The sequence below is a fragment of the Sphingomonas faeni genome (assembly GCF_040407565.1).
Taxonomy (GTDB): Bacteria; Pseudomonadota; Alphaproteobacteria; order Sphingomonadales; family Sphingomonadaceae; genus Sphingomonas; species Sphingomonas faeni_F.
Genome location: NZ_JAPZPR010000015.1, coordinates 1 through 55,763, shown reverse-complemented (window position 1 = coordinate 55,763; position 55,763 = coordinate 1). Strand labels below are relative to the sequence as shown.

The 55,763-nt window shown below is 61.4% G+C and carries 56 protein-coding genes, 1 tRNA gene and 1 pseudogene (1 of these 58 running past the window's edge); 35 read left to right on the top strand and 23 right to left on the bottom strand.

The window, feature by feature from the left end:
* A protein-coding gene (locus tag O6Y00_RS21320) for a MerC domain-containing protein (RefSeq protein WP_353444521.1) crosses the window boundary here: on the bottom strand, window positions 1-338 show its 5' portion. 58 nt of this gene lie to the left of the window's left edge; only the first 338 of its 396 coding nucleotides appear in the window; it begins with the start codon at window positions 336-338; its stop codon lies off the left edge, out of view.
* 86 nt (window positions 339-424) lie between these two features.
* Between O6Y00_RS21320 and O6Y00_RS21315 the strand changes: the two genes are divergently transcribed.
* From O6Y00_RS21315 to O6Y00_RS21300, 4 genes are all read left to right on the top strand, one after another.
* The gene (locus tag O6Y00_RS21315; protein ID WP_333922618.1) at window positions 425-1,642 is read left to right on the top strand and encodes a GTP-binding protein; all 1,218 of its coding nucleotides are present in this window, start codon (window positions 425-427) and stop codon (window positions 1,640-1,642) included.
* Window positions 1,642-2,283, top strand: coding sequence for a DUF1826 domain-containing protein (locus O6Y00_RS21310; RefSeq protein WP_333922619.1), 642 nt, complete (start codon window positions 1,642-1,644; stop codon window positions 2,281-2,283). Before O6Y00_RS21315 ends, O6Y00_RS21310 begins: the two co-directional genes overlap by 1 nt.
* A gap of 303 nt (window positions 2,284-2,586) precedes the next feature.
* On the top strand, window positions 2,587-3,156 hold the full coding sequence (locus O6Y00_RS21305) for an acid phosphatase (RefSeq protein ID WP_435368664.1): 570 nt from the start codon (window positions 2,587-2,589) through the stop codon (window positions 3,154-3,156).
* A gap of 10 nt (window positions 3,157-3,166) precedes the next feature.
* On the top strand, window positions 3,167-4,738 hold the full coding sequence (locus O6Y00_RS21300; protein WP_435368662.1) for an alkaline phosphatase D family protein: 1,572 nt from the start codon (window positions 3,167-3,169) through the stop codon (window positions 4,736-4,738).
* 289 nt (window positions 4,739-5,027) lie between these two features.
* On the opposite strand, the gene O6Y00_RS21295 is transcribed toward O6Y00_RS21300, so the two are convergent.
* From O6Y00_RS21295 to O6Y00_RS21285, 3 genes are all read right to left on the bottom strand, one after another.
* A complete protein-coding gene (locus tag O6Y00_RS21295; protein WP_353444519.1) occupies window positions 5,028-5,489 on the bottom strand; it encodes a VOC family protein in 462 nt (153 codons plus the stop codon).
* A gap of 357 nt (window positions 5,490-5,846) precedes the next feature.
* Window positions 5,847-6,935 (bottom strand): NAD(P)H-dependent flavin oxidoreductase, encoded by a 1,089-nt coding sequence (locus tag O6Y00_RS21290; RefSeq protein ID WP_056025079.1) that lies wholly within the window; start codon window positions 6,933-6,935, stop codon window positions 5,847-5,849.
* A gap of 307 nt (window positions 6,936-7,242) precedes the next feature.
* Entirely contained in the window at window positions 7,243-8,136 is an 894-nt protein-coding gene (locus tag O6Y00_RS21285; RefSeq protein ID WP_353444518.1) for a LysR family transcriptional regulator, read from the bottom strand.
* A 163-nt stretch (window positions 8,137-8,299) separates the two neighbouring features.
* Here O6Y00_RS21285 and O6Y00_RS21280 point away from each other — a divergent pair, with 163 nt between their 5' ends.
* From O6Y00_RS21280 to O6Y00_RS21265, 4 genes are all read left to right on the top strand, one after another.
* A complete protein-coding gene (locus O6Y00_RS21280; protein WP_353444517.1) occupies window positions 8,300-8,806 on the top strand; it encodes a pyridoxamine 5'-phosphate oxidase family protein in 507 nt (168 codons plus the stop codon).
* A gap of 11 nt (window positions 8,807-8,817) precedes the next feature.
* A complete protein-coding gene (locus O6Y00_RS21275) occupies window positions 8,818-9,228 on the top strand; it encodes a VOC family protein (protein WP_056025071.1) in 411 nt (136 codons plus the stop codon).
* Between the two features lie 13 nt (window positions 9,229-9,241).
* Window positions 9,242-9,706 (top strand): DUF1348 family protein, encoded by a 465-nt coding sequence (locus tag O6Y00_RS21270; RefSeq protein WP_056025067.1) that lies wholly within the window; start codon window positions 9,242-9,244, stop codon window positions 9,704-9,706.
* A 312-nt stretch (window positions 9,707-10,018) separates the two neighbouring features.
* Window positions 10,019-10,624 carry a plasmid pRiA4b ORF-3 family protein gene (locus O6Y00_RS21265; protein ID WP_353444516.1) on the top strand — a complete coding sequence of 202 codons (606 nt, stop codon included), beginning with the start codon at window positions 10,019-10,021 and terminating at the stop codon, window positions 10,622-10,624.
* 309 nt (window positions 10,625-10,933) lie between these two features.
* Here O6Y00_RS21265 and O6Y00_RS21260 read toward each other — a convergent pair whose 3' ends face one another.
* Entirely contained in the window at window positions 10,934-11,509 is a 576-nt protein-coding gene (locus O6Y00_RS21260; RefSeq protein WP_353444515.1) for a hypothetical protein, read from the bottom strand.
* Between the two features lie 197 nt (window positions 11,510-11,706).
* Here O6Y00_RS21260 and O6Y00_RS21255 point away from each other — a divergent pair, with 197 nt between their 5' ends.
* A complete protein-coding gene (locus O6Y00_RS21255; protein WP_353444514.1) occupies window positions 11,707-11,964 on the top strand; it encodes a PepSY domain-containing protein in 258 nt (85 codons plus the stop codon).
* A 126-nt stretch (window positions 11,965-12,090) separates the two neighbouring features.
* Here O6Y00_RS21255 and O6Y00_RS21250 read toward each other — a convergent pair whose 3' ends face one another.
* Complete coding sequence (locus tag O6Y00_RS21250; RefSeq protein WP_353444513.1) at window positions 12,091-12,507, bottom strand: NUDIX hydrolase; 417 nt, start codon at window positions 12,505-12,507, stop codon at window positions 12,091-12,093.
* Between the two features lie 54 nt (window positions 12,508-12,561).
* Between O6Y00_RS21250 and O6Y00_RS21245 the strand changes: the two genes are divergently transcribed.
* The gene (locus tag O6Y00_RS21245; RefSeq protein WP_353444512.1) at window positions 12,562-12,837 is read left to right on the top strand and encodes a hypothetical protein; all 276 of its coding nucleotides are present in this window, start codon (window positions 12,562-12,564) and stop codon (window positions 12,835-12,837) included.
* Between the two features lie 139 nt (window positions 12,838-12,976).
* A complete protein-coding gene (locus tag O6Y00_RS21240; protein WP_353444511.1) occupies window positions 12,977-13,444 on the top strand; it encodes a hypothetical protein in 468 nt (155 codons plus the stop codon).
* A gap of 212 nt (window positions 13,445-13,656) precedes the next feature.
* Here O6Y00_RS21240 and O6Y00_RS21235 read toward each other — a convergent pair whose 3' ends face one another.
* Entirely contained in the window at window positions 13,657-14,505 is an 849-nt protein-coding gene (locus tag O6Y00_RS21235) for a hypothetical protein (protein WP_353444510.1), read from the bottom strand.
* A 183-nt stretch (window positions 14,506-14,688) separates the two neighbouring features.
* On the opposite strand from O6Y00_RS21235, the gene O6Y00_RS21230 reads away from it, so the two are divergent.
* Window positions 14,689-15,021, top strand: coding sequence for a hypothetical protein (locus O6Y00_RS21230; protein ID WP_353444509.1), 333 nt, complete (start codon window positions 14,689-14,691; stop codon window positions 15,019-15,021).
* An 809-nt stretch (window positions 15,022-15,830) separates the two neighbouring features.
* Here O6Y00_RS21230 and O6Y00_RS21225 read toward each other — a convergent pair.
* Window positions 15,831-16,088 carry a DUF6894 family protein gene (locus O6Y00_RS21225; protein WP_353444508.1) on the bottom strand — a complete coding sequence of 86 codons (258 nt, stop codon included), beginning with the start codon at window positions 16,086-16,088 and terminating at the stop codon, window positions 15,831-15,833.
* A gap of 846 nt (window positions 16,089-16,934) precedes the next feature.
* On the opposite strand from O6Y00_RS21225, the gene O6Y00_RS21220 reads away from it, so the two are divergent.
* The 3 genes from O6Y00_RS21220 to O6Y00_RS21210 all read left to right on the top strand — a co-directional run bounded on the left by O6Y00_RS21220 (window position 16,935) and on the right by O6Y00_RS21210 (window position 17,961).
* The gene (locus tag O6Y00_RS21220; RefSeq protein WP_353444507.1) at window positions 16,935-17,177 is read left to right on the top strand and encodes a hypothetical protein; all 243 of its coding nucleotides are present in this window, start codon (window positions 16,935-16,937) and stop codon (window positions 17,175-17,177) included.
* Window positions 17,177-17,368 carry a DUF6771 family protein gene (locus O6Y00_RS21215; protein WP_353444506.1) on the top strand — a complete coding sequence of 64 codons (192 nt, stop codon included), beginning with the start codon at window positions 17,177-17,179 and terminating at the stop codon, window positions 17,366-17,368. The genes O6Y00_RS21220 and O6Y00_RS21215 overlap by 1 nt, the downstream gene beginning before the upstream one ends.
* A gap of 323 nt (window positions 17,369-17,691) precedes the next feature.
* Window positions 17,692-17,961 carry a YozE family protein gene (locus O6Y00_RS21210; RefSeq protein ID WP_435368663.1) on the top strand — a complete coding sequence of 90 codons (270 nt, stop codon included), beginning with the start codon at window positions 17,692-17,694 and terminating at the stop codon, window positions 17,959-17,961.
* 123 nt (window positions 17,962-18,084) lie between these two features.
* Here O6Y00_RS21210 and O6Y00_RS21205 read toward each other — a convergent pair whose 3' ends face one another.
* From O6Y00_RS21205 to O6Y00_RS21195, 3 genes are all read right to left on the bottom strand, one after another.
* Window positions 18,085-18,543 carry an energy transducer TonB gene (locus O6Y00_RS21205; RefSeq protein ID WP_353444550.1) on the bottom strand — a complete coding sequence of 153 codons (459 nt, stop codon included), beginning with the start codon at window positions 18,541-18,543 and terminating at the stop codon, window positions 18,085-18,087.
* A 322-nt stretch (window positions 18,544-18,865) separates the two neighbouring features.
* Window positions 18,866-19,075 carry a hypothetical protein gene (locus O6Y00_RS21200; protein WP_353444504.1) on the bottom strand — a complete coding sequence of 70 codons (210 nt, stop codon included), beginning with the start codon at window positions 19,073-19,075 and terminating at the stop codon, window positions 18,866-18,868.
* Between the two features lie 594 nt (window positions 19,076-19,669).
* Complete coding sequence (locus O6Y00_RS21195) at window positions 19,670-20,575, bottom strand: formylglycine-generating enzyme family protein (RefSeq protein ID WP_353444503.1); 906 nt, start codon at window positions 20,573-20,575, stop codon at window positions 19,670-19,672.
* Between the two features lie 278 nt (window positions 20,576-20,853).
* Between O6Y00_RS21195 and O6Y00_RS21190 the strand changes: the two genes are divergently transcribed.
* The 4 genes from O6Y00_RS21190 to O6Y00_RS21175 all read left to right on the top strand — a co-directional run bounded on the left by O6Y00_RS21190 (window position 20,854) and on the right by O6Y00_RS21175 (window position 24,469).
* Complete coding sequence (locus O6Y00_RS21190; protein ID WP_353444502.1) at window positions 20,854-21,954, top strand: histidine kinase dimerization/phosphoacceptor domain -containing protein; 1,101 nt, start codon at window positions 20,854-20,856, stop codon at window positions 21,952-21,954.
* Window positions 21,954-22,418, top strand: coding sequence for a response regulator (locus O6Y00_RS21185; protein ID WP_060525161.1), 465 nt, complete (start codon window positions 21,954-21,956; stop codon window positions 22,416-22,418). Before O6Y00_RS21190 ends, O6Y00_RS21185 begins: the two co-directional genes overlap by 1 nt.
* A gap of 118 nt (window positions 22,419-22,536) precedes the next feature.
* A complete protein-coding gene (locus tag O6Y00_RS21180) occupies window positions 22,537-24,027 on the top strand; it encodes an HWE histidine kinase domain-containing protein (protein WP_353444501.1) in 1,491 nt (496 codons plus the stop codon).
* Between the two features lie 91 nt (window positions 24,028-24,118).
* On the top strand, window positions 24,119-24,469 hold the full coding sequence (locus tag O6Y00_RS21175) for a response regulator (RefSeq protein ID WP_353444500.1): 351 nt from the start codon (window positions 24,119-24,121) through the stop codon (window positions 24,467-24,469).
* Window position 24,470: 1 nt separating this feature from the next.
* On the opposite strand, the gene O6Y00_RS21170 is transcribed toward O6Y00_RS21175, so the two are convergent.
* Window positions 24,471-24,677, bottom strand: coding sequence for a ComEA family DNA-binding protein (locus tag O6Y00_RS21170; RefSeq protein ID WP_353444499.1), 207 nt, complete (start codon window positions 24,675-24,677; stop codon window positions 24,471-24,473).
* 202 nt (window positions 24,678-24,879) lie between these two features.
* Here O6Y00_RS21170 and O6Y00_RS21165 point away from each other — a divergent pair, with 202 nt between their 5' ends.
* On the top strand, window positions 24,880-26,340 hold the full coding sequence (locus O6Y00_RS21165; protein ID WP_353444498.1) for an aminotransferase class I/II-fold pyridoxal phosphate-dependent enzyme: 1,461 nt from the start codon (window positions 24,880-24,882) through the stop codon (window positions 26,338-26,340).
* Between the two features lie 58 nt (window positions 26,341-26,398).
* Entirely contained in the window at window positions 26,399-26,893 is a 495-nt protein-coding gene (locus O6Y00_RS21160; protein WP_353444497.1) for a nucleoside deaminase, read from the top strand.
* 205 nt (window positions 26,894-27,098) lie between these two features.
* Here O6Y00_RS21160 and O6Y00_RS21155 read toward each other — a convergent pair whose 3' ends face one another.
* Window positions 27,099-27,635: a J domain-containing protein gene (locus O6Y00_RS21155; RefSeq protein WP_353444496.1), complete on the bottom strand. Its 537-nt coding sequence runs from the start codon at window positions 27,633-27,635 to the stop codon at window positions 27,099-27,101.
* A gap of 697 nt (window positions 27,636-28,332) precedes the next feature.
* Here O6Y00_RS21155 and O6Y00_RS21150 point away from each other — a divergent pair.
* The 5 genes from O6Y00_RS21150 to O6Y00_RS21130 are packed head-to-tail and all read left to right on the top strand — an operon-like array spanning window position 28,333 to window position 32,855.
* Window positions 28,333-29,583: an MFS transporter gene (locus tag O6Y00_RS21150; protein ID WP_353444495.1), complete on the top strand. Its 1,251-nt coding sequence runs from the start codon at window positions 28,333-28,335 to the stop codon at window positions 29,581-29,583.
* Window positions 29,580-30,707 (top strand): metallophosphoesterase family protein, encoded by a 1,128-nt coding sequence (locus O6Y00_RS21145; protein ID WP_353444494.1) that lies wholly within the window; start codon window positions 29,580-29,582, stop codon window positions 30,705-30,707. Before O6Y00_RS21150 ends, O6Y00_RS21145 begins: the two co-directional genes overlap by 4 nt.
* A complete protein-coding gene (locus O6Y00_RS21140; protein WP_353444493.1) occupies window positions 30,704-31,954 on the top strand; it encodes an arsenic transporter in 1,251 nt (416 codons plus the stop codon). The genes O6Y00_RS21145 and O6Y00_RS21140 overlap by 4 nt, the downstream gene beginning before the upstream one ends.
* Window positions 31,951-32,328, top strand: a complete 378-nt coding sequence (locus tag O6Y00_RS21135) for a hypothetical protein (protein WP_353444492.1) — start codon at window positions 31,951-31,953, stop codon at window positions 32,326-32,328. Before O6Y00_RS21140 ends, O6Y00_RS21135 begins: the two co-directional genes overlap by 4 nt.
* Window positions 32,325-32,855 carry a DedA family protein gene (locus O6Y00_RS21130; protein ID WP_353444491.1) on the top strand — a complete coding sequence of 177 codons (531 nt, stop codon included), beginning with the start codon at window positions 32,325-32,327 and terminating at the stop codon, window positions 32,853-32,855. The genes O6Y00_RS21135 and O6Y00_RS21130 overlap by 4 nt, the downstream gene beginning before the upstream one ends.
* A gap of 186 nt (window positions 32,856-33,041) precedes the next feature.
* Here the strand turns inward: O6Y00_RS21130 and O6Y00_RS21125 are convergent, their stop codons facing one another.
* Both O6Y00_RS21125 and O6Y00_RS21120 read right to left on the bottom strand, forming a co-directional pair.
* Window positions 33,042-33,911 carry an SDR family NAD(P)-dependent oxidoreductase gene (locus O6Y00_RS21125; protein ID WP_353444549.1) on the bottom strand — a complete coding sequence of 290 codons (870 nt, stop codon included), beginning with the start codon at window positions 33,909-33,911 and terminating at the stop codon, window positions 33,042-33,044.
* A gap of 94 nt (window positions 33,912-34,005) precedes the next feature.
* Entirely contained in the window at window positions 34,006-34,677 is a 672-nt protein-coding gene (locus O6Y00_RS21120; protein WP_353444490.1) for a TetR/AcrR family transcriptional regulator, read from the bottom strand.
* Between the two features lie 143 nt (window positions 34,678-34,820).
* Between O6Y00_RS21120 and O6Y00_RS21115 the strand changes: the two genes are divergently transcribed.
* Complete coding sequence (locus O6Y00_RS21115; RefSeq protein WP_353444489.1) at window positions 34,821-36,128, top strand: spinster family MFS transporter; 1,308 nt, start codon at window positions 34,821-34,823, stop codon at window positions 36,126-36,128.
* Window positions 36,128-37,738, top strand: coding sequence for a carboxylesterase/lipase family protein (locus O6Y00_RS21110; RefSeq protein ID WP_353444488.1), 1,611 nt, complete (start codon window positions 36,128-36,130; stop codon window positions 37,736-37,738). The genes O6Y00_RS21115 and O6Y00_RS21110 overlap by 1 nt, the downstream gene beginning before the upstream one ends.
* 53 nt (window positions 37,739-37,791) lie before the next feature.
* On the opposite strand, the gene O6Y00_RS21105 is transcribed toward O6Y00_RS21110, so the two are convergent.
* From O6Y00_RS21105 to O6Y00_RS21095, 3 genes are all read right to left on the bottom strand, one after another.
* Window positions 37,792-38,487, bottom strand: a complete 696-nt coding sequence (locus O6Y00_RS21105; protein ID WP_353444487.1) for a TetR/AcrR family transcriptional regulator — start codon at window positions 38,485-38,487, stop codon at window positions 37,792-37,794.
* A gap of 15 nt (window positions 38,488-38,502) precedes the next feature.
* A complete protein-coding gene (locus O6Y00_RS21100) occupies window positions 38,503-40,074 on the bottom strand; it encodes an AMP-binding protein (RefSeq protein ID WP_353444486.1) in 1,572 nt (523 codons plus the stop codon).
* Between the two features lie 101 nt (window positions 40,075-40,175).
* On the bottom strand, window positions 40,176-42,443 hold the full coding sequence (locus O6Y00_RS21095; RefSeq protein WP_353444485.1) for a TonB-dependent receptor: 2,268 nt from the start codon (window positions 42,441-42,443) through the stop codon (window positions 40,176-40,178).
* A 164-nt stretch (window positions 42,444-42,607) separates the two neighbouring features.
* Here O6Y00_RS21095 and O6Y00_RS21090 point away from each other — a divergent pair, with 164 nt between their 5' ends.
* The 4 genes from O6Y00_RS21090 to O6Y00_RS21075 all read left to right on the top strand — a co-directional run bounded on the left by O6Y00_RS21090 (window position 42,608) and on the right by O6Y00_RS21075 (window position 48,008).
* Window positions 42,608-44,131 carry a carboxylesterase/lipase family protein gene (locus tag O6Y00_RS21090; protein ID WP_353444484.1) on the top strand — a complete coding sequence of 508 codons (1,524 nt, stop codon included), beginning with the start codon at window positions 42,608-42,610 and terminating at the stop codon, window positions 44,129-44,131.
* 113 nt (window positions 44,132-44,244) lie between these two features.
* A complete protein-coding gene (locus tag O6Y00_RS21085; RefSeq protein ID WP_353444483.1) occupies window positions 44,245-45,549 on the top strand; it encodes a glycoside hydrolase family 1 protein in 1,305 nt (434 codons plus the stop codon).
* Window positions 45,546-46,691, top strand: a complete 1,146-nt coding sequence (locus O6Y00_RS21080) for a DUF3089 domain-containing protein (RefSeq protein ID WP_353444482.1) — start codon at window positions 45,546-45,548, stop codon at window positions 46,689-46,691. The genes O6Y00_RS21085 and O6Y00_RS21080 overlap by 4 nt, the downstream gene beginning before the upstream one ends.
* A gap of 417 nt (window positions 46,692-47,108) precedes the next feature.
* The gene (locus O6Y00_RS21075; RefSeq protein ID WP_353444481.1) at window positions 47,109-48,008 is read left to right on the top strand and encodes a DNA N-6-adenine-methyltransferase; all 900 of its coding nucleotides are present in this window, start codon (window positions 47,109-47,111) and stop codon (window positions 48,006-48,008) included.
* Window positions 48,009-48,528: 520 nt separating this feature from the next.
* Here O6Y00_RS21075 and O6Y00_RS21070 read toward each other — a convergent pair.
* The 3 genes from O6Y00_RS21070 to O6Y00_RS21060 form a co-directional block, all read right to left on the bottom strand.
* Window positions 48,529-49,050 carry a hypothetical protein gene (locus O6Y00_RS21070; protein WP_353444480.1) on the bottom strand — a complete coding sequence of 174 codons (522 nt, stop codon included), beginning with the start codon at window positions 49,048-49,050 and terminating at the stop codon, window positions 48,529-48,531.
* A gap of 33 nt (window positions 49,051-49,083) precedes the next feature.
* Window positions 49,084-49,608 carry a hypothetical protein gene (locus tag O6Y00_RS21065; RefSeq protein WP_353444479.1) on the bottom strand — a complete coding sequence of 175 codons (525 nt, stop codon included), beginning with the start codon at window positions 49,606-49,608 and terminating at the stop codon, window positions 49,084-49,086.
* Between the two features lie 122 nt (window positions 49,609-49,730).
* Window positions 49,731-50,159 (bottom strand): hypothetical protein, encoded by a 429-nt coding sequence (locus O6Y00_RS21060; RefSeq protein ID WP_353444478.1) that lies wholly within the window; start codon window positions 50,157-50,159, stop codon window positions 49,731-49,733.
* A 1,293-nt stretch (window positions 50,160-51,452) separates the two neighbouring features.
* Here O6Y00_RS21060 and O6Y00_RS21055 point away from each other — a divergent pair.
* The 3 genes and pseudogenes from O6Y00_RS21055 to O6Y00_RS21045 all read left to right on the top strand — a co-directional run.
* Window positions 51,453-51,713 carry a type IIL restriction-modification enzyme MmeI gene (locus O6Y00_RS21055; RefSeq protein WP_353444477.1) on the top strand — a complete coding sequence of 87 codons (261 nt, stop codon included), beginning with the start codon at window positions 51,453-51,455 and terminating at the stop codon, window positions 51,711-51,713.
* 519 nt (window positions 51,714-52,232) lie between these two features.
* Entirely contained in the window at window positions 52,233-53,666 is a 1,434-nt protein-coding gene (locus O6Y00_RS21050) for a hypothetical protein (protein ID WP_353444476.1), read from the top strand.
* Between the two features lie 241 nt (window positions 53,667-53,907).
* Window positions 53,908-54,984 (top strand): annotated as a pseudogene (locus tag O6Y00_RS21045) (recombinase family protein); the annotation flags it as partial.
* Window positions 54,985-55,086: 102 nt separating this feature from the next.
* Here O6Y00_RS21045 and O6Y00_RS21040 read toward each other — a convergent pair.
* The gene (locus tag O6Y00_RS21040; protein ID WP_353444475.1) at window positions 55,087-55,419 is read right to left on the bottom strand and encodes a hypothetical protein; all 333 of its coding nucleotides are present in this window, start codon (window positions 55,417-55,419) and stop codon (window positions 55,087-55,089) included.
* A gap of 109 nt (window positions 55,420-55,528) precedes the next feature.
* Window positions 55,529-55,605 (bottom strand) — tRNA-Met (locus O6Y00_RS21035).
* Between the last annotated feature and the right edge of the window lie 158 nt (window positions 55,606-55,763).

The following is a 55,763-nucleotide window of genomic DNA, read 5'->3' as shown; positions in this document are numbered from 1 at the left end:
AGATTGGCCGTGTGGGCGAGTGCTACCAGTATGCCGCCGGTCACCGTGACGGTGATTTCGACGCCGCCTTCCGGCAGGGCGAAGGCCCCTATCGTCATCAGGCCCAGTCCGGCGGTGCCAAGGCACAGCGGCCAGGACGCCGCGTGGCGCGCGTGACCACCGACCAGTGCGATCGCTGCGATCGGTGCCGCGAACAGCAGCGCCCAGCGGTGGAAGCTTTCGGGTATGACGATGAACGCGGACACGGCCGGTACCGCCGCCAGGAGGATCGGCAGCACGAGACAGTGAACCATGCAGGCCGCCGATCCCGCCATCGCCGCGCGGTCGAGCCAATCCATTCCGTAATTCCGTATCGTTCTCATCTTGCCACAACCACCATCAACACAGTAATGATACATCATATCATTCAATATGAGGTAGGTCGATGGTTCAAGATGCGAAGCCGCTGTTACCCGTGACGGTCCTGTCCGGATTCCTGGGTGCCGGAAAGACCACGCTCCTCAATCACATCCTCGCCAACCGGGAGGGCCGGCGCGTGGCGGTGATCGTCAACGACATGTCGGAGGTGAACATCGACGCCGACTTGGTGCGCAGTGGCGATACCACCCTGTCGCGCGGCGAGGACACGCTGGTCGAAATGACCAATGGCTGCATATGCTGCACGCTGCGCGAGGATCTGCTCATCGAAGTGCGCGCGCTGGCCGATGCCGGGCGGTTCGACTGCCTGGTGATCGAGAGCACCGGCATCTCCGAGCCCCTGCCGGTCGCAGCGACCTTTTCGTTCGAGGACGAGCATGGCGAAAGCCTGTCGGATGTCGCACGGCTCGACACGATGGTGACGGTGGTCGACGCCGCCAATCTGCTGCGCGACTATGCCAGCACCGACTTTCTAGCCGACCGCGGCGAGGCGCTTGGCGACGACGATCGCCGCAGCCTGGTCGGGTTGCTGGTCGAGCAGATCGAGTTCGCGGACGTGATCGTCATTACCAAGACCGATCTCGTCGATGCTGCGCAGCTGGCGACCGTGCGCAAGCTGGTGGCGTCGCTCAACGCCGATGCCCGCATCGTCGAGGCACGCCACGGACACGTATTGCTCGACTCGGTGATCGGGACCGGGCTGTTCGACGACGAGAAGGCGGAACTGCACCCGCTCTGGGCCAAGGAACTCTACGGCCACGCCGAACATCGTCCCGAGAGCGAGGAATACGGCGTCGAGAGCTTCGTCTATCGGGCTCGCGCGCCGTTCGACCCCGTGAAGTTCCACGCGTTCGCACGCGGCGGCTGGCCGGGTGTGGTCCGGGCCAAGGGCCATTTCTGGCTCGCGACGCGACCCGACTGGTGCGGCGAACTCGCACAAGCCGGCGCCCAGTCGGTGACCGAGGCGCTGGGCCGCTGGTGGGCGTGCGTACCGGAAACGAAGCGCCCGAGCGGCGAGGCCTGGGACCGGATGGTTGCGGCGAAATGGTCGCCGATCTGGGGCGACCGGCGGCAGGAACTGGTCTTCATCGGCATCGAGATGGACGAGGCGGAGATCAGGCGGCGCCTCGATGCGTGCCTCGTCCCCGCGGCCGATTTCACGCCCCGGCTGTGGGAGGGGCTGCCCGATCCGTTCCCCGCCTGGGGCGTGCGGGAGATGGCCTGATGAACGGCGCGGCGATACTCGCCCCGTGCCGCTCGCACGTTCACCGTGCGCGGACCGTCGATGCCTTCGCGGCGATCCTCGACCCCGACGTGAACCTTGCGATCTGGGATCGTCCGTCGATGCTGCCGGTCGGGTCGCTGGACGGCTTCGGCACCATCCAGATGACGACGACGGTCGGTCGCGCGCATGCCGCACTGACCGATGCGCTCGCACAACAGCCGCCGGCCGCCTGGCATGCGGATATCGCCGCGGACATCGCTACGCTGGCCGAGTCCTTCGCCGCGATCATGGATCTGTCGCACGTCGTGATCCGGCTGGAACGGGTAGTCGGCGACGCCTGCAAGCGCTGGCACGCGGATTACGTGTCCGTCCGGCTGATCTGCACCTATCGCGGATCGGGGACGCAGTGGATCGAACGGTTGGTAGAGAGCGCCGATGCGCCGGCGGTCGAGACACCGCGATCGCTCGCTCAAGGCGCGGTCGGCCTGTTCAAGGGCCGCATCCTCGCCGGCGAGCAGGCAATCGTCCACCGCTCGCCACCAATCGCGGGCACCGGCGAGGAGCGGTTGCTGCTCGTGATCGACGGTCCGCCGCCAGCGGACACCGCTGCGCTGTGGGAGCGGGCGATGCAACGTGGCTGACATATTCGCGGCCCATCATCGTCACGCGATCGGCGGGCACGTTCTCACGATTCCCATGATCCAAGCCATCAGGATGCCGACCCCATGACCCGTTTGCCGCTAATCATCGCCGTCACGCTGGCAAGTCTTGGTGGCATTGCCGGTGCGCAGCAAACGCTCGGACCGGCAGGGTATCTAAAGCCCGGCGCGTTCGATGTGCTGGCCGTCCTGCCGCCTGCCCCGAAGGCGACCGATCCCCGCGGTCTCGCCGACCGCGCGATCTTCAAGGCAACGCGGGCTTTGCAGGGCAGTCCTCGCTGGGCGATGGCGACAAACGACGTGAAGTCCGCCCCCGCCGACCTCTTCCGCGATTTCAACTGCGCCATGGGGATCACGATGACGCCTGAAAACGCGCCACGGACGGCCGCGCTAATTCGGCGCGCCATGTTCGACACCGGACGACAGACCGGCATCGCGAAGACATTCTACAAGCGGCAGCGCCCGTTCCTGATCGACCGCGGACCGATCTGCCAGCCTGCATCGGAGGTCGCGGACAGCTATGATTATCCGTCGGGCCGTACGACTGCCGGCTGGACGATGGCGACGTTGCTCGCGGAGATCGCTCCCGATCGCGCAACCGCGCTGCTCGCGCGTGGTCGGGCGTATGGCGAAAGCCGGATCGTGTGCGGCGTCCACAATGCCAGCGCGGTCGAGGCGGGGCGGCTGTCGGCCTCGTCGACGCTGACCGCCATGCAGGGCGATCCGGCCTTCACCACCGATCTTGCCGCGGCCAGACAGGAGATCGCGGCGCTCCGACAGCCCGGCGCCGCGGCGAAACACGATACGGTCCAGTGCACACGTGAGGCGGCACTCGTCGCCCAGCCCCTCTACTGACGAGACACTCATGACCGACTCGACCGGCTCGCGCCTGCTGCTCAATCGCCGCACCATGATCGGTGCCACTGCCGCCATGATCGGCGCACCCGCGATCCTGCGCGCGCAGCAACTCTTCGCCGCCTACCCGTTTCGCCTCGGTATCGCGGCGGGCGATCCAGCCGCGGACGGCTTCGTCATCTGGACCCGCCTCGCCCCCGATCCGCTGGCCGAGCATGGCGGCATGCCGATGCAGCCGGTCGAGGTCGAGTGGCAGGTCGCGACCGATCCGCGCTTTGCGACGCTGGTGGCCGGCAGCAAGGCGCTCGCGCGTCCGGAACTCGCGCACTCGGTCCATGTCGAGGTCGCGGGACTGCAGCCCGATCGCCCCTATTGGTACCGTTTCACGGTCGGCAGCGAGCGCTCGACCGCGGGATGCGCGCGCACCCTGCCGATCGCCGGCGCATCGCTCGACCGGCTACGTTTCGCGGTCGCGGGGTGCCAGAATTACGAGGACGGTCTCTACACCGCCTATCGCCACCTTGCCGCGGACGATCCGGCGTTCGTCTTCCATTACGGCGATTATATCTACGAGGGCCGAAGCGCGCCGATGCCGGTCGGCTATGACGGCAAGCCCCGACGGTTCGTCCGCGAGCATGCCGGGCAGAAGCTGTTCGACCTCGCCGATTATCGCCGTCGCTACGCCCAGTACAAGACCGATCCGGACCTGCAGGCCGCGCATGCCGCAGCCGCATGGTTCGTGACGTTCGACGATCACGAAATCGAGAACAACTGGGTCGGCGAGATCGACCAGGAGAAGGACCCGCCCGAAGTGTTCGCGCTGCGCCGCGCCGCTGCGTTCCAGGCCTATTACGAGCACATGCCGCTGCGCCGATCGGCCTTTCCGGGGCCCGCCGGGATGCAGATCTATCGCCGGGCGACGGTCGGCAATCTGCTCGACCTGCATTTGCTCGACACCCGGCAATTCCGGACCGATCAGCCGTGCGACGACGGCTTCAAGACCCGCTGTGCGGGCTGGGCCGACCCCGCCGCGCAGGTGATGGGACGGACCCAGGAAGCATGGCTCGCCAACGCCCTGAAGCAAAAAAAGGCCCGCTGGAACGCGCTGGCGCAACAGGTGATGATGATGCCGCTCGATCGGCGGACCGGCGACGAACCCGTACCGATCCGCAACATGGACAGCTGGGGCGGCTATGACGCGCCGCGCGAACGCGTGCTGAAGATGGTCGAGGGGCTCGGCAACATGGTCGTGCTGACCGGCGACGAGCATCAGAATTATGCCGGCGTGCTGCGTACCGACGGCGGCCAGGGGGATGCAGTCGCGGTCGAGTTCGTCGGCACATCGATCACCTCGGGCGGCGACGGCGCGGATCGGCGGGGCGGCGAAGATCGCATCCGCGCCCGCAACCCGTTCCTCGCCTGGACCAACGACCGGCGCGGCTATCTGCTGTGCGATGTGAACGCCGACCAGTGGAAGACCAACTTCCGTACCGTCGATACCGTCACGCGGCCCGATGGCGTTATCAAGACGTCTGGTACGGCGATCGTCGAGCATGGCCGTGCCGCAGTGAAAGTGACCTAAACTTGCCCGAGTATGGTGCCAGAAATCGCGATCTGTGCATATACGAAAAACACTGCGTTTGCGCTTCAGTTCTCTAAACGTGCGCTTCAAATGATAAACTGCAGAAACGATGACTGATCGGCTTTCTGCAGTAACTTGACCCACTTGCGGTCATTCGCGGCCTCTTTCTGGCTCCCCAACTTCTGCCATCCATTCAGTATTGCAGCAGAGAAGGTGCTGAGCCTCGGCCCTGCACGCTGACTCGCCAGCTTTCAAAGGATGATGAGGCGGCAAAGCTTTTGCCGGCCCATTAACGGGCTGTCGGCTGCATAAGCTCTATCGTGATATGATCGGGGCCTGAAACGTAGGCCACCAACGTTCCCTTCCGTGGACCACCTGGGATCGGCAGCGGATTACCTTTCGCCTTCCATCCTGCTGCCTCGACACGGGCAATGGCGACATGAATGTCCTTTACGGTCAGAGCCAAGTGGGCCGCTCCGATCGATCCCGCGCCGCTGGGCACCGTCCCGTTCTGGAGCCCGTTTGAATATTCCAACAGTTCGACCACGTAGCCGTCTTGTGCCTTGACGATTGCCGTTCTCACTTTCGGATCATCGACACCTGTCACCTGATGAAGGAAGTCGACCCCCATCTCCGATTGCCGCTCAAGTGTGAAACCGAGCGCTCCCGTCCAGAACCGAACGGCTTCGTCCAAAGAATACACAGCGAAGCCTGTGTGGTCCACGGCAATTACGTTTGTGGCGTCCGTCATCACTGCCCTCTCACTGGTATGCCGCCCGTGCTTACCACGCGACCGTTCACCATCGTAAACCGCTTTCCCTAAACCCTTTCCCGCATACACTTTCCCAACATGGGCTGGTGGACACGGAGAAACGGAAAGGCTTTGAGCCTTTTAAAGCAGCGAGTTCCAGGATGCGAAAGACCTTGGGAGCAGACGAGCGTGATCATGCAGCGATCAGGCGACCAGCGGCCGCGGAGACCAACAAAAGGGCGCCCGCGCCCCTTACCTTGCTTCTTACCTTCGGGCGCTGGTTCATCATGATTTGAGGCTTTCAGTACGCTGAAAGGTCTGCTTATACGGCTTCTAGTGGGGAAACGGCCAGTCCGATCAAGGAACGTCGCAACGCTCAACCGAGCCTCTAATCCGTCGCAATTCAAATTCCTCTCGCAGCACCCTGACCAAGGCTGCTGCCGGCATGGCACGAGAAAGCGGCGCACCTTGCCCCGCCCATTGCGCTCCGAAACCGTGCTCGCCTTGCGCCTTGGCAGCCGCGTGCAAGGCCTTTCCCGCATCATAGGCGATAGGATAATCAGGCGGTCGGCGTTCATCAACCGACTGACTCAGAGCCGTGAACCGGTTGGCCAGCGCACGCGCGGGTCGACCAGAAATTAGCGAAGTGAGGACGGTGTGGTAAGCGCCCTCACCGGTGAGGGCCGCCCGGTATGCATCGTCTGCGGCCGACTCCGGGCACGCGACAAAGGCAGTTCCCAGTTGCGCTGCCGATGCGCCCAGGTCGAGCGCCGCGGCGATGCCGGCGCCGTCCATTATCCCGCCAGCAGCGATGATTGGTAGGTTGTTCTTGCGCACCAGGAGCCGGGTCAGCGCGAATACGCCGAGCGCGTCGTCAGGCGCGATGGGGTCGAAGACACCCCGATGCCCGCCAGCCTCGATCCCTTGCGCGACCACCGCATCGATCCCGGCGGCCTCGATCGCGTGTGCTTCGTTGAGGCTGGTTGCGGTCGCCATGAGATAGATACCACGCGCTCGCAACGCCGAGAGCACGTCGGCGGACGGCAACCCGAAGTGGAAGCTAACCACTGGCGGCGCGAGGTCGAGCAGTACCGCCACCATGTCGGGATCATCTGCGAAGCTCTTGTAGATGGTCATGAGTGCCGTCGGGGGTTGTGCGCCGTACTCGGCGAACAGCGGGGCAAGCCAATCCAGCCATTGCGCTTCCCGCGACAGATCGGCCTTTGGGCCAGCGTGGACGAAGACGTTGACGTTGAACGCGCGGGTCGTGCTGCTGCGCACCTCCTCGATCATCGCCCGTGCGCCGGCGGCGTCGGTCGCGCCTACTCCGATCGATCCCAAGGCTCCCGCCTCGGATACCGCTGCCGCCAGCGAAGGTGTGGCGACGCCTGCCATCGGCGCCTGGATCAAGGGCACCGAGAGTTCAAACCGATCGATGAGAGACATACCTACGCCGGATCCGGTTATGAACAATTGTCCGCTTATGACTACGCCAGCGCATTAAGTGAATGGCGCCAGGTGGGCTAGGTGCGGATCGTCTGCCCTTCAACCGCTCCGACCCAGAAAGCGACATTGCCGAACCGCTCTCGCCCATCCACACATTTGCAGTTCGTTCAGGCGCCGGCGACGCCGCGATCAATGGGCGAACGCCGCCGGAACGCCGCCGGCCTGCGTTTGAGCCTTCACCGGGAGGAATGCTGAAATGGAAATCTGCCGAGCCTTCGCCGCGAAATAGCTTGTCCGGCGGTCCCGGTCAGGACCACACGCCCCGCCGCCCCTTTTCCCGCATCGCATCGATGAACACCCTGACCGCGGGCATAGCGGCTCGACCGGGATCATAGAGCAGGCTTACCGGCATGGCGGACGGAGCATGATCGGCCAAAACCTCAATGAGTCGCCCGCTCGCGATATGCGCGGCCGACTGGTAACTCAGTACATTGGCAAGGCCGACGCCTGCTTCCGCAGCAGCGAGGATCGCATCGATGCCGTTGACGGTCAGGCGGGGGACGATTTCCAACAGCCTCTCGCCGCGCGCGCCAAACGACCATCGGGTGCCGGCGCGCACACCGCTACCCATGATACACCGATGCTGGGCCAGGTCTCCATGATCGATGGGCAAGCCATGTTCGGCAAGATAGCCCGGGCTTGCCACGATGGTCTGACGGACCGAACCGATCGTCACGGTGCGCAGCGTGCTGTCCGCCAGCGTCCCGATCCGCACCGCCACATCGACACCCTCCTCGACGATGCGGACATTACGATCGAGCAGCATCATGCGCGCGTTGAGGCCGGTGTGGCTGGCCAGCAGCGCGCTGATGACCGGCAACACATGCAGCCGCCCGAATATGACCGGCGCAGTTACGTAGAGCTGCCCCCGGGGAACCGAGCGACCGCCCATGGCGATCTGCTCCGCCTCGCGAATGTCCGCGATTATGCGCCGCGCCCGATCGAGCAGGCTTGCCCCGTCGTCCGTCAGGGACACCGCTCGCGTCGAGCGGTGGAACAGCGTCACGCCCAGATGCCGCTCCAGCGCCGCGACCGCACGGGTCACGGCAGGAGGCGACAGATTGAGGACGCGCGCCGCAGCCGCGAAGCCGCGCTGCTCTGCCACCGCGACAAAGACGGAAAGGCTCTCGAAGCGGTCCATTATTCCCCGTATCGCAATAGTCCGTATCAGTAATTGCGAATTATCACATCTCGGGCAACTCGCCATCCTCGTGGCCATGGCGCAGGCATATCTCCACACCCTTTTCGGACCACGCGCTCGCGCGCTGCAAGAAGCAGCGGGGTCGCGAGCGTCCTACGCACGCATGGAAGCCGGCGCGGAGACGGTCGACCGGATTACGGCCAAAGAACTTGCGTTCATCGCCGCCCGCGACAGCTTTTACCTGGCGAGCACGTCCGAAAATGGCTGGCCCTATGTCCAGCATCGCGGCGGGGCAACCGGCTTCGTCCGACACCTCGGGGGCAATTGTTTCGGGTTCGCCGACTTTCGCGGCAACCGACAATATCTCTCCGTCGCGCATATTGCGGCCGACGACCGGGTTGCGCTGTTCTTAATGGACTATCCGAACCGCCGGCGCCTCAAGATCATCGGCCATGCCCACGTGAGCAAAGACCCCGCCGTCATCGCAGCGCTCATGCCGTCCGGCTACGCGGCCGAGCCGGAGCGTGGCTTTCTGATCGATGTCGTCGGGTTCGACTGGAACTGCCCGCAGCATATCACGCCGCGTTTCACCGAGGCGGAAGTGCGCCGCACTTCCCAGCCGCTCATTGACGAGATTGCGGTGCTTCGAGCCCACATCGCTCAACTTTAACGGGCAGCATCATGACCAGCAAACTCACACGCGGCGTCCACCATGTCGGGCTAACCGTGCCCAACCTCGATCAGGCACGCGCCTTCTTCTGCGACACGCTCGGATTCGATGAAGTAGGCGGCGTGCCCGACTATCCTGCTATCTTCGTATCGGACGGCACAATCCTGCTGACCTTGTGGCGCGCGGCCGACCCCGTGACGGCCCGCGCCTTTGACCGGCGCGCCAATATCGGTCTCCATCATCTCTCGCTCTCGGTCGCCGACGATGCTGCACTGGCAGCGGCGTGGGCCGCCGTGACGGCGCATCCAGAAGTCGTGGTCGACGCAGCGCCGGGCGCCATCCGTCCCGGATCAACGGCGCGCCACTTCCTGATCCTCATTCCGGGCGGGATCCGTCTGGAGTTTGCCACGCCCTTTGACTGAAAGGATCCGTTCGATGCCACGACTGCCCCTCCCTCCCTTCACCCATGAGACTGCGTCGCTAAAGGTCCGCGCCGCCGAGGACGGCTGGAACAGCCGCGATCCAGCGCGGGTCGCGCTCGCCTATACCGAGGACAGCCAGTGGCGAAACCGGTCTGATTTCCTTCGGGGGCGGGATTCTATCGTCACCTTCCTAACCGCAAAGTGGCGTCGCGAGCACGAGTATCGGCTTATCAAGGGCCTGTGGGCGCATGACGGCGATCGAATTGCCGTGCGCTTCGCCTATGAGTGGCATGACGATGCCGGCGCGTGGCATCGCTCCTACGGCAATGAGAATTGGAAATTCACGCTCGATGGCCTGATGGCGCGCCGGATGGCGAGCATTAACGACGTTCCGATTTCCGAAAAGGGGCGACTGTTCCACTGGCCGCTCGGGCCACGGCCCGAGGATCATCCGGGGCTGGAGGAACTTGGGCTGTAGCTTCAAGCCGTTGTTTTCCTACCGGTCATGGTTGATGCGCCGTCGGCCAGAGTGTGGGTGGGTTCCCGACGCTGAGAGGCCGACAGAAAACTGGAAGGCGGCGCCTGTCAGGAAGCCGCTGACGCTGAATAATGCTGTCATCGACCGCTCAGTTGCTGGGAGGACCCAGATGCGGTCGTTCCGACGCCATATGGCGCGCCCGAACTTCCGCCACTCGTTCAGGCTGCCTGTGCAGCGCGAATGCCGTTCACCCGTTGCGCTGCGACAAGACGGTGCCTTGGCATTGAGCCGCCTAGCCTTCAAAACCGCGGCATGACCCAAGAGACCATCGCGCGCCTCCGCATAAGCCTCAACGACATCGAGCCCGAAATTTGGCGGTCGGTCGAGATTCCGGTCACCGCCAGCCTCAAGATGCTTCACGACGTGATACAAGCCGCCATGGGCTGGCAGGACTATCACCTCTGGCATTTCGAAGCGGGCGACCGCCGCTACGGCGTACCTAACCCTGAGTGGCCGGACCGCAATCTCACGAACGCCAGAAACGTGAAGCTCGGCTCCCTCATTGACCTCGGAGTCCGCCAGCTCACCTACACCTACGACATGGGCGACGACTGGCGGCATACGGTCGTTGTCGACGCGGTCGGGCCGGCCGAGCCCGATATCAAATACCCTCGCTTCGTCGCTGGCGAGCGGGGCTGCCCGCCCGAGGACGTCGGCGGCTTTCCCGGTTTCGAGCTGTTCCTCGACGCAATGAGCGACCCGGCTCACGGGGAACATCAACAGCTACGCCAATGGTACGGCGGCCCGTTCGACCCTGACGACATCGACGAACTCGCTATAAAGCGTGCCGTCGCAGCCATCGCGATCCGCCGCCACGTCGGCAAGGCTGCCTACGAAAAGAGCCGCGTCCGCCACTGACGGGGATTTGTCGGCCATGCTCATGGCGCAAGCGACCCAGAACTGGACGTTCACGCCCCTTCCCTCGCTTCCCAACTTCGGACGCTGGTTCATCTTGCGAATGACCGATTTTGAAGCCCGGCTATCCGCTCTCGAATGTCGTGATAGGACAGGGGAACGGCCCGTCCGCTATTAGGAAGGCAGGTGGCGTTAGCGGACGTCGCCTGACGCTGCGGCCTTTCCCGAAAAGGATCGAATTTCGGGAATGGCCGGGATGGGAAGGATTGCAGACTGGCGACTTTCGGAAGCGGTGCTGGAGGAACCGGCCGTTCAAGCGGCGTACCCTGCTCGGTCAATCGCACCCCACAGGTAATAGGAAGGGACACCCCCGACGAACCCCGATCGATATAACCCGACTCCTTTCACATCAGCGCATTTCGATTGCTGGGCGGAGTGGGCGGCTTCGATAATCTCCAGCAGGGAAAGGCTTTCGCCGTCAGAGGCTTGGACTTTGACCGGTTTCGTTGCGCCGCCTTTCGAGCCAAACGGAATGATAACGACTTCCTGTGCTGGTATAGAAACGTCACCTTCTAAAGAGGTTAGGATCGGCAACTCATCCGACCAATCGGCGTCACGATGTCTAAATAAGCGCGTCGGCAAATCCGGTCGAAACTTTTTATATTCTTTCAAAGAGAATGGACTCGGCAGCGTCCTTGAAGATGTTTCTTTTAAATATGGAGGTGAGGTTCGATAGTAGATCGCTGTCCGCGCTTTAGCCATTACCCAACCCACCTCGCCTATCCCGACATCGTAAAAGGTTTCTATGGCGTCGGTCTGCAAAACGCGGATGGGACGATGATCCCAACTTACAGATACAACGTCTCCGCTCTGAAAGGGCATACTCATGCCACGATCCTGCCTTCCTGAATTAGCGTCTGCAATCAGGAACTGCGAAAGCGGCGTAGAACGGCAATATCTGGGCGATCCCAGTCGTTGGCGACGATTATCATGGTTGCGTCCAAAGAGATCGACACTTTTTCTAGTTTCGGCCGGAACGACGGTCAGATGTTATGCACTTGGACTCAGCCCATAAGGATTTGATTATGATTAAGAAGATTCTCATCGCTACGGTTTTAACCGCGGGCCTTGGTTCCCCCGCCTTTGCAGATATGCCAGGCAAAAACTGGATCAGCAGCGCTAAGGTGAAGGCCATGCTTTCCAAGCGAGGCTATCGGGTCACGAAGCTGGAAGCCGACGATGGCCATTGGGAAGGCGAGGCCCGCAAAGCCAGGGTAAACTACGAGTTTCACGTCGATCCGCATTCAGGTGCCATCACTAAAATGGAGCGTGATCACTCGTAGTCGTGCGGACACGACGCGCGCTACGCCCACGTTGGACGTGGCGCCTTCGTGTCATAATTCGACTATCAAAAGACCGCTAGTTTAAGCCGGTTTGTGTTTTACGAGCGGTGGATGATCGCCAAAGATCTAGGCGACGTTGGGTAGTTCCTGTGCAAACTTCATCAGCACCGCACGAAGCTCGCTATTTCTTACAGCTCCAATCGCTGTGTTGATGGACATCCAGCATCTCTGTCGCTGGTGCATTTCCGGCCAGCTTTTGTTTTCCTGACGAACCAGCATCGGAAACGCCTGAACAGCTACCATCTTTGCTTGGCCGTCGTCTTGAGTTTTCAAGTGATGGTAGGTCCCAATAAATAGGGCGCTAATCGTGCCTGTAACGCCCGCTTCCTCAAACGCCTCACGAGCGGCAGATCGGTGCGCTGGCATTCCCTGCTTTACCTTACCCTTGGGCAATACCCACCTGGATCGCTTTCGAGAGGTTACTAGCAGAACCTCAACGCCGTTCAGGCGGCTATTGCGATAGGGTATAGCGGCAGACTGCAAAATGATGTCACTACCTTATAGATCGCAATGAGGTGGGCATCATATGACGTGACCATGAGGAGCAGCGCAATCGAAACACCTACCGGTCTTGGCGATGTGCTTTTGCCGGAGATTCATGCTCGGCTGTTTCGATCGGATGCGTCGAATTTGAACGACGTCTCGCATAGCATGAACGAGCAGATTGGCGAGGGTCGCTTCGACAAGATGCTCCGGCTCGCCCTTTCCGATCCCGATGGGGAGGTTTGGCGCTACTCCATCGAAGTATCAGGGCATGTCGTTGCCGAAGCTATCCCGGAATATGGCGCTGCGATGCTGCAACGTTCGATTTAAACCAGTTGCAGCATCCTGAACGAATGTCGGCTAGCGAAGTCGTCGAGGGACGATCGGAACGTCTGACTATGGGCGTTAGCCGCCGGTCTTGCCACGCGCGGCGGACTTTGCTGGATTGCAAACGCAAGGAGACTGATGCGTGCATCTTACGTTTACAAAAGGCACTGGGAAGTACGATCATCTGCATATCGAGCGTAGCGGCTTACCCCTAGAGGTCATTCAATGCCCGAAACAGGGCATCATCCCCCACGATATGATCCACTATGCGGTCGAGAGCGTCGTGCCGCATCGCGGCTTCCTGTCTTTGTTACGGGAAGGCCAACCGGCGAGCTTTTCGACCCAAGGCGACGAGGTGGCTGACTCGATCGAGCGGCTCGTCGAGACCTTCCAAGCCGAAATGTGGAGCGGAAGGGTCAGCGCATCCGACGCCATCGCAATGTATGAGCATGGCTGTGCGGCCAGCGGGCATGCGGTCGCTCCCGTATCGAAGCAAGAGATCGAGGCGATACGCGTCAGGATTGATGAGCTGAGCGCAGCTTGGTCCAATATTCCAGAAAAGGGCAAGCTGACCGTTGGCTTTGACGGGGCGTTCACGCGTTCCGTTTAGTCCGGTGCTGTAATGGGAATGATCGTTCTGAACGAATGGCAGTTTCGGGAGCCTCGATACGGCATCCGAGCGTCTGATATTGGGCGGAAGCGGAATGGCCGGAATGGAGAGGAAAGCGGACCGTCCGCTATGGCCAGCGATAGCGCGTTGCGAACAATCTAAATAACCGACAACAACGGCATTTTGGTCAATGAAGATAGCATGAGACCACGTCATCTCGGAGTAGGTTTGTCACGTTGACGAAGAATAAAGTCCGCCATGGCAGTCCGCTGGGAACCCGCGGAAACCTGCTCTTCAGTGACATACAAAGCTTTAAGCAGAAAGCGGTCGAGATCAGTTAAATCATTGGGTTTCTCTTTAGTCATACCATCATCGAACAGCGCCATAATCGTTCCGCTGGCTCCATCGTTCGCGTGCTCAGGATTAGCTAACACTACCATAGTAAGGTAGGCGGAGAGTTGCTTCCACGTTACATTGCCACATCGAGGTAAATCGACAATTGCTAGCAATCGCTCTTTGTTCTCCCGCGAAGGTTGGGAAAGCCGGGACGCGACGCCCAAGCGGGATTCTCTGACAGTGCCGACGGTCCACCGCACCGGTTCGGGGTTTAGCAGTTCTGCACGGTCACGCGCGCGCGGTCTTCCGTATCGGGCAACGTCCCGAAACATATAGGGTTGCTGACGCAAGAACTGACTCACGAGTGCGTCCGCTTGTCCCGAAATGAAGATTTCGACGTTCGGGGAACATGATCCGCTCTCAACCACCACCCCTACCGTTCGCGCATGCAGCTCGATCGTGTCAGCGAGAGAGTGAGCTCGGTCTGGCAGCACGCCTCGCACGGCGATGCATATAGAGGTGTTCCAACGCGGAATTTGCGCACCATCAGCGGCAGTCATTCGATTTACTGTGCCGCTAATTCGTGCTCTCGTCGTACCCAGCACGACGATGTCTTCGGCCACTGGCGTGGATGCCGACTTGGCCTGTTCAGGCGCGGAAATTAGTGACGCTACCACTGATAAACCGAACGAAAAAGATTCAAGCAGCCGTTTGATTCTCGTCATCCCTATATTCTGACCTCCGCTAATATGGAGAGCAAGCGCGTTTGCGAACGCCCACTACTCGGCGGAAATGGAATGGCGAGATCGGGGTTAGGAATTGATCATTCGCTGTTGCATTGGTTCGCGCTTTTCGTGATTGTGAGGCGGACATTGCACGGTGCTGTCCGTCTATGAGGGATCCATACCATGAAGAAGATTGTCGGCTTGACGCTTTTGGCAGTTTCGGTCCCGGCTCTCGGCCAGAAGGAGGGGCCGAGCCCAGCCATGACCGGTCCCAACTATTCCACATCCCTCCCCGGTCTGAATGGAAGGTTGAGGCTTGAAGACACGCCGACAATGCGCGCTAAAAAATACGAGCAAGCAGTTGCCTTACGGCTTGAGGCCAATAATTTACTGAAACAAGACGGTGGCAAGCTTACGTCCGCACATCAGGCTTATATTCAGAGAAAATCCTGCGAGATACTCGGTAATCCACCTGCTCCAACGGGAACGTCGGTTCCTCGGCGTCGCTGTATTTAAGGACCCATCTGAACGAATGACCGTTTCCGAGATGGTCGATTTGTACCCCGGGCGTCCGGGATTGGGCGAAAGCGGAACGGCCGGAATGGAGAGGAAAGCGGAACGACCGCTTTTGAGCAGCGCTCGTATTCCATCTATCTCAGTATGTCTTTCGGCTAGCATTGGCGCATGACCTAATGAACGTAACAATTCTTGGGTTCGGTGAAACTATCTGTGCTGACTTCCCCATGTAAATACGCATCGGCGATCGACTCGATCCAAACCTCCAAAGTTCCGGCGAAATCGATGGAACGGATATTTTTGCGCCCCCTTCTTTTTCAAAGAAAACGCTCGATCTTATCCGGATCTGAGTTACCGGCATCGGCAAGCCACCGATGATCAAACGTCCACGAAAAGTATCGCACGAAAATTCGACCCCAGCGGGAGTCGTGATTTTACGATTCGCAATCTGCGCCGACGTCGCGGATGATACTCCAGAATTAACTTGGGCAGGAGCGGTCAAAACCAACGCTATATTGGCAGCCAACAAGATCGACATATCAACACTCCTTGGTTATGAAATCGAGGTTAGCAAAATATAGCTACAAAGCGCGCATTGGGGAATGTTAAGGGAACCGCTTTTGAAAATGTTCCGCGCGATCGCGACCGCAGAAGCAGTTGGCCAAGATCGTCCTGAACAAATGACCGTTTTGAGAACGTCTATTTTTACCCCCGCGTGTCTGGGTTTGGGCGATAGCGGAATGGGAAGGAAAGCGGACGGGCGGCTGTCTAGAGGCTCGACGAGATAAACGCCTAGGGCTGCAGAATTCTCAGATTAGTTTCTTGAGGTTCAATGTAGCAGGCGCTGCCGTCGCGCAGATCATAATCGTAAACATGGTTAAGCGGTTTGCGTCGGTAACCGTCATTACCCACTCCTCACCCTCCCAGAACACGTCTTCCTGATCACATAGCAACAGCGCCGCATACTTCAGCGCAAAGCAGCGAGCAGCCGCTAGAGAGGGTAGGTTCTCACCTATGCACGGAATATTCGGCTTGGCATCGGCGATCTCAAAGTAAAAAACCGACATTACGGCCCCCAGACTAACGCGGGAGCACGATGTCTCTCAGTCGCCGAGAAACAACGATTTATGGGTAGCGAATATCGTGCACCTTCAGTTCCGCTGGACGGTTAATTTTGACTGTAAGCAGGGCACGTCGGGAATGTGGGAGAGGAAAGCGGATAGGCCGGTTTTGGGAGAACGCGGAAAGGCCGAAATGGGAAAGATAGGCGACGTCAGTCGCCGACCGGCTGGCCCGCTGCGTGCAGCGCGGTTCGCGTTGCTTTCCGGTGTTAGCGTCGGGCGAGCTGTACGATTGCTACAATAGGGATTTGTAACTTGGCCTCGGTCATTCGGCGTAAGGTTCGCCGGTCCGCCGATCAAATATTCGAAAAGCCCTCGAACCCGGCTCGCGCCGGTGAAGGAGCAGTTCAAATCGCGCTCCCTCAATCGACAAGCGTACTGCCACCGTTGTCCACGCGAGCGGCAAGCCAATATCCGCGATCTCGACCGCGTATCTCAGTTCCGTTAGCTCGGCCATCAGCGCGCCTTAAAATTCGACGGTCAACCTAACCCAACAGGCGGGTCTGCGATAGCCGTGCCATAGAGCCAATATTGGCGCTTCGAGTGCACCGAATCGCACCCGTGCGAAGTGGTTTCCAGTCGCATCGCGGCCGAGGGCCTAGCCCGGATTTCTAAGGTTCGATTGATGCACCTTTTGCGCCACGGAAAGTACGCGGGCGAGGCGGGGGGAATAGCGTGTTTCTCGGGGTCGCCGGTTCAGGGACGGCGGGCCCGACCTCGTCGATTTTATAAATTTCTTTCGCGTAATTTTGTTGCGTCGGCCAATCTGGTCTTGCGTTTTGTGTTCCCCATATGTTCCGCTATAGCATCGGGATGGAACACGCCCCCGAGTCGATGCGCGACGGCGCACAGCCCTTCAGCCAGACGCACAACCTGATCGCTGAAATTCTGCCCGACATCCGCCCTTGCGAGATGCAGTCGATCTACTTCCAAGCGATGGAGGATGGGCCGCAGACGTTGCTCGCGCCGATCGAGGCGGAGTTCGCTCGTCGCGGCCTGTCACCATACGCTACCTACTCAACCGACTACCGGTGATGGATGGCAAGATCACTGCGGAGCGGATCGCTTCGCTGATCGAGGACGCCCCGGCGTGGGCGCTGGTCGGCATTGCCGCGCCGGGGGAAAGCCTGCGCGCTGCTGCCCAACTCGAAGTCGCGCAGCATGTGTACGGCGGCCTATTCCCGCCGATGAACGCCGAGGCGACACAGATCCCCTTACCTTGGTGATCTATGGGCAACGCGCGTTTCAGGACGCTGGGCGACTTTGCCAAGTATGAAGCGAATGTCGGCGCTATTTGTGGTCATTGCGGACGCAAAGGCGTCGTACATCGAGACGTTCTTGCCCGCTGGTGTTTCCTCAAGCGGGTGAACAGCGCGATCGAGAACCTGCCGCGATACCTCCGCTGTTCGAAATGCGGCGGCCGGCCGAACAGGATCGTCCCTACACCGCTGCCACCATCCTTCCCGCAATACGGTCGGGACGAACGGCACTGGAAGCGGTTCGAGCGAAGGCTACGAGGTTAGACTGACGACAAGCACCAAGTCGAAACATACCCCGCGATCGATGGAAGATACCGACGACCGATGACTACGAACAAGACGATGCGCCGGCCCTGGCGTTTGGTGCCTGGTTAATGACCCAGCGCGACGCGGGCGGCTTCATCGGACAACTCGCGAACGCTGCGGCGATCGACCGCACCTTTCCGCGATCCGGCGACGTCGAGGCTGCGAGAAAATGGCTTCAGGCGAACCGCGCAAGCGGAGACGACTGGGAGGCGCTGGAGGATGCAGAAAGCAAATGGATAGCTCTTACCGGCTGAACGCGTCGCTGCGAGGCGATGGCGGGGGTAGCGGAATGGCCGCTTTGGAGAGGAAAGCGGACGGTCTGCTTCACGCACCGATTCTCTAGTTTTGCAACGGTAAATTCAATCGGCATAACAGAATTAGAGAATCGGACCGCTAGGAGATTGCATGGCGTGCAACGCAGCCTGCGAGTACTCACGTTGCCTACGCCAGTCGGAAACTGAAAAGCACAGTCTTTCCATGACGTATAGCGAGCCCTGACGAAGCTGCCTGCGACAAACTATCTTATTTTCCTGAGACAGGACTATATTATTCTTCTTAGCAGCAAATCTCTCTGGTATCTTATCATCCGGTATCCGCCAAACGAGGCGACCATCGTGTACCGAACTAACTTTCCAACCTGCCGAGTTTCGGATGGACTTGAAACGGGCAGTCTCTACCATCAAGTCGCAAGTCCGCTCGTCAAGCGCAGGAAAGCCACTACTTCTTGTGATATTACAACTCGTTATTCCACCATCACGGTTTAGTGCCACTTGGAAATCTACAACGCCTTCCTCTCCGCGCCGGATTGACCCTGCCGGGTAGTACCGCGCGATCATTTCAGCGTTTGCGCTGGTTATGTCTTGCGGAGCAGAAGCAGCTGCCGGCCCTTGTAACAAAGCCGCGGACAGTAGAATCGTAAGTAGCATGGATGATCCTCCCGATCGCAGATCATTGCAGCGTCATTTTTCGAAAGCAAGCGCCGGGTTTCAGGTGATGGCCGTAGACAGAGGGAGACGAACTGGCAGCTTCCAACACGATTAGCGTTTACTCAGGACACAGACGCCTACGCGATAACAACGGTGTTCTGCTCAATGAAGGCGGCGCGCACCCTCATTAAACCAGGTAACTCCTTGGCTTCCATTGCCTTCAAGACCACCACTAGGGGTAGCGCTGCTCCCGGCTTTGATCCGCCAGCCGCTTGGAATTCGGCAGATCGATCGAAATTGAACGCCCCACGTTTTGATCGCGAAAGTGTTGATGCTCCGTATCCCTGAGCGGTATTCGCCCGATTGACAGTAGATAAGTGTGAGGATGGTCGACGGGCGCTGGACCGATCATCATCAACGCCAAGGGGAGCAGGATCATCATCGACTCAACCTGTCGGAACGGCCGCTATCGGGCAAGCCTTTCGACAGCCGGAGTGGCCGGTTGTGGGCGTAAGCGGAATGGCCGAGATGGGAAGGATAGCTGCCGTTAGCTACGCCGCTCTGGCGCGTTACACATATCGACATCGGACAGCCCATTAGCGCAGGGCCGCTGTCGGATTGCTTGAACACACTTCGTAGCTCGGAGCCGCTTCACCACATTGGAGAATTCCGTAGCCTCGAAGGGACCAAACTCCATCGTTCCACGATCGTTCGACCAAACTGGCATCGTGACGGCAGGGAGACCAAGACGACCCGTGGCGCGGCCCAGGCATTCCGGGGAGCCGGTTACCTCGACGTTTATTCGCTGAGGCGGTTTAGTCTCATTTGAATGGCAAGCGGCGCAGGCAAGCAGAACAATGGTGGCAAGCTTGAGCATCATTGCTGAACGCTACTCATGCTGACGAACGTCCGCAACTGGGCGTAGCGGAATGTCCCGAGTTGGTGGAAAGCGAACACTCCTATAAACCGACTACCAGAGCAAAGAGGCAACTCGGTTCCTGCGGCCTTGCTCACGCTAGGCTAAACTCATTTGCGCTTATTGATCAGCTACCAAGCGAAATCCGACCCCGTTCATCTCAGGCGTCGACCGGACATATATACGACTGGAAAGCGTCGCTTCCCGCCCCGTCGCGTTATATCCACCTCCGCGAATGAAGAAGTCGCATCCCGCCTGCTCCTTTTGCTCTCGCGTCGCGGTATTCAGCTCTGATTGCCTGCATGTTGTCGTAAGTTCCAGCGCGTTGCCGATCACATCGTATAGCCCGGCCTCGTTGGCCGGAAAGGACCGCACCGGCAGCCCCTCGTAGGTGTTTGACCCAATTTCCATCATTTGATTGCCCCGCTGGGCTGTGTGCAACCTTAGCGCCGCGCGCTCGGGCAGTAGCGTGTTTCCCCATGGATACTGCGTCTTGACGCCGGCCCGAGCAAAGCGCTCCCACTCGGCTTCTGTTGGCAGGCGGTAATGTCGTCCCTTCTTGCTCGACAGCCATTGCGCAAAGCATTCGATCTTGGGGAAGGAGACGCCGGTCACCGGATGCAGGTCGCTTGAGGCCAAGCGGACTATAATGGCGGGTGTGGCGCCCAATGATTTTTCCATTAGGTGGGGCGGTGCACAAGCTTCAACGACGACCGACCGAAGATACTCAGCCCAAGTAGTCTCGTTCGCCGCGACCCATAGCGGGCGACCGCCTTCACCGACACCTTGTACCGAGATCATTTCCGGGCAACCGGAACAATCGCGGATCGGTCGCGCTGTAGGCGATACATCACCGTCGATAAACCCAGCCGGTCGAAGACCGGGACGGTCGGAACTCCCAGACAGCACGAGAGAAATCGCAAAAAGAATTGTCATATCGCCGTCATAGCCAAGCGTCGGATGGTTTAGCGAGATAAACAAACGTCTGATGTTGGGGAGCCACAAACTACCGTCGACGTCCGACATTGGGCGATCACCCCCTAGCCTACGGCTTCCGACCAGACCCACAAGCGGACACTCATGAGCCGTTTTCGCTTTCCCTACTTCTGCCATTCGTTCAGCTTACAGTCTGCAAGACGGGTCGCCGATTTTCGAACCCAAAAGGGCTTTGTACGCGCAAACCATGCTGCCGAATGGTCATGCCTGAGTGAGACGAACTCGATCTCTCAGCGGAACGGAAAACGATCAAAACGATTTAGTCCCGACACGGAGTTCGGCTGGTCGGCACGCTCCACGGAGGCGTGATGAAGCAGCGGGACGATTGGCATCTGACGGAAGCGCTCGATTACGAGCACGGACGAGCTGACCCTTTTGCCGCGGCTGTTCGGGCTACCCGAATGCCTATGGTCATTACGGACCCCGCGCAGACCGATAACCCGATCGTCTTCTGTAACGAAGCCTTTCAAACGCTGTCGGGTTATGACCGAAGTGAAATCATTGGCCGTAACTGCCGCTTCCTGCAGGGGCCCGACACCGACCGAGAGCAGGTGGCTAAAGTGCGTCGGGCAATCGACGCCCAAACCGACATTGCCGTGGACCTTCTAAACTATCGGAAGGATGGATCTGCGTTCTGGAACGCGTTGTATCTCAGTCCTGTACGCAATGACGCCGGCAAGGTTGTATTCTTCTTCGCCTCCCAGCTTGATGTTACTGACCGCGTCAAAGCGCAGACTATCATTTCAAAGCAGAAGTTATTGGTCGAACAGGAAGTCGAGGCGCGCACGTCAGACCTCGAGGCCGCGTTAGATGCGAAAACTCTACTGCTTCACGAAGTCGACCATCGCGTAAAGAACAATCTTACGATGATCGGTTCACTTCTGCGTTTGCAGGCGCGTAGCATATCAGACCCGGCCGTTTCATCAAAACTTGAAACCATGCTCGAACGGGTTGATGCGCTGGCGACAGTGCATCGCCGTCTTTATCAGTCGGACGACGTCACCCGGTTCGATGTCGGGGCGTTTACCGAAAATCTAATCAGCGACGTCGTTGGTGCCAGCCGACGCGACGACATCAAGCTTGTTTCGAAAATTTCGCAAATAGAGGTGCCGTCCAGTAAGGCGGCATCGCTTGGGTTGATCCTCAACGAAATAGCGACCAACGCCATCAAGCATGCATTTGCCGACGGGCGAGCCGGTACGATTTCCGTCCGCACCGCCCTAGAAGGCAATAATGCCCTGATCGAAATCACCGATGATGGGCATGGGCTTGCCAGCAATGACGTTCAGCCGGACGGCATTGGCAAAATGCTTATTTCCCGCCTCGCCAAGCAAGTCAGGGCCGACGTCGTGTGGTCTGACGCCGCCCCCGGTGTTCGTGTATCTCTCTCATTCCCGGTGGACGATTAATGAATGCACGTGCCCAACCGCCGTTGAATGTGCTGATCGTCGAGGACGAAGCTCTTTTGGCGATGGATATTGAAGCTATGATCGAAGACGCCGGTCACCGTGTCGTCGGCGAGGCCGCGTCTCTCTACGAAGTTGAAGACCTGGCAAGCGATCTCCATCCGGACTTGGCTTTTGTCGACATACAGCTTGCGAAAGGCACCAGCGGCCTAGATGTCTGCGCGTTGATCAGGAAGCGATGGGCGGGCGCGATAGTCGTCTTCGTCACTGCAAACCCGCTCAAGATTCCAGCCGACTTTGCCGGTGGCCATGGCGTCATACCCAAGCCCTTCTCCCGGAATGGTCTGATGTCCGCAATGCGCTACATCGAAGAGGGTGTCTGCGATCCACCGCCCGTATCCCCGCAGCCAGCGAGCTTCATTGCTGCGCCCGCGTTTGCCGCAGAGTGGTCCCAGACCAGTCCCTGATTTCCGGGTGATAAGCGACAATCCACGGCCTCACGAAGTGGGACGACAGATGACAGAAGTTATACATAAATTCGATTACGTTGATCCATCAACGTCTTACCGCTAGGACGTTCACGCTTTGGACCGTCAGCCACTCCCACCTTCGCCTATTCGACCGCACGATGCCTCAGGTGCCGTACGCGAGGCTGTCGACGCCTTTGCGTCCCGCCTCAACGAGCATGACCCCTTCGTTGCGGCGTTCGATCACTGCATTACGCCGATGGTCGTCAGCGATCCAACGCTACCGGATAACCCGCTGGTTTACGTCAATCGTGCGTTCGAGGCTCTGACGGGGTTCTCGGCAGTCGAGGTCGTTGGCCGGAACTGCCGTTTCATGCAGGGACCGTTGACCGATCAGGCCGACGTCCAACGCATGAAGGACGCAATTGCTCTCCGTAAGCCGATCGATATCGACCTCCTGAATCACCGTCGTGACGGCACGCCGTTCTGGAACCGCCTCATGGTCGCGCCCGTGCATGACGCGACCGGCAGCCTACGCTACTTCGTGGCATCCCAGCTCGATGTCACACTCGAGCGGCACGGGCTGTTGCAGTTGGAACGCGACCGCGACTCGCTGAGTGCCGAGCTTGCGAAGCGCGAAGTTGCGCTAGCCGAACGAGAGGCCCGCCTGGCACTTGCGCTCGATGCTGGCGGACTGGGCACTTGGACCATCGACCTGCCGGAATGGCGGCTCAGCTACTCGCCAAGTTGCCTGACGAACTTTGGCCGGCCTGTCGGCGAAAAGTTGTCGATAGAAAGTATGTTGGCATGCGTTCATCCAGAGGATCGAGACCTCCTCACGAACTCGCTCAACAGCGCTATCGAGCATGGCACGCGGTATAACGTCGAATACCGCATATTGACGCCTGAAGGCGAGCAACGCTGGATCCATTCCCAAGGCTCGCTGCAGCGCCGTGCGGATGGCACGCCGTTGGCGGTTTCGGGCTTTTCGAGCAATGTTTCAGCGCGCAAATTCGCCGAGGAGCAACGGTCGGTTCTGGCACATGAACTGACGCACCGTGTGAAGAACACGCTTGCGACGGTAAGTGCCGTTGTCAGTCAGACGCTACGCGATGCTGCGTCCCTCGCTGAGGCTCGGGATGCGGTATCGGGCCGCATCGCCAGCCTAGCGTCTGCCCACGAACTGCTGCTTAAGGACGAGATCGAAGGCGCGGCGATCGGTGAGATCGTCGAGCGGGTGCTCGCGCCGTTCATGGACAGCAACGGTCGACGGTTTTCCGCTATCGGCCCGACGATACGGCTGACCCCGGAAGTGACACTTGCGTTGTCGATGGCGCTGCACGAGCTGGCGACCAATGCGATCAAATATGGTGCGCTCTCGGTACCGGAGGGTCAGGTGAGCATACGCTGGGACCTGAACGGCAATGCGACGGAACGTCGACTTACCTTCTCCTGGGCAGAGCAGGATGGTCCTGTCGTTGCCGTGCCTACGCGTATTGGATTTGGTACGCGAATGATTGAGCGTGTCCTGTCACGCCACATCCGCGGCAGGGCGGAAATCCAATATTTGCCGGAAGGTGTTCGCTTCGCAATCGAAGCGCCGATCTAAGCTCTCGACCATGTCTGACATTTATTAACGCCGTGGCGGGCCCATTGCGTGACCACATTGGTTAAGAGCTCAGCTTATCGGGATCTGTCATATGTGCCATGTGCTCGTCATCGAGGATGATTTCCTCATCGCCGACCACATCATCCAGCTGATCGAGCGGGCTGGCGGCACATCCTTTGATCAGGCTGCCTCGCAAGATGAGGCAATCGATGCCGCGAGATTGCGGCCTCCCTCCATCATCATGTCCGACGTCAATCTCTCAGCCGGTACCGGTCCTGCCGCTGTGGAAGCCATCATCTTGGAGCATGGGCCAACGCCCGTGATCTTCGTCACCGGCACGCGCGAAGCATGCCACGTAAGTCGCCCATCGATGGTTGTTCTCGACAAACCGATCAACGAACAGGCTCTTATCGCTGCGTTCCAAAGCCTGGCGCCCGCCTGAGTTAGCTATCGCCGACGGTCAGTGAAGCAGTCGCCCCATCGGCCTTACCGGTAAGACCGGGTACTTCATCAAGTTGTCTCAGGTCACTGAACCCGCCGCGTTCCTCACGATAACGGACGATCTCGAACCCGTGCCCCGCTAGCGCCGGGATGGCGTCCAACTCGACCGCACTCGCCGCGTTGACGTTGATCGGCACCTCGTTCCTCATAGCTCTTCCTCTTTCGTACCCTTGGTGACGGAATCTCGGAAACGGGCTTTGCTATCGATGAGCGCCCTAGTCAGCTAGGCGGAAGGTTTGATTCATGTCCGCCTTCGGCAGATAACTGCTTGTTTGGTAAAGAAGATCAACTGTCGTGAAGGGGTTTCCAGTTTCCGTGCGTTTCACCCACTCGATCAGGAGAGGGTTCGGCATGGATCAGAAGAGTGCGCCGTTGGCCGATGCGCTGGCGGCGATCGAGAAGAGGCCAGTCATCGGATTTGGAGCGCCGGGCCACAACCAGGGTGCAGCTATTCCTAGCGGGATGAAGGCACTGCTCGGCAAGCGCGTTTTCCAAGCCGACGTGCTGACGCCGAAGGGGCTCGACGACCGTACCGAAGGCAAGCTGGCCCTTCAACGTGCGCACGAGATCGCGGCGGAGGCTTGGAATGCCGACTTCTGCCGGTTTGTAACCGGCGGATCCACCCAGAGTCTTCACACGGTTATGGCCTCGGCCGCTGGCCCCGGTGACACCATTTTGGTCGCGGCGAATGCCCACAAGGCCGAGCGTACCTACGCGCTCGCGACGGGGCTCAATGCCGCTATCGTGCCGGTCCAGATCGACGGGGAATGGGACATTGAGCATGGTGTTGAGCCGCAGGCGCTGAACGCCGCTTTGGCGGCCAATCCAACCGCCAAGGCGTTCATCGTCGTCAGCCCAACCTATTACGGCGTGACGAGCGATATCGCGGCACTCGCCAAAGTCTGTCACGATCACGGTATTCCCATGATCGTCGATGCAGCTTGGGGTGGTGCGTTCGCATTTTGTGAAGGACTGCCGGACGATCCGCTGACCAAGGGGGCGGATGCTGCCGTCTACAGCGCCCATAAGACGATGGGGGCCCTGGCGCAGGGATCGGTGATCGTCGTCAAGGGCGACCTGATCGATCGCCAGCGATTGTGGATGGCCTATGAACTGTTCGAGACCACCAGCCCATCGGTACCGATCCTAGCAACGCTTGACGCGACCCGGCGAGATCACGCGTTGAACGGGGAGCAGATGTGGAACGGCGTCATTGCGCTGGCGGAAAAGGTCCGCAGGAAGATTGCTGGTATCGCCCCCCTGCGCGTGTTCGGTCATGATCATTTGCCTCCAGATGCCAGTCTGGACGTCACCAAGGTGCTGATCGACGTCTCGGCGCTGGGCGTAGCAGGGTATGCGATCGACGACTGGCTATACAAGCATCACCGGATCAGCATGGGGCTGTCCGACACCCGGCATATTCTGGCTGTTCTGTCCTTGGGCACAACTAGGTCCGATCTCCGCAAGCTCGTACGTGGTTTGCAGGATCTCGTGAATCAGCTCGCTTCCGATCCCTCCATCCTGCCGGCAATCTCGCCTGTGCCAGGGATCGGTACCCTTTCCGTCGACATGGCAATGCCCGGGCCTGCGGCACTCTACGGCTCAGCCGAGATGGTGGCCTACGAGGCGGCTGAGGGAAGGATCGCAGCCGAGATGATCGCGCTCGCGCCGCCCGGCGTCCCTCGGCTCGTACCGGGCCAGCGCATCACTGCCGCGCACGTCGCATGGCTTGTCGCAAACCGTGATGCTGGGGCCTTCGTGATGGATCCGGTCGATCCCACTGAGGCGACCGTCAGGGTGGTACAGAGCTGACGCAGCAACCGGATCAACACGCCAAATCTAACAGCAACTGCAATTAGGTGGATACACAATGCAGACCGATACCGACGAAAACTGGATGCAAATGGCGATAGAAGTCGCGCGCTCCAAAGGGTCCGATCCCTCAACCTCCCCGCTTGGATGCGTCATCGTGCTAGACGGGAGGGTGATTGCCGCCGAACGCAATCAGACCAAGGAGTTGCCTGACGCAACCGCTCATGCCGAGATGATGGCGATCCGTCGGGCTTGTGAGCAAACCGGAGAACTGGAGCTGCGCGGGGCAACGTTATACTCGACACTCCAGCCCTGCGGCATGTGCACGATGGCATCGATCTGGTCGAAAGTCGGCCGCGTCGTTTACGGTGCTGGTCGCAACGATGTGCATCCGATGTATTTCGAGGCAAAGCACGTCGACACCCTCGGCTTCATCGGGGACGCCTATCGGGATGATATCGAGATCGAGGGTGGCTGCCTGCGCGACGCGTGCGCTGAACTCTATTACGGTCCCGATGCTGACTTAAACAAAGAGGAACAGGCCAACCTATAAGCACACAGCATGTCATAGGCGTCGACTGTTTGCGGCTGTGAGCGCGAGGGTAACGCAAAGCCTCCTCGAAGCAGCCCGACGACCCAGAAGTAGACGTCCCCGCCCCCTTCCTAGCTTCCCAACTTCGGCCGCTCGTGCATTTCCGTGTTACAACCGCTTTTAGCGCCTGACCCTGCGAACTCGAATGTCCCAACTGGGCAATAGTTTAGGAAGCAGGCTGTCCAAGTCCGAGTTTTGTGCTCGATAAGCTGCGAACGGCTTTTGCAGGTGGCTCAGGCACGGGATGAGCGGTGACGCTACGTCGAACCGTAGGTGCCAATCCGGATTCCTCATTCCACAGAACCAGGATTGTAGCGATCGGTGCGGCGGTGAGGATCAGCAGGAAAAGGCCCATCAGCCATTCGTTGGGCTGTAGCGGCTGCGAGAAGCTACCGCTGGGCTGCATCGACGGGCTAGGTCGCATCGGGCGTCTGCCGGCTTTCCTGGGGTGAAACGGGCGGTCCGTAGTCGCTCGGTGGGCAGACGGCCTGATCTGCGACCGATCATAGGCGGCGCGTGCTTCCTTCTTCCCCAAAACGGAATACGCCTCGTTGATCTCTTTCGCACGAGCAGAAACGTCCGCTCCATGATTGGCATCGGGGTGATATTGACGGAGCAGCGCTTTCCACGCGGCGTGGATAGTGTCGCGACTTGCCGTCGAGGGAACACCTAGAACAGAATAATAGTCGGGTGAGAGAGCCATCTAGCCGTAACTTGCGGCTAAAACGCGAAAAAGAAAAGTCCGCCTGGTCCGTGATATTACCCAGGCCTTCTCGATGATCCAAAGGGCGGCTTTAGGCGCCAACAGCCAGATGGCTACCATTCCCATCCGCAACTTCCTGCTTTCGATGACACGACGCCGCCCCCCCGGGCGCTAACCTACATCCGTATGCATAGGCGGCCTCGCCCGCTCCCAAACTTAAGACATCCATTCATCTCGGCACCATGACCGCCCTACTTGCCCCCCGGCAGCACGCGCACCGCGCCGGGTCCGTTCCTCGGCTACAAAACTGTCGCTTTCCTCAACAACAGATCACTTCGACACCTTGCCGATACTCGTCAGACTCGGGACATTCCTTCGGATGTCTCTCGATTTATAGCTTGCCGATCCAAAGGCATGCCAATCAACGTTTCGTGGAACGCGCCCCATAGCGAACGCACTCTGCCCGACTGTGAAATCCGGTTCATTCAAGCTTTAACATACTGTCATGTATGGTTATTTCTAACGAATATCGGTCCACTTCGGAACTTGTATGAGCTCCCAAACGATATTGCGCAGCTAATCCGGCATGCCTCAAGCCATTGTAAAATCGAACCTGAACGGCATCGTTCAGGCTGCCGCCTCTGAAGCGCTTTACTGCCCGGTTCACTTTTCTTTACGCGAAATCTGGAGACATCCGATGGCCTCTGCGGCAGCCATGCCCGAGACGAAAGACCCGGCGCAGCGCAGCGTGCCTACCGGTACGCTCGACGCGCTTAACTTCTTCTTGGCGGACGTCCGTGACGGGCTCGGGCCGTATCTCGCAATCTACCTACTGGTCGTACGTGGGCCTTCGCATGGCTGGAACGAGGCGACGGTCGGCCTCGTGCTGACCATCGCCGGGATCGTCGGCCTGTTGTCGCAGACGCCGGCGGGCGGGTTGATCGATCGGGCGAAGAACAAACCGCGCATCGTCATCGCCAGCGCCCTGCTGGTAACGCTGAGCAGCCTGTCACTGCCGATCGTCTCGGGCTTCACGATGGTAACGATTACCCAGTCGATCGCGGCTGCGGCGGGCGCGATCTTTGCGCCGGCCATCTCGGCGATCACGCTGGGGCTGGTCGGACCGAAGCTGTTCGCCAAGCGAGTCGGTCGCAATGAGGCGTTCAACCACGCCGGCAATGCCGTGTCGGCAGCGCTTGCCGGCGTCCTTGCCTGGTCGTTCGGTCCGGTCGTCGTCTTCTGGCTGATGGCGGGGCTAACGGTCGCCAGCGTCATCGTCGCGGGGCGGCTGAAGAACGACGACATCGACAATGCGGTCGCGCGCGGCCTCGACTGCGAGCCGGAGGAAGGCTGCGAGGAGCCGAGCGGCTGGAAGACGTTGATCGAGAACCGTCCGCTGATGATCTTCGCGGCAGCCGCGTTCACTTTTCATCTCGCCAATGCGGCAATGCTGACCTCGGTCAGCCAGCTGCTCGGTCGCACCGTCGGCACCGACAAGGCGACGTCGCTGACCGCCGCGTGCATCGTCGCGGCGCAGCTCGTGATGGTGCCGGTCGCGATCGTCGTCGGGCGCAACACCGAACGCTGGGGCACCAAGCCGATCTTCCTGGTCGCGTTCGGCTTCTTGGCGGCGCGCGGCGCGCTCTACACCGTGTCGAACGATCCGTGGTGGCTGGTCGGCGTACAGGCGCTCGATGGGATCGGCGCGGGGATCTTCGGCGCCTTGTTCCCGGTGATAGTTGCCGACCTGACCAAGGGATCCGGCCGGTTCAACGTCAGCCAAGGCGTCGTCTCGAGCGTGTTCGGCCTGGGGGCGGCATTGTCGGCGACGCTGGCCGGCTCAATCATCGTCTGGGCCGGATACAGCGCGAGCTTCCTGACACTAGCCGGGATCGCAGCAGCTGGGTTCGTGCTGTACCTCACCGCCATGCCGGAGACGCACAAGTGATCCACCCTTCCTCCATCACATGGGTGCACATCGGCGATCTGCACATGGACGAGGCGAACGACTGGCAAAGCCGCGACCGGCTCGTCGCGATCGTCGCGGAGATCAACGCGCATATCGGCGACGCCGCGGACTTCGTCTATCTGCCCGGCGACAATGCCAATCACGCGACGGCCGAACAATACCGGGTCATCGCCGATACGCTCGCCTCGCTGCGCCTGCCCTACCGGGTCATCCCCGGCGATCACGATTTCGAACTCGGCGATCTTGCGCATTACGACGCCGCTTTTGCCGAAGCGAACCGGCCCGAGGTCGAGGTCATCGCCGGGCATCGCTGTATCTTCCTCGATATCGTCTCGGCGGGTGCGGGCGGCCCCGATTTTCGGCTGACGATGCACCACCGCAACCGCCTGCTGGAGGAACTCGCGCGCGCCGAGGCGGAGCGGCAGACGCCGGTCGTGTTCATGCATGCTTATCCCGGCGACCTCGCCGCGGTTGGCGAGGATATTGCCCGCATCTTCGCCGATGCCCGTGTCGCCTTCGTCGATACCGGGCATACGCATTACAACGAACTGCTCAACGACGGACGGGTCGTCTACGGCGCAACGCGTTCGACCGGCGAGATCGAGGAAGGCGGCGGCAAGCCCGGTTTCTCGATTGTCACGGTACACGGCCGCGTGCCGAGCTGGCGGTTCAAGGAGACCAGTAGCGACTGGCCGTTCGTCAAGATCGTCGCGCCTGCCGACATCCGGCTGGTGACGCGCCCCGCCGATGCCACGCAGGTCCCGCGGCCGGGCGAGGTCGAGATTGTCGCCAAGCTGTTCGGCGGCACGACACAGCCGGTGATGCTGTCGGTCGACGACGGCATCGCCCAGCCGATGCTCGCCGTGTCGGGCACCGCGCTCTGGTCGTTGCGCATCAAGCTCGACGCCGGGCTCCACCGCGTTGCGGCCAGCGTCGGCACAGACCGTGACAGGGTCGAAATTCTGGTCCGTGGCGAAGCGGATATCCCGCGGCGCGGCGTGCCGATCGCGCCGGGTCGCGATCTCCACAGCATCGGCGCATGGGCCGAGCACGGCATCGCCGGCACGCAGCTCGGCCCGAATAAGAACGGGAAGCACTGGTGATCCTCGCGACCGGCGCCACCTGGGGTATCTGCGCTGCCTCAACCGCTGCGGTGATCGCACGTCCGTTCCGCTGGCCGGAGGCGATCTGGGCGGTGGCAGGGGCAGCGTTGCTGCTGCTGTTTGGGCTGATGCCCTTCCCTGCGGCGATCGGCGCGGTCGCCAAGGGCATCGATGTCTATCTGTTCCTGATCGGCATGATGCTGCTCAGCGAGGTCGCTCGCGCGCAAGGGTTGTTCGATTGGGTCGCGGCGACCGCGGCGATCCACGCAAAGGGATCGACCACACGGCTGTTCGCGCTGGTCTACGTCACCGGCATCGTCACGACGACCTTCCTGTCGAACGACGCGACCGCGGTGGTGCTGACCCCGGCAGTCTATGCCGCGGCAAAGAAGGCGAAGGCTGACCCCCTGCCGCTGCTGTTCGCCTGCGCGCTGATCGCCAATGCGGCAAGCTTCGTCCTGCCGATCTCCAACCCCGCCAACCTCGTTCTCTACGGTGGCAAGATGCCGCCGCTCGGCCAATGGTTCGCCTCGTTCGCGCTGCCATCGCTGGCGTCGATCGTCGTCACCTTCGCCGTGCTGCGCTGGCTAGAGCGCACGCGGCTGGCAGGTAGCTGCACCAGCGCGGTCGAGCGCACGTCACTGACCGCGGGCGGCAAGGCTGCGTTCGTCGGGATCGTCGCCACCGCAATCGTGCTGCTCACCGTATCCGCGCTCGATATCGAACTCGGTCTGCCGACCGCGATCGCCGGTGTCGTCACGACGCTGGCGGTCTGCACGATCGCCCGGTCGTCGCCGGTCGCGCTGCTGCGCGATATCTCGTGGAGCGTGCTGCCGCTGGTCGCGGGACTGTTCGTCTTGGTCGAGGCGCTTGACCTGACCGGCGTGATCGCGTGGGTCGCGCACGCGATCCGCACCGCGTCGGCCGATCCGGCGCAGGCGTCGGCGGTATCGGGGACGATCCTGGCGTTCGGATCGAACCTGATGAACAACCTGCCCGCAGGCCTGGTTGCCAGCACCGCGGTTGCCCAGGCCCAGCCGCCCAAGCTGGTCGTCGACGGCTTGCTGATCGGCGTCGACCTTGGCCCCAATCTGTCCATCACCGGCAGCCTGGCGACGATATTGTGGTTGCAGGCGATCCGGCGGGAGGGTGAGGACATCGGGTTCTGGCGGTTCCTGAAGGTCGGCGCGGTGGCGATGCCGCTGGCGCTGATCGCTGCCCTTGGTCTCAGGATTGCCCTCGGATGACGCGCGATCGGATGTGGCGTCGCCTGCTGATCGCAATGTTCGTCGCCGTGGTGGCGTTCACCGGCTACCATGCGGCGCGGACCGTCAGCGACGCGATCTACTGGAACGCTCACCGCGACGAACCGATCGAGCGCTGGATGACGATCGGGTACGTCCCGCATTCGTACCATGTGCCACCCCACGTCCTGCACCGCGCGCTGAACCTGCCCCCGGCACCCGATCGCCGTCCGTTCGGTCGCATCGCGCAGGACACCGGACAAACAATGACGCAGATCGACGGCAAGCTCACCTACGCGATCGTCCATGCCCGACCGCCCTACCCGCCCCCCGCCGCGCCTCCACGGTCTTCCCCGCCGACGAGCTCGAAGCCGTGACCGACCAGCTGCTCGAACTGCTGACGACCTACGGCCTACCTGCCCTCTTTGGCGCGATGGTGCTGGCGGCTGCGGGGCTTCCTTTCCCCAGTTCGTTGACGCTCATCGCAATGGGATCGTTCGTTGCGCAGGGCGAACTTAGCTTTTGGCCGGTCGTGCTTTCCGGTGCGGGCGGCGCCGTGCTCGGCGACCAGATCGGCTATGCATTTGGTCGTTACGGGGGCCGCCCGCTTCTTGCTGCCGTGACGACGCGGATCGGGGACGCTGACAGGGTGGCGCAAGCGGAGACCTATTCTCGCAAATGGGCAGGCTGGGGTATCTTCTTCAGCCGCTGGCTGATCGGCCCGCTCGGACCCTGGATCAACGTGACAAGCGGCCTCACGCGATACCCTGGGGATGGTTCATCCTGCTCGACGTTGCCGGCGAACTGCTCTGACTTCTCATATACGTCTCGCTGGGACGCCAATTCAGCGATCAGGTTCAGACCGTCGCGAGCTTACTCGGCAATCTCACCTGGGTCGTCGTAGGCCTTCTTGCCGCAGGATTTCTGGGATGGAAGCTGTTCGGGAACAGAAAAGCAGAAGTAACTTCGGCAGTAACGGTTTGAAGACCGATTATCCCCGGTCGGTCTAAACGGCTCGGCGAAAATTGTCAGACGACCCAGAAGCGGACGATCGTAGGCGTCTTTTGCCAACGCCATTACGGACGTTCGTTTATCCGGCGACTCGCGCAGATTGAACCTCGCGCTCCGCTTGGGTGAAACCGTAAGCCGGAATGATCTCGGCGGTTCGGTCCAGTATCTCGTCCCAGTGCACGGTTGCTTGTTCACCGGCGTCGTGGGTATGACCGACATAACGTCCCCGCGTCAGCGTGACGTTCGCAGTAGCGAAATGGCCCGCCCCTGCGCACAAGATTACGCGCGTGGGCGCTGCGTCGCTCACCAACGTCAGCAACGCTGGCGACACGCGATCTGGCGCGAGCCTCTCGAGGCTCTCCGCGTCGAGCACGCCCTCGGTCATCCCTGTCGCGGCCGTCGGCGCGAGGCAGTTGACGCGGATATCGTATTTCTCACCTTCGATCGCCAGAGTCTGCATCAGACCGACGAGTGCCATCTTTGCGGCACCATAATTCGCCTGACCAAAATTGCCGTAAAGGCCGGAAGACGACGTCGTCATCACGATCCGGCCGAAACGCTGGTTGCGCATCGTATCCCACACCGCCTTGGTGCAGATCGCCGCGCCGATCAGATGGACGTCGACCACCGTGCGGAAATCGTCGATCGTCATCTTGGCGAAGCTCTTGTCGCGCAGAATGCCGGCATTGTTTATAAGGATATCGATCCGCCCCCAGGCCGCGAGCACCGACTCGACCATCGCCCCGATCGCGGTTTCGTCGGTCACCGACGCGGCGATGGCCATCGCCGTGCCACCCCGCGCCTCGATCTCAATCACGACTCGGACCGCGGCCTCGGCGGAGACGTCGTTCACGACGACTCTGACGCCCTTACCGGCCAGATAGAGCGCGTGTGCCCGCCCCAGACCGCCACCCGCTCCGGTGATGATCGCAACCTTACCATGAAGCATCGGATCCACTCTCCAGATGTTATATTCGCTAACGTGATAGCGAACTAAAGTTTAGGCGCAATGTTTTCCTGATCGGTCCGACGCGACCGCGCCATCAGTCGCAGAGCGAGCGAAAGCCGGCGGCCATGAAGGTCGCCATAATTTCTTTCACGGCAGGAAAATCGTCCGAACGGCATAGACCTCCGGATAATTTGTCGATGCGTCCCGTGCGCGCGAGTGTCAGCATCAGCGCGCCGGTGACGAAGTGATACCCCCAGAAGATACGCTCTTCGGGGCAATCGGGCATCGCTTTCTTGAGCAGAGAAATCAATCGCAGCACGACGGGATCGAAATGCTGGTCCATCAACTCGGCCCCCCACTCGGGCGTGTTCGCGACCTGCGCGCCGAGCTTGGCGTAGTTCTTCCAGCCCTCGCCGCCATCGATATAGGTATCGAGGTCGGTGTCGAGAAAAGCGTGCAACGCCCCTTCGATGGTCGGCGTGTCGCCGGCGGCGGCTTCGTAATCAGCCAGCGCCTTCATGCGCCGTTCGCTGGTGATCCCGGCCCGGCGTGAGAAGACTGCATCGAACAATGCCTTCTTGTCCGTGAAATAATAGTTGAGCAGCGTGTGATGGACCCCGACCTTCGTGGCGACATCCTTCAAGGTGACGCCGTGAAGGCCGTGCTTCGAGAACAACTCCTCGGCCACATCGAAAATCTGTTCCATCGTTTCGGCGCGCTGTTCGGCCTTGCGCGAGGGACGGGCGGATTTTGCTTGCTGGGTCACGCCGTCTTCACTCCCGCGTTAGCGAGCAGGCGTCAAGGCGCAAAGTCTAATGAGCCATGCTCACCCATAAGAGAGTGTGTATTGACACCTACTCCCGCGTGCCGCATCGTCGAAGCATAATCCACGCCAAGTGGGAGAGGGTGATGACGGTCCTGAGCGACGAGGCGACGCACGCAGTGCGCGCGCAAACCATGACACCCCGACGATCACGTCGTCCCGGCATCGTGCTGGCGATGCTGACTTTCGTATATGTGTTGAACTTTCTCGACCGACAGCTGCTCGGCATTCTTGCCAAGCCGATCCAGGATTCGCTGCACATCACGGATGGCCAATTGGGGCTGATCGGTGGACTGTATTTCGCAATGTTTTATTGCTTCATCGCGATTCCGGTGAGTTGGCTTGCCGACCGTACCAGCCGGGTCGGGGTGCTCACCCTCGCCTGTGCGATCTGGAGCGCCGCGACGATCGCTTGCGGCATGGTGCGCACCTATCCGCAACTGGTGGTCGCTCGGATGACGGTGGGCTTCGGCGAGGCAGGCGGCGTGCCGCCATCCTATGCGCTCATCACGGATATCTTCGCACCGGGCCGCCGGGGCGTCGCGTTCGGCATCTACAATCTGGGGCCACCGATCGGCGCGGCGCTCGGCATCGCGCTGGGCGCCTCGATCGCGGCGATGTTCGACTGGCGCGACGCATTCGTGGCGATCGGCATAGTTGGACTCCTGGCTGCCGCCGCACTGCCGTTCGTCATCCCCGAGCCGGTGCGCGGTGCCGCCGATTCCGGCGCAAGCAATCTTTCCGACAAGGCCCCGTTCTGGGCGACGTTGCGCGCATTCTTCGTCAATCCGGTGATGACGCTTGCCGCGTTCGGCAGCGGCGCGACGCAGTTCGTCACCTATGGCCTCGGCAATTTCGCGGTGCTGTTCTTGATCCGCGAAAAGGGCATGACGCTGCCGGAGATCGCCTTCTGGTACGCGCTGGCGATCGTCATCGGCATGGGCGGCGGCATGATCGCGTCCGGGCGGATCATCGACCGTTTCGCGCGACGCTCGCGCCGCGTGTTCGCGATCGCGCCAGCCGTGTCGCTGGCCATCTCGATGCCGTTCTACATCGCGTTCGTCTGGGCGCCGACCTGGCCACTGGCGCTCGCGCTGCTGACGGTGGTGATGTTCTTCAACTATTTCTACCTCTCCTGCTCGGTCACGCTGGTTCAGGAAGAGGCAGCCCCCAACCAACGCGTGCTGGCAGGGGCGTTGCTGTTGCTGGTGATGAACTTCATCGGGCTTGGCCTCGGGCCGACCTGGGTCGGTGCGGCAAGCGACCATTTCTCGGCCGGCGGCGCGGCCAATCCACTGCAGCTCGCGCTCTACACGCTCGCCCCCTTCTACGTCATCGCGATCGGCCTGTTTCTCTGGCTCGCGCGGACACTGCATCGCCAGGAGACGATTTGATGACAGCTTTTCTAATCGCCATGGCGCTGGCCGGTGCCGCGCCGATGCCGGTGGTGAACGCGCCGGTGGGCAAGATGCGCGGCACGACCGAAGGCGAGCTTCGCGTGTTCAAGGGCATTCCCTACGCCGCCCCGCCCGTCCGAGACCTGCGCTGGCGCCCGCCAGCACCGCTGCCACGCTGGAAGGGCGAGCGTGCCGCCACCGCTTTCGGCCCGGCCTGCGTTCAGCCCCAGGCGCCCAACGCCACGGTCTATTCCGGACCGCCGATGCCGGTCAGCGAGGATTGCCTGACGCTCAACGTCTGGGCACCCGCCAATGCGAGGCATGCGCCCGTCATGGTCTGGATCCACGGCGGCGCGCTGCGCACCGGATCGAGCCGCGAACCGACATACGATGGCCGAAAGCTTGCCGAGCGCGGGATCATCGTCGTGTCGATCAACTACCGGCTCGGCGTGCTCGGCTGGCTGGCGCATCCCGGGCTCAGCGCCGAATCTGCACGGCACGTCTCGGGCAATTACGGCCTGCTCGATCAGATCGCCGCACTGACCTGGGTCCGCGAAAACATCGCCGCGTTCGGCGGGTTGCCCCGCGACGTCACCATCGCCGGGGAATCGGCAGGCGGGCTCAGCGCGCTGTACCTGATGGCGTCGCCCGCCGCGCACGGCCTGTTCGCGAAGGTCATCGCGGAAAGCTCGTACATGATTTCGATGCCCGATCTGCGCAAACCGGTGTTTGGCATGCCGTCCTGGGAAGCGGGCGGCCAGGCGCTCGGGACCGCGTTGCAGGCACCCGATATCGCCGCCTTGCGAGCCATGGACCCTCAGCTGCTGACCGACACCGCGTCGAAGCTAGGGTTCGCGCCGTTCGGCGTGGTCGACGGCGCCGTGCTGCCGCAGCAAATGGTCGATGCGTTCGATCAGGGCAAGCAGGCCGCGGTGCCGGTGCTTGCGGGCTTCAACCAGGGGGAGATCCGCTCGCTACGGATGCTCGCACCACCGACCCCGGCGGATGCCGCTGCGTATGAAAGCACGATCCGCGCGCGCTATGCTGATCTCGCAGATCCGTTCCTGCGGCTCTATCCAGCGGCCACGTACAAGGAAAGCATCCTCGCGGCGACACGAGATGCGCTGTATGGCTGGACCGCGGAACGCCTCGTCCGCAAGCAGGCCGCACTCGGCAAGCCCGCCTATCTCTATCTGTTCGATCATGGCTATCCCGCGATGGACCAAGCGGCCCTCCACGCCTTCCACGCCAGCGAACTGCCGTTCGTGTTCGGCACGTCCGCCAGCACGCCGCCGCAATGGCCGAAAATTCCCGATACGCCCGGCGAGCGGGCGCTGTCGGACGCGATGGCCGACTACTGGGCGAGCTTTGTCCGCGACGGCAAGCCGGTCGCCCGGCACGCCGCGCCCTGGCCGGCCTATACCACGACTCGCGCTTACATGCATTTCGGCGCTACGCCAGAGGCACGGCGCGACCTGTTACCCGGCATGTTCGCGCTCAACGAACGCGTGATGTGTGGCCGCCGCGCGACGGGGACGATCGGCTGGAACTGGAACGTCGGCCTAGCCGCACCGCCGATGCCACCGGACGTGGCGGGGTGTGAATAGGCGGACATCACAACCAGGCGAAGGACGGGTGGCGTACAGGCCAGACAACAGGATCAGTCCTTGGCGGTGCGCGCCTCGCACGTTGCGATGAAGCCCGCCGCCATGAAGCGCGCCATCCGTTCCTTGATCGCCTCGAAATCCTCCGAGCGGCACAGCCCGCCCGACAGCTTGTCGATGCGTCCCGTACGCCCCAGCGACAGCATCAGCCCGCCCGTCACGAAATGATATCCCCAGAACAGATCCGCCTCGGGACATTCCGGCAGCGCCTGTTTGAGGATGCCGACCAACCGCAGCACCACCGCGTCGAAATGCGTGTCCATCAGGTCGGCACCCCATTCGGCCGTGTTGCTCATCTGGGCGCCCAGCATGCCGAAATTGCGCCAGCCGATGTCGCCATTGCCGTAGAGATCGAGATCGGCGTCGAGATAGGCATGCAGCGCTCCCTCCACGGTTGGACTGCCCCCCGCACTCCGCTCATAGGCGTCGAGGGTTGCCAGCCGGCGTTCGATCGTCACCGGCGCACGCCGCGCGATCACCGCGTCGAACAGCTCCTTCTTGTCCGTAAAATAATAATGCAGCAGCGACTGGTGGACACCGACCTGCTGCGCGACCTCCTTCAGCGTAACACCGTACAGGCCGTGCTTGGCGAACAGTGCCTCGGCCGCATCGAATATCTGCTCCAGCATCGCGGCGCGCTGTTCGGCCTTTTTGGTCGGGGAACGTCGGGGTCGGGGCGGCGCGTCGGTCATGCCGCCGTCATGGCCTCAGCCATGCTCGGCCCGCAAGCGCATCTTGTCGATCTTGCCGGTCAGCGCCAGCGGCATGACCGGCACGCGAACGATCGCATCGGGCAGCCACCAGCTCGCGATCCGACCACGCAACGCATCGAGCAGCGTCTCGTCGGACAGTTCAGCACCCTGCCGCTCCTCGATGATGAGCACCGGTCGCTCGCCCCAGCGCGGATGCGCACGGCCCACAACCGCGACCAGCGCCACGTCGGGCAAGGCACCGACGATCGCCTCGATCTCGCCGGGATTGATCCATTCGCCGCCCGACTTGATCAGGTCCTTGGCACGGCCGGTGATGCTCAGGGTCCCGTCACCATCGATGCGCCCAAGGTCACCGGTGTCGAACCAGCCCTCGGCATCGGTCGCGGTCTCGTGCTGCCCGAAATAGCGCTCGACCGCGCTCGCTGCCTTCACCCACAACCGCCCCTCGCCGTCTCGCTGGTCGGGTAGCGGGACGCCCGCCTCGTCGGTCAGCCGCAGATCGACGCCCAGCGGCGGCTTGCCGGATTTGGTCGAGACACGCACCGGCGCGTTCGCGGGCGTCACGGTGCCGACCGGCGACAATTCGGTCATTCCCCAGCTCGTCTGAACGGTGACGCCCAGCCGCGCCTCGAACCGGTCCATCAGCGCCTGCGGCACCGACGATCCGCCGAGCAGGATGCGCTGCAACGACGGCACCGTCCCGCCGGTCTGTTCGAGATGGTCGACCAGCCCCAGCCACACCGTCGCAACGCCCGCCGCTACCGTCACACCTTCTTCGTTGATCAGCTTCGCAAGGCTCGCACCGTCCTGGTTGCGGCCGGGCAGCACCAGCTTCGCGCCAGCAGCCGGCCCGGCGAACGCGAAGCCCCAGCCATTGGCGTGGAACATCGGCACGCCGACCAGCATGGTGTCGCGCGCGGTGATACCGATCACGTCGGCGGCCATCAGGTGCGTGGTGTGGAGGTAGTTCGATCGATGCGTATATGTGACGCCCTTCGGCATGCCCGTCGTGCCCGACGTGAAGCACAGCCCGGCGGGCGCGTTCTCGTCGAAGCCGCCCCAGGCCACGGGGGTGCCGTGTTCGACCAGCAGATCCTCCAGCCGCCAGACCCGCGCGCGATCCGATTTCGGAGCCGGGCTCGCCGGACCGGGCTCGTCGAACAGCACGACATGCTCGATCCCCGGACAGCGCGCTAGCAGATCCTCGACGAGCGGTGCGAGCCCGTGGCTGACCGCCAGCACGCGGTTTTGCGCCTGGTCGATCATCGCGGCGAGATGCGCGGGCGCGAGCCGCGGGTTGAGCGTGTGGCAGACGATCCCGGTCCCCATCGCGCCGTACCAGCATTCCATGTGCGCCTGGCTGTTCCACGCCAGCGTCGCCAGATTGTCGCCGGCCGTGAGACCCAGCGCGGCGAATGCGCCCGACAGGCGATTGGCGCGCTCGCGCAGCGCTGCATAGCCGATCCGCGCGCCCCCCCCCTCTCCGCCGGTCACCACCTCGGTGGATCCGTGCCACTTGGCGGCGTGGTCGATGAACTTGTCGAGCGTCAGGGTGTAGGGCTGCATCGATCCGGGGGTCATTGCGGGTCTTTCAAGAGAGGCCTGTCGCAGCGCGTCGCCTGACGATCCTGGGGAGGGGGGGCGAGCCAAGGCCACCCCCCTCGCCATCAGAACTTCGTGCTGGCGCGAATGCCGTATTGGCGAGGGGGAGCCGCCAGGCGTCGGATGCCGTTGAGCGACCCGATATAATGCTGGTCGTTCAAATTGGTGCTGAACCCAGCGATCGACCACGTCCCGTTGTCGAGCGTCAACTGCGCGTTGAAGATGTTGCGATCGACCAGATAGTCGCCCAGCGCCTTCTTCTGGAACAGAGTCGCCCATACCGACGAGATGTGCGCGTAATCCAGCCGCGGGGTCAGCGTGAAGCCTGCCGCGACGGGGATCGCATATTGGGCACCGGCACTGACCGTGAACTTGGGCGAATAGCTCTGGCGACGACCGCCCAGATCGATGCAGCCCGCCGTCGCCGGCCCCGTCGTGGCGTTGCATACCCCAGTCGTCGCGAGCCGCGGGTCGCGCGCGAAGAACTGGCCGACCGAAGAATGCGAAAGCGACGTCGAGAAATCGAACAGGAGACGGTCGAACGAACCCTGCGCCGAGGCTTCGAACCCATAGAGCTTGGTCGTATTCGGCACGTTGAAAATCGACGTGTAGTTCGGCGTCGCCGGGTCGACGATCGTCACCTGGAAATTCTTGTAGCTGTTGTAATAGCCGCCGAGCTGCGTGCGCAGATGGCCGCCGAGCAACGTACTCTTCCAGCCCAGTTCGTAATCGGTGACCTTCTCCGGATCAAACCCGCGCGGAGTTGCCCCGAACAGATTGGCGCCGTTGAGCCCGCCCGCCTTCGTGCCGCTGGCGACGAACGCATAGACGAAGTTACTGGCATCCACCGTCCAGTTCAGCGCGATCTTGCCATCGACATTCTTGTTGGCGTTGAAATCGTGCTGGACCAAAGTCACTGGCACATTCGTCGGCCCGCCAAGGTTAAGCTGGATCGGATAATTGACGTCGTTGCGCGAGGTCGTGCGCGACCAGCGACCACCGAGCGTGACCTGCAACGCATCGGTCAGCTTGTAACCCACCTGCCCGAACCCAGCGAGCGCGGTGTGCGGATTGGTGCCCTCGATCCGGAGCGAACGCAGCACCCCGGTCGCCGCGATCGAGACATACCCGTTGCCAACCGGGAAATCGTATTTGTCATGCTGATAAAAGCCGCCGATCAGCCAAGTGAACCGGCCGGTGTCGGGCGACACGATGTTGAATTCTTGCGAAAAGATCTTCTCGTTGGCGAAATCCTGGAAGGTGTTGCTCGCGGTGCTCGTACCGTCGGCGTCGAGTTCCTCCTGAGTCGTACCCTTCTGATACCCGCTGATCGACCGGAGCATCAGCCCGCTGTCGAAGGTATAGCTCAGATTCGCCGAGATGCGGCCGAACTCGTCCTGGCCGGACAGCCCCGCGTTGCTGGTAACGGCGAACGGATCGCTCGTGTTCAGCGTGGGCGCAGCCGCGCTGCCGAAATAAGCCGGCGTGTTCGGGAAGCCGCCATAATTGATCTTGTTATAATCGCCCTTCACCAACAAGCGTAGATGCGTATCCGGCTGCCACAACAGGCTCGCACGGCCGCTGATCGCATTAAGGTTTCCTGGATTGCCGGACCATGGCCCGGTAACGTCGAAGAAGCTGTCGCGCTTTTCGAGGTTGGTGGCGAGCCGGATCGCAAGCGTATCGGTCAGCGGAATGTTGATCGCGCCCTGCGATTTCAGCTGGTTGTAATTGCCATATTGCACGGTCGCGAAACCCTTGACGCGATCGAAGGTCGGGTTGGTCTCGGTGATGAACACAGCGCCGCCCGTCGCGTTGCCGCCGGCGAACGTGCCCTGTGGTCCGCGCAGCACCTCGACCGACTGAATGTCGTAATAGGGCTCGGTCTGGAAATAACCGGGGAAGGTCGCCACGCCGTCACGGTAGGTGACGACGCCGACGCCGACCGAACTGCTGATCTCCGACTTGCCAATGCCGCGGATGTTGAAGCTGTTCGCCTGGCCCGAGGTGTTGACCGTCAGCGACGGCGTAGAGAACTGGAGCTGCTCGACGGTGTTGACGCTTTTGCGGATCAGGTCCTCCCCGGTCAGCACGGATGCCGCGACGCCGGTGCGTTGCAGGCTGGTCGAGCGACGCTCGGCGGTGATGACGATGTCGGCGGCGCCGGTGTCGCCGGGAACGGCATTCGGGTCGGCCGCATCGACCGGGTTCTGAGACGACCGCGGCGTCGTCTGGGCGGACGTGGCGGGAGCATCGGCGGGGCCAACCTGGGCATAGGCGGCACTAGAAATCACAACGGCGATCACAGACGCCGACAGCAGGAACATGCGCATCAATCATCCTCTCTGAATGTCGCGCTCTGCGGCGCGTCGGAGTTGATTGGCATCGATTCGGCGCGACTGTCAACTTTCATTATCGCTCTGGTGAATGTTGATTTTGATGTTAGCATGCATCGTGACAGCCGAGCCCACTCGGCGCGCAGGAGAGGAAAAAGGGCATGATCCGCACGACATCATGGGCGCGCTGCGCCGTCGCGATGGCAGCCGCGATGCTGGCAACCGGCGCGGCCGCGCAACAGGCGACGATCGATACCGGCACGGTGCTGGGCACACGCGCCGCCGACACGCTCGTTTTCAAGGGCATTCCCTATGCCGCGCCCCCGGTCGGACCGCTTCGCTGGAAGGCACCGCAGCCTGCCGTGTCGTGGACGGGCGTACGCGACGCGCGCAGCTTCGGAGCCGCCTGCCCCCAGGGGTCCGAACACAAGGAGCCCTGGGCACAGGTCGGCGCGATCAGCGAGGATTGCCTGTTCCTCAACGTCTGGCGGCCGGCGCGACCGGGCCGTTATCCGGTGATGGTGTTCCTGCACGGCGGCGGCTTCACCTATGGCGCGGCGGGGGTGCCGCTGTACGATGGCGCGGCGCTCGCGAAGCGCGGTGTCGTAATCGTGACGATCAACTATCGTCTCGGGCGACTTGGCTTCTTCGCGCACCCGGCGCTCACCCGCGAGGATCCGAGCGGCCAGCTTGGAAACTACGCGGTCATGGATCAGGTCACGGCGCTGCAATGGGTCAGGCGCAACATTACCAACTTCGGCGGCGATCCCGCTAACGTCACGCTGTTCGGCGAGTCCGCAGGCGCTGGATCGGTACAGATCCTAATGGGCGCGCCTCTCGCGAAGGGGCTGTTCCACAAGGCGATTTCGGAATCGGGCGCGGGCAGCAGTCCGTTATTTCCGATCCGCGGCGGCATGCTCAACGCCGAGCGCGTAGGTGAGATGTGGGCCGACAGCCTCGGCCTTAAGAACGCCACGACCGAACAGCTTCGCGCGGTCCCGCTCGCCGATGTCGTCAAGAACGGCCGCGCCTTCCCCTTCATCGACGGCAAGGTTGTGGTGCAAAGCCCCGGCGAGCCCTTCTATCGCGGCGACGAGGCGAAGATCCCGCTGATCATCGGCAGCAATTCGAACGAATCGAGCCTGGGCGGGATGACCGAGGCAGCGGCGAAGGCATTGCTCGGCGACGATTTCACCGCGCTTCGCGACGGCTATGTCGCGATGACCGGCAAGCCTGTGGCTGCAGCGACGACCGATCTCGCCGAGGATGTCGGCTTTGTCCTCCCCTCCTTCGCGCTTGCTGATCGCCATGCCGCGAATGGCCAGAAGGCGTTCGCCTATGACTTCGACCAGGTCTTCGTGGATCGGCGCGCGACCGCAGCCGGCACCGACCATGGTGGCGAGCTCGAATATGTCTTCGGTACCAAGGCGGCTGAACATAGCTGGGATGCGCAGGACGTCGCGGTCTCGAAGATGATGGGCGATTACTGGGTACGCTTTGCCAAGACCGGCGATCCCAATGGTGCCGGTGCGCCCAAATGGCCGCCGGTCACGACGGCGCCAACACACTATCTCGCGATCGGGACGAAGACGCAGGCGGTGCGGCTGCAGCCGATCCAGGAACGCGCCAAGGCCGCAGCGATGGCGGATGCGCAGAAAAAATGGGCGGCTATGCCTAAGCCGTGATGTCCGTCCGTCGATGATCGACGGATCTTTCCCCTCGAGGCGCTCGGCGTAGCTCCCCTCCCTGAAAGGGACGGGAGAGATACAGGACCGAGCACGATATTGAAGGACACGCCATGCCCCTGAACCCCAGCAGACGCGAGCTCGTCGCCGGCGCGGCCGGCCTGATCGCCGTCGGCGGCACTACCAGCGCCCAACCCCGCCGCCCTCGCGGCTTCCTGTGGGGCACCGCGATCTCCGCGCACCAGAGCGAGGGCAACAACACCGCGTCGGACAGCTGGCTACTCGAGACGATCACGCCAACCGCGTTCAAGGACCCGTCGGGCGACGCGTGCGACAGTTACGAGCGTTACGAGGAGGACCTCGACATCGCGGCGAGCCTCGGCCTCAACTGCTACCGGTTCGGGATCGAATGGGCGCGGATCGAGCCTGCCGAAGGTATGTTCTCTGAGGCCGCACTCGACCATTATGTCCGTGTGCTGCAGGCGTGCCATGCGCGCAAGCTGCTGCCGATTGTGACCTACAACCACTTCACCGTGCCCTTGTGGTTCGCGATGCACGGCGGGTTCGAGGTGGCCGACGGCGCCGACCTGTTTGCCCGCTTCTGCGCGCGCGCGACGCAGAAGCTCGGCCCGCTCATCGGCATGGCTTCGACTTTCAACGAGGCGAACATCGTGCTGTTGCGGAAAGTTCTGCCGCGCTTCGCAAGTGACGCGGCGGCGGCGAATGCGCGCGCGATGATCGCGACGGCGGCGCGCCGCACCGACTCGCCCGCCTTCTCGGCGATGCTGTTCGGCGATCCGGACAAGATCAACGCCGTGATGCTCGACGCGCATGCCAAGGCTTATGCGGCGATCAAGGCGGGGCCGGGCGATTTCCCCGTCGGCGTGACGCTTTCGATGCAGGAGATCCAGGGCGTCGGCCCGGGCAACCGCGCTGCCCAAGCCGAGCAGACGATGTATGGTGGCTGGATCGAGGCCGCGCGAGCGTCTGACTTCGTCGGCGTGCAGACCTATTCGCGGCTGCGCATCGGCGCACACGGCCTGATAAACTCCAAGTCCGGCGTGCCGCTGACCGACATGGGCTATGAGAATTACCCGCACGCGATCGGCGCGACGCTGCGCTACGCACACGCGCATATCGACAAGCCGATCTACCTGACCGAGACCGGCATCGCCGCGACCGACGACCGCCTCCGCGCGCAATTCATCGACGCGACGGTGGCCGAGGTCGCGAAATGCATCGCTGAGGGAATCGACGTGAAGGGCTATCTCTACTGGTCGCTGCTCGACAATTTCGAATGGACCTCGGCCTATGCCAAGCAGTTCGGGCTGGTCGCGGTCGATCGCAAGACCTTCAAGCGGACGGTGAAGCCGAGTGCGCGCGTGCTGGCGGCGCATGCCAGGGCGAACCGGCTGTGACCGCGCCGCGACGCTGGGTAAGACGGCGCCTCGGATGCTTCGGGCTGGTCGTCGTCGTCCTGCTGGGGGCGTTCACTGCAAATGGCGGGTGGGCCACGCTCGCCAGCCTGCGCGGTCCGGCCAAGCCCTACGACGCGCGAACTCTGCCGCCCGCTCCCGACTACGCAAAAGCAAACGCCTGGCTGGCCCTGCCCGGCGACAACGGGCTCGAACGATCCACTCCGCCGGGGGTGACGCCCGTCGACGAAAGCACCGCGCCTGCAGACGTGTTCTTCGTTCACCCTACGACCTTCAAGGGCAGCCCGGTGTGGATCGCGCCGTTCGACGCCTCAGACACCGCCGCCCCGCTCAACGCGCCCGTGCTCCTCGATCAAGTCAGCGTCTTCAACGGCTGTTGTCGGCTCTATGTACCGCGGTATCGCCAGGCCACACTGGCAGCCCTCAAGGTGAACGCGGCGATGGACGTCGCCTATGGCGATATAGCCCGTGCGTTCAAATATTTTATCGCGCACCAGAACCACGACCGCCCGTTCATTATCGCGTCGCATAGCCAGGGGACAGCGCACGCGATCCGGCTGCTTCAGGAAGAAATCCTCAGAACGCCACTCAAACGGCGCCTCGTCGCAGCGTATCTCATCGGAGGCTATGTGCCCGATACGTTCGGCGAACTCGGCCTGCCGATCTGCAGCACTGCGCGTCAGACCGGGTGCGTGTTGTCCTACAACACCAGTGAGACAGGCCGCAGTGGCGCGCGGATGATCACCGACAACCGCGCCTATTGGTGGCGAGGTCGCCATGTTACCGACGGCAGGTCGCACGCGCTTTGCGTCAATCCGCTGACCTGGCGGCGCGTGGGCGCGGCACCGGCGACCGCAAACGCCGGCAGCCTCCCCTTTCCCGTTGCGCCGTTCGGGCGGGTCGCCCAGCCGTTATCTGCGCTCGTACCTCATCTCACCGGCGCAGTGTGTCGCGACGCCCTACTCGCCGTGCACGTGCCATGGTCTGCGCCGCCTGGATTCATTGACAAGCTGAGCCTGGCATTCGGAAGCTATCACCTCAACGACTATGGGATCTTCTACGACGCGCTGCGCCGCAATGCTGGCGACCGGGTGACTGCGTGGCAGGCCGACGCTACCAAATGATAGCGATGGCTCTGCCATCACGGTTTCGGGACTCCAATATCCCAGCGCTTTCGCGCCAGCCGCATTTGCACACTACTGGACGAGCGCGCCCCGCCTCGAAGATGATTGGTGCCGCGCCCATCTCGACGAGATTATGAACGAACGGCTGCTTTCACGATATCCACCCATAAGCGGCTGGTCCGCTTTCCACCAGTTTTTCTGAAATGCGGACGGTTCGCATTCACCAGACATCCTTCAGGAGCGTGCATTCGTTATTAAAGCAAATACAATTTTCCGGCTTTGGCCGTAACAGATTTGGCATTGGTGGCCTCATTTCCAAAGCCGGAGTCCGTGGCGAACCCTCCCCTTCCGCTCCCTAACTGCTGCCGGTAAAATCGTGTGCAAAACAGATCAGATATCGATATCAATTGATATCATATGCTGGTTGATGATTTGAAGGAAGTTCGACGCTCTGGCGGGTGGTCACAGCGAACGCTGGCAAAGCGTATCGGCGTGCAACCGCAGGCTATACTGCGACTGGAGCAGGGTGTCGGTTCGGTCGCAACCCTGATCCGGGTGATGGATGCGCTCGACTTCCACTTGATCGGGATCGGACCAGGTTCAACGCTTGCCGAGCAATTGCGTCTCTGCCGACGCTCGCGATCGCTGTCTCTTGCCGCGGTTTCAGCGCGCACCGGTCTGTCTCGCACCACGATCGTCAGTTTGGAACGCGGGGATGGATCTGTCACCAGCCTGCTACGCCTGATGGCATTGATCGCGCCCAGGGCACGACGTCGCGCACCCGAGCGCGCTTATTGGGGGCCGGGAGATAAGGAGGACAGGGACAGCCGCTTCACTCCGCCAGCATTCATGGAGAACGTTTATGCAGCGTTTGGCGAAATCGACCTAGATCCGTGCGCCAACTTGCTCAGCCCTGTCGTGGCACGTCGGCGCATCCTGCTTAGCGAAGGCGGAGATGGGCTCGTCGATGACTGGTCGGGCCGGCTTGCTTTCGTAAACCCACCTTTCTCCGAACAGCTCAAATGGTTGCGTCGCGCGCACAGCCAGTGGCGGGCGGGTAACGTCGAAACCGTTATTTGCCTCGTTCCGTCGAGGACTGATTCAGCGTTCTTCCATGAAACGCTGAGCATCGATGCAGACACCTACTTCCTGCAAGGCCGTGTTCCGTTCCTGAACTCGTCGGGCAAAGCTCAACAAACTCCCTTCGCGTTAATGATCGTGATGCTTGGCGCAAGCGCAGAGCAGAGGGCGCGATATGAGGAGCTTGTGCCCGGACGCTGGCTGTTGCGCAGCGGTGCCGATGCAAGCAAACGGTGAGAGCCGTAACAGCCTAACTGCACAGGGCGGGTGTCGATGAGATGTTCTTACACTCTACTTCATCTGCCAACAGGGACTGACCAGTGGTCGAAGAATTTTCGCGTGTCGCATGTCGCTTATCGCAAGAAAATTGCTATGCTGTTCTTCGGTGGTCTCGCAATCGAGACGATCGGCGAGACGGCGCCCAAGGGGCTCCAAGCAATAGCACGTTGCTACAGTGACGCTTATCAGGTTGCTTGTGTGAAAGGACGCATAGCACATTCGGCCTGCCCACTCAGCGCATCGATCGTTCGGTGCACGACCGCGATATCCAGGCGGTGCGCCCCATTCCCGACGGTGACACTCTCGCGGAGTGTCGTCTTTATCGCCGGACAGATCCGATCCGACCAGGCGATCAATGCGCGGGTTGCCGCCCCTGCGGGCTGCGCCCACCATATCTGACCGAATAGCCCGATGACGGCGAGCCCTATCGTAACCGCGTCACGCGCGCTGCGTATCTGCCGGGACGAGTAGCTCTCGCTCATACGATGCTCCGACGCAGCAGTGTGGCGCCCCGGTCGAGCCCGGCGAGACGCTCGACGTCGTCGCGCCACGGCAGCGGTTCGGGACGCAGATAGCGTGCGACCAGCCGAAACGCCGGTGCGCCCGGGTTAATGTCGACCGTATTGTGCGGGACGAGCCACAACGTGTCATGGCGATCTTCGTAGGGAAGCATCGGCAGGTACCAACTGACCTTGCCGCTTTGCCAATGTCCAAGCGACATCCGCGGGGGGAACCACGGATCTCTCTCGTCCGCGATGATGAGACCATCGCATCTGCCGGCAATCAGCGCACTTTCCATCTGCGCTGCGGCGAGCTGCAGCGGGTCGCGCGTGACCGCAATGAGCAGCGCCGTCGCCTCGTTTTCGAGGAAGCCGGCGAGCGGCATGCCATGATCGGCCGCGACCTCAGCAAGCTTCCAGCCTGCACGCGCGGCGAGGATCTTTGCGACGCGCGAGGCTGCTGCCTCGCCGAGAACCGGCCAGGTGTTGTTATCGTTCATATCAGAGGCTTTCGTAGATGTTGTCTGGTGCGATTAGGATTTGGGCCAGCGGCGTTCGAATGCTCGAAAGGCATCGCGGATCAGCGGATGCGCGCTGTCGCGCATCAGCGCCGGTATCGGCTCGACGAACCCCAATGGTCCGAGTCGACGAGGCCCTGCGATAAGAGCATGGACGTGTGGTTCGTTCGCGCTTCCTGCCTTGTGCGGCGCATGCTGGACGAGGAGAACGCCCACCTCGATCGGGTCCACAACGCACCGACGAATGAACGCGCGGACCAACTCCCACTGGTGGTGAAGCCGATCGGTGTGAAAGGTGAACGTGACGTAGGCGAGCAGCGCGTTGACCTTATCGGGCCGCTCGGCATCGACCGCCTCCATCAACATCCGCGGATCAGCGAACCGATCGCACGCGCCTCGCGGAAGAAGAACCTCGACCCGCTCAGCGGTCGGGGTCCAGGGCGGTGTATCTGGCCTTGCCGCAACGGTGACCTTCGAGAGCGCGAACGCTGCGGCGCTGTTGACGTGGCCATTCAGCGATGGCCGCAAACAACCATACATTACTCTAGCCCCCACCGTTCCCGTCGGGTCACCAAGGAGGCGAAGATGCGTATGGGGATTGTGCGGGTCCGTTTCGCGATCGGCATTGATGACGATGCTGGATGGCGACATCTCAACCGCGCTCACCTGACTACCTGCGGGTAAAGACGCTCGGCAATTTCGGCAGCCGATTTGTAGATGCCGAATGCGCGATCGATGAGCGTCTCGTAAGGCGGAACCAGATGGAGCTGCAGCCCTTCATCGGTCAGCTTGACAGCGGCACCGAACCCGGTCGGAACGAGCCACAGCGCATCGTCTTCGTGGCGATAAAGGGTAAGATCGGTAAGCGTGAACGGCACAAGGCCCCCTCCCGCAAGCGTCGCCTCGACGCTCGCGGGAAGCGCATCGAAGCTCTCAGTGAAGCAGCGAACCAGCACGACGTCGATCGACTGTGCGCGCGCAAGCTGCTCGACCTTACCGCTGAACATTGGTGGAGCGACGCAGGTGAACGAGAATACGACATCCTGGCGATCGACCCGCACCGTGAATTCGGGGAGACCGTTGCCCGGCATATGCTCACACGCCGTAACCGGGCTAAGGCCTTCGAGGAGGTAGTTGCATAGGACGCTTGCGAGCGACATTTGCGTAACGTGGGTTTCAATCATTGGGCAGAACTCAGAGAGGGTCGCAGGCCAATCCGGCACGCGACAAGCTCCTCATTTCAGACTTACTTTTTCGTCCGTCCTTCGGGGCTCAATCAGCCCCACCCAACTTCTATGGCTTTTAGTCCCCTTACTCTTCCTTCAGGTCTCTATCTCAAGACCTGCGCCCTTTAGCTACCCGCCTTCCGGAGCATGGCCGTCGCCATGAGGAGGACCCCGATGGCTAGTCTATCGGTATGTCAAAGCGGCGTTACAGAATGTGGCGCCGACCTTCGTCACGAAGGCGTTGATCGGGTACTCATCGACCGGCAGGGTCGAAAGCGCATGTAAAGTTGGGTGCCCCAACTTTACGGTATTGCGCCTCCAAAATTCGCTATGGCAGTAGGCCCTTCCTGCCATAGCAATATTTGATGGTTTCTGAAATTCACGCTGCCTGCTGCCATAGCTAGCCGGCGGCGACTTCCGTTTGGACAGCTATGGCAGAAGCGGTGACGCCAACGGCATCGGGCGTCGTCGAGGGACGCGATAATCGCCAGATTGTCGCTCGGCAACGCCGAATTCGCATGCAAAGATGGGTCCCCCAGCTTTGCGGTATTGCGCCTCCAAAATTCGCTATGGCAGTAGGCCCTTCCTGCCATAGCAATACTTCATGGTTTCTGAAATTCACGCTACCTGCTGCCATAGCTAGCCGGCGGCGACGTCCTTTTGGACAGCTATGGCAGAAGCGGTGACGCCAACGACATCGGGCGTCGTCGAAGATTGCGGAGATTGAACTGCAGCTCAACGAAGAGAAGTCACATACTGCAGAACTAGAGCATGGCCTCAAGTTATACGCGATGACGCTACTGATGACGGAACTGCGCAGTGCGACCGCACCTATCTTCGCGATGGGGCCGGCCTGGGCTATTCTGCGAGCCATCGCAGGCAAGACCGGTGACGAGAAGACGGACACCGATCGTGCTCGTGATAGCCACCGGATCATGGTCGTGCTTCACGCCTTACGAGACAACGAGGACTTCTTGAAGGCGATCAAGTCCGCCCTCTTACAGGTTTGTCGAAACTTCTCTGGCTTGGCTAATGATCGAGGGAGGAACGACCCGTTCGATGGGCTGTGGGATTACGCGGAGATCCTAAGTTCCTTGGCTTGGCCCCCTCCGCCGGGCCGAACGAACTGGTAGATCCGGACTAAGTACAGAACACGTCATGAACGTCGTCGAGATCGAAGAAGCCGTATCCAGGCTCGCTGCCGAGCCGTTCGATGCGAACGAGTTCCCTTGGGAGTTCTTGGCTGCGTTCGGTAATAACGAAACGACGATCAAGCGGCTCCGCTCGGGCCACGTCACTGGCGGCGTGCTCCGGCGTAACGACGCCAACCTTGCCGTTGCGCCCGATGGCGAAGTGACGGCGCTGCGGGACAGCGCGACGGTTCCACGGTGGAGGCGGAAGATCCGCTGTCGGGCGTAGCACTTGCCTGCGACTATGCGTGCCGCTCGACCGGCCCGACCTATTGCGCAAGCTGGTCCTGGCGCCCCGTCCCCGCAAGATGCCTGATGTACTGAGCATCGAGGAAGTAGCGCGGCTGCTCGAGGCAGCACCGGGCAACGGGCACCGGGCACTGGGCACTGGGCACTGGGCATAAAGTACCGCGTGGCGCTGAGAGTGCCGCACACGCCCTCCCGCGCCGCGGGTTCGTGCCTCTATCAGTTTTGCCCCGAATGCAGCGATCTGCATTCACGATGCCGGTCAGTTGGCGGTGCAAATTTGATGTAGACGCAACCGTAAGGTGTTTGATAACATCCTGACTTGGCCGGTGGTGACGATGCGCGCCCGGCCTCTTGTGATTGGGACGGTCTCCGGGGCGTCTGCAGCAGGTTACCGGAGCGCGCTGTCACCCTCCGTTTCTCCGTCACTCGCCGCTGCCAGTGCGAGATGAGCCTTCCATTCACCCGGCCGGCGCCGGATTGAGCAAAACTGGCAGCTGCTATGGCACATTCACTTCACGTCAGCGCCTCGCGTAAGGGGGCTTTCCTGTCTTCCTGCGTCCTCGCGTCGGCGAAGCGGCGGTCCGCCGTCGATACGGCAGGGTTTGGCACCCGTTCTATCATTGAAACCATTTCGGCTGGCGCAGACACCGATCTTGTCGAGAACGCAGCGCTGAATATAATCGATCAGTGCCTGACCGGCACGGGAGATCATCACGCATTAATCGACGATATTCGAAGCATTGCCCTGTCGGTTCAAAAGTCGGACTCGATCGACACGCCAATCCACGACTGTTCTCTGTCGACAATTAATTGGCTGACGGAGCAGCATCTCTCTGCACCGGCGCTACCCCCCAAAGGATACGCCCCGACCGAGCCGCCGATCTCATGGATATCTAAATGGTTCGAAAGCGAAGCGACCATCAAAGTCGTCGACCGTCTTGACGCGGATATCGGCCTGCGCCGTTCGTGGCTGATAGTGAACCTCGACGAACTGCGCGATCGCGGTCCATCCTTATGGCAGCTTATCGTCAGCGGGCAGTTTTCAGAAGCTCTCCGCCAGAATGCCAAGACTGCCATCTTGAGCATCGAGGACATGCGAGAGCTTGTACGCCAGCAGGCATTGTTCTTTTATTATGTCGATATTGTTTTGAAAGGGCACCTGATCAGGCGGTGGAACACGGCACCCTTGGGCGACACGATGCCCGTAGATTGCGATTGGCCGATGATGGCGAGTGTCATGGAGAGTCATATCATCGTGCCTGCCCAACAAATTTCGGCGACAATGGCAGGCTTGCATACCAACATCTGCCAACGGCCCGGAACGACAACATCCCCGTTAAGCGAAGTGCCAAGCTGGCTGCGTGATCCGCGCTTGATTGCAATAGCCGAACGTATTCAGTCGCGCTTAATCGGAGGCCGCGCCCGGTCATCGTCTTTCGCGAAGGTCGCCGCGTCCCTTGTCGCAGAACTCAGCAGCGTAACCTCGCTCAGTCGATCGACGCTGTCGAAGCAAGGTCTCGGGCGCAGGGAATTCGTAATGGAGCGAATTGGCGTCACCGGCTCGGAAAGCAGCGTCATTCTGGCCATGGCTCTGCTCAATGCAAAAGCCCGCATCGACATTTGCATTGACGCCGCCCTTTCGAATCAAGCGGTGACCGGACACTTCGAGCTGAATTATCACGCGGTGGGACATTGGAACGGTGCAGTTTCCGCAGAGAAATCAAAGATTTCATCACGAGCGCTGGTCAGAACATCGATGTTCCTACGTCGTCATCTCGCAATGGATCGCCATCATGCGGAACGATCGTGCGGGTTTGAAAATACGAACGCCGGCAGAGCGATGGTCGACGCAGCCAGAAAGAAATTCCGGTGCGTTCACCCCGGTGACGCCATCACCGTTCTCGTGCACGATCCCGCCCTTTGGCTTGCCTGAAGATGCCTAAACAGTTTCGCGTTACCCACTCGCGAATCCGCAAAGCCCGCCACGGTGCCTGGCATGGCCCGTCGATCAACATACGCTGTTTCCTCTCCCGCTCCGGCGGACGACGTGCACGCGTATGCGCTTGGTCAACTTGTTCGGTTGATGGCTCGAGCAGCAGCAGCCGAGCAGCACCGTTCTTGTTCGGAGTGCACTGTACACGATCAAATCGTGACCGCTCGGAGAGCACCGTAATATGATTATCTACCCTCCCCGCGTCGCGCTGTATGGCCGCCACTCGACGGTGATGCAGACGGCCTCGTCGAGCGCCGATCAGGCGGCGTCCTGCATGAAGCTCGTCAATTATTTGGGCGGCACGGTTGTCGCGACTTATCTCGATCCCGAGCAATCAGGCTATCGCCGCGACCGACCGGGATTGATGAAGCTGTTGCGCGACATCGAAACCGGTGCCGTCGATCTCGTTGTCTGCGAAGCGCTCGACCGGCTGGCCCGCGACGCAGAAGACGTGGCGTTTTTGGGCAAAAAGCTGATGTATCACCGTGTGCCACTGCACACCGTTTCAGAAGGCCATGTCGACGAGATCAAGTTCGCAGTCGCGGGCATGCTGGGCGCGATCTTCCTCAAACACCTCATCGACAAAACGGTGAGGGGCATGGAGGCCGCGGTGCTTGCCGGTCGTTTCGCCGGCGGCCGCGCCTATGGCTACAAACGGGTCATCAAGCTCGACGCACGCGGCGAGGTCATTCGGGGCCTGCTTGAGATCGATGCGGCGCAAGGGGTCATCGTCGAGCGGATCTTTGCCGAGTTCGCGGCCGGCGCATCCTCCATTCAGATCGCAACCCGGCTCAACGTCGACGGCATCCCTGGCCCGCAGGGCGGCTCGTGGAATGCGTCCACCATTCGCGGAGATCCGAAAAAGGCGACCGGTATCCTCAACAATCCGCTCTATGTTGGTCGACTGGTATGGGGTCGCAGGCAATGGCGACGTAACCCCGACAGCGAGAAGCGCGAGCGGCGCTATCGCTTACGCGATCAGTCCGAATGGATTGAGGTCGCGGTGCCCGGTCTTCGTATCGTCGACGACTCGCAGTGGAGCGCGGTTCAGGCTCAGATCGAGCAGCGTCTGCGTCCCAGCACAAACATTCCGGTCGCCCGCCAGAACCGTAAGAAGCACCTCCTGTCGGGCCTTATCAGGTGCAGCTGCTGCGGGTCGGCCTACACAATATCCGGCAAGGACTATTACCGTTGTGCCGGCCAGAAGGAGCGCGGCACCTGCTCGAACACGCTGTCGGTCCGCAAGGGACCGCTGGAGACGGCAACCCTTTCAATCCTGCAACACCAGTTGCTGACCGAGGACCACGCCCGGCTGTTTGCAGAAGAGTTTAAAAGCGAGATGGCGCGGCTCGCCAGCACGTCAGCGCAACATGACCAATCGGTCATCGACCGCCTCGCCGTCGTCACCCGCGAGATCGACATGCTGGCCGCAAACATGCTTGCAGCGGTGGCCACCCCTGCCCTGCTGAAGCTCCTTGGCGACCGCGAGGCAGAGAAATCGCGACTGGAAGGACAATTGCGTATGCTGACGAGAGTGGTGCCTTCGGCCACGATCCTGCCGCATCCGGTTCTGCTGCAACTGTTTAAAGAGAATGTCGGCCGCTTGCGCGAGACGCTCGACGCCGAGACGTTCCGCGGCGAAGCTGCAGAGATCCTGTCGACGCTTATCGAAAGCGTGACGATTTACCCGCACGGCAAGGATGGTCCGGAAGCCGAGGTGGTGGCAAAGGTGTCTGACTTGCTAGAGTTTGCCACAAACGACAACGCCGCCCGTGAGGGCGGCGATCGTAGTTCTATGGCGGTGGTTGCGGGGACAGGATTTGAACCTGTGACCTTCAGGTTATGAGCCTGACGAGCTACCGGGCTGCTCCACCCCGCGACGGCACGGCTAGCGTGCGTTGGGTAGAAGGAATTGTGAATGGGTTTGTGATATAGTGCGTGATGCATGTTGCACGGGCTTCAATGCCTGGCGACGACCTACTCTTCCATCGCTTGAGCGATAGTACCATTGGCGCAGTCGGGTTTCACGGCCGAGTT

Bases quoted from the DNA above. Each gene is read 5' to 3' on its own strand.
- O6Y00_RS21220 (WP_353444507.1), top strand. From the start codon at position 16,935: ATGTTCCGCTATAGCATCGGGATGGAACACGCCCCCGAGTCGATGCGC.
- O6Y00_RS21200 (WP_353444504.1), bottom strand. From the start codon at position 19,075: ATGATGATCCTGCTCCCCTTGGCGTTGATGATGATCGGTCCAGCGCCC.
- O6Y00_RS21205 (WP_353444550.1), bottom strand. From the start codon at position 18,543: ATGATCGCGCGGTACTACCCGGCAGGGTCAATCCGGCGCGGAGAGGAA.
- O6Y00_RS21165 (WP_353444498.1), top strand. From the start codon at position 24,880: ATGGATCAGAAGAGTGCGCCGTTGGCCGATGCGCTGGCGGCGATCGAG.
- O6Y00_RS21245 (WP_353444512.1), top strand. From the start codon at position 12,562: ATGAGGAGCAGCGCAATCGAAACACCTACCGGTCTTGGCGATGTGCTT.
- O6Y00_RS21310 (WP_333922619.1), top strand. From the start codon at position 1,642: ATGAACGGCGCGGCGATACTCGCCCCGTGCCGCTCGCACGTTCACCGT.
- O6Y00_RS21265 (WP_353444516.1), top strand. From the start codon at position 10,019: ATGACCCAAGAGACCATCGCGCGCCTCCGCATAAGCCTCAACGACATC.
- O6Y00_RS21300 (WP_435368662.1), top strand. From the start codon at position 3,167: ATGACCGACTCGACCGGCTCGCGCCTGCTGCTCAATCGCCGCACCATG.
- O6Y00_RS21295 (WP_353444519.1), bottom strand. From the start codon at position 5,489: ATGACGGACGCCACAAACGTAATTGCCGTGGACCACACAGGCTTCGCT.
- O6Y00_RS21195 (WP_353444503.1), bottom strand. From the start codon at position 20,575: ATGTCGGACGTCGACGGTAGTTTGTGGCTCCCCAACATCAGACGTTTG.
- O6Y00_RS21215 (WP_353444506.1), top strand. From the start codon at position 17,177: ATGGATGGCAAGATCACTGCGGAGCGGATCGCTTCGCTGATCGAGGAC.
- O6Y00_RS21235 (WP_353444510.1), bottom strand. From the start codon at position 14,505: ATGACGAGAATCAAACGGCTGCTTGAATCTTTTTCGTTCGGTTTATCA.
- O6Y00_RS21275 (WP_056025071.1), top strand. From the start codon at position 8,818: ATGACCAGCAAACTCACACGCGGCGTCCACCATGTCGGGCTAACCGTG.
- O6Y00_RS21075 (WP_353444481.1), top strand. From the start codon at position 47,109: ATGCTGGTTGATGATTTGAAGGAAGTTCGACGCTCTGGCGGGTGGTCA.
- O6Y00_RS21065 (WP_353444479.1), bottom strand. From the start codon at position 49,608: ATGTATGGTTGTTTGCGGCCATCGCTGAATGGCCACGTCAACAGCGCC.
- O6Y00_RS21175 (WP_353444500.1), top strand. From the start codon at position 24,119: ATGTGCCATGTGCTCGTCATCGAGGATGATTTCCTCATCGCCGACCAC.
- O6Y00_RS21050 (WP_353444476.1), top strand. From the start codon at position 52,233: ATGGCACATTCACTTCACGTCAGCGCCTCGCGTAAGGGGGCTTTCCTG.
- O6Y00_RS21170 (WP_353444499.1), bottom strand. From the start codon at position 24,677: ATGAGGAACGAGGTGCCGATCAACGTCAACGCGGCGAGTGCGGTCGAG.
- O6Y00_RS21135 (WP_353444492.1), top strand. From the start codon at position 31,951: ATGACGCGCGATCGGATGTGGCGTCGCCTGCTGATCGCAATGTTCGTC.
- O6Y00_RS21070 (WP_353444480.1), bottom strand. From the start codon at position 49,050: ATGAACGATAACAACACCTGGCCGGTTCTCGGCGAGGCAGCAGCCTCG.
- O6Y00_RS21085 (WP_353444483.1), top strand. From the start codon at position 44,245: ATGCCCCTGAACCCCAGCAGACGCGAGCTCGTCGCCGGCGCGGCCGGC.
- O6Y00_RS21125 (WP_353444549.1), bottom strand. From the start codon at position 33,911: ATGCTTCATGGTAAGGTTGCGATCATCACCGGAGCGGGTGGCGGTCTG.
- O6Y00_RS21100 (WP_353444486.1), bottom strand. From the start codon at position 40,074: ATGCAGCCCTACACCCTGACGCTCGACAAGTTCATCGACCACGCCGCC.
- O6Y00_RS21225 (WP_353444508.1), bottom strand. From the start codon at position 16,088: ATGTCGGTTTTTTACTTTGAGATCGCCGATGCCAAGCCGAATATTCCG.
- O6Y00_RS21150 (WP_353444495.1), top strand. From the start codon at position 28,333: ATGGCCTCTGCGGCAGCCATGCCCGAGACGAAAGACCCGGCGCAGCGC.
- O6Y00_RS21305 (WP_435368664.1), top strand. From the start codon at position 2,587: ATGGCGACAAACGACGTGAAGTCCGCCCCCGCCGACCTCTTCCGCGAT.
- O6Y00_RS21260 (WP_353444515.1), bottom strand. From the start codon at position 11,509: ATGAGTATGCCCTTTCAGAGCGGAGACGTTGTATCTGTAAGTTGGGAT.
- O6Y00_RS21160 (WP_353444497.1), top strand. From the start codon at position 26,399: ATGCAGACCGATACCGACGAAAACTGGATGCAAATGGCGATAGAAGTC.
- O6Y00_RS21115 (WP_353444489.1), top strand. From the start codon at position 34,821: ATGACGGTCCTGAGCGACGAGGCGACGCACGCAGTGCGCGCGCAAACC.
- O6Y00_RS21230 (WP_353444509.1), top strand. From the start codon at position 14,689: ATGAAGAAGATTGTCGGCTTGACGCTTTTGGCAGTTTCGGTCCCGGCT.
- O6Y00_RS21155 (WP_353444496.1), bottom strand. From the start codon at position 27,635: ATGGCTCTCTCACCCGACTATTATTCTGTTCTAGGTGTTCCCTCGACG.
- O6Y00_RS21270 (WP_056025067.1), top strand. From the start codon at position 9,242: ATGCCACGACTGCCCCTCCCTCCCTTCACCCATGAGACTGCGTCGCTA.
- O6Y00_RS21105 (WP_353444487.1), bottom strand. From the start codon at position 38,487: ATGACCGACGCGCCGCCCCGACCCCGACGTTCCCCGACCAAAAAGGCC.
- O6Y00_RS21060 (WP_353444478.1), bottom strand. From the start codon at position 50,159: ATGCCGGGCAACGGTCTCCCCGAATTCACGGTGCGGGTCGATCGCCAG.
- O6Y00_RS21055 (WP_353444477.1), top strand. From the start codon at position 51,453: ATGAACGTCGTCGAGATCGAAGAAGCCGTATCCAGGCTCGCTGCCGAG.
- O6Y00_RS21285 (WP_353444518.1), bottom strand. From the start codon at position 8,136: ATGGACCGCTTCGAGAGCCTTTCCGTCTTTGTCGCGGTGGCAGAGCAG.
- O6Y00_RS21255 (WP_353444514.1), top strand. From the start codon at position 11,707: ATGATTAAGAAGATTCTCATCGCTACGGTTTTAACCGCGGGCCTTGGT.
- O6Y00_RS21110 (WP_353444488.1), top strand. From the start codon at position 36,128: ATGACAGCTTTTCTAATCGCCATGGCGCTGGCCGGTGCCGCGCCGATG.
- O6Y00_RS21185 (WP_060525161.1), top strand. From the start codon at position 21,954: ATGAATGCACGTGCCCAACCGCCGTTGAATGTGCTGATCGTCGAGGAC.
- O6Y00_RS21280 (WP_353444517.1), top strand. From the start codon at position 8,300: ATGGAAGCCGGCGCGGAGACGGTCGACCGGATTACGGCCAAAGAACTT.
- O6Y00_RS21190 (WP_353444502.1), top strand. From the start codon at position 20,854: ATGAAGCAGCGGGACGATTGGCATCTGACGGAAGCGCTCGATTACGAG.
- O6Y00_RS21315 (WP_333922618.1), top strand. From the start codon at position 425: ATGGTTCAAGATGCGAAGCCGCTGTTACCCGTGACGGTCCTGTCCGGA.
- O6Y00_RS21095 (WP_353444485.1), bottom strand. From the start codon at position 42,443: ATGCGCATGTTCCTGCTGTCGGCGTCTGTGATCGCCGTTGTGATTTCT.
- O6Y00_RS21290 (WP_056025079.1), bottom strand. From the start codon at position 6,935: ATGTCTCTCATCGATCGGTTTGAACTCTCGGTGCCCTTGATCCAGGCG.
- O6Y00_RS21090 (WP_353444484.1), top strand. From the start codon at position 42,608: ATGATCCGCACGACATCATGGGCGCGCTGCGCCGTCGCGATGGCAGCC.